This is a genomic window from Microvirga aerilata (assembly GCF_016743775.1).
Classification (GTDB): domain Bacteria; phylum Pseudomonadota; class Alphaproteobacteria; order Rhizobiales; family Beijerinckiaceae; genus Microvirga; species Microvirga aerilata.
On sequence record NZ_JAEQMY010000008.1, the window covers coordinates 54,372 to 112,042 of the forward strand.

48 protein-coding genes and 1 tRNA gene (1 of these 49 only partly in view) are annotated in these 57,671 nt (G+C 60.4%); 29 read left to right on the top strand and 20 right to left on the bottom strand.

From position 1 onward, the window contains the following. Positions 1-155 precede the first annotated feature (155 nt). The gene (locus tag JKG68_RS07605; protein ID WP_202057633.1) at positions 156-698 is read left to right on the top strand and encodes a Ros/MucR family transcriptional regulator; all 543 of its coding nucleotides are present in this window, start codon (positions 156-158) and stop codon (positions 696-698) included. Between the two features lie 172 nt (positions 699-870). Here the strand turns inward: JKG68_RS07605 and JKG68_RS07610 are convergent, their stop codons facing one another. Then, positions 871-1,089: a hypothetical protein gene (locus JKG68_RS07610; RefSeq protein WP_202057634.1), complete on the bottom strand. Its 219-nt coding sequence runs from the start codon at positions 1,087-1,089 to the stop codon at positions 871-873. Positions 1,090-1,644: 555 nt separating this feature from the next. Here JKG68_RS07610 and JKG68_RS07615 point away from each other — a divergent pair. Further along, a complete protein-coding gene (locus JKG68_RS07615; RefSeq protein ID WP_202057637.1) occupies positions 1,645-1,857 on the top strand; it encodes a hypothetical protein in 213 nt (70 codons plus the stop codon). A 36-nt stretch (positions 1,858-1,893) separates the two neighbouring features. On the opposite strand, the gene JKG68_RS07620 is transcribed toward JKG68_RS07615, so the two are convergent. Continuing rightward, a complete protein-coding gene (locus JKG68_RS07620) occupies positions 1,894-2,349 on the bottom strand; it encodes a hypothetical protein (RefSeq protein ID WP_210346254.1) in 456 nt (151 codons plus the stop codon). 168 nt (positions 2,350-2,517) lie between these two features. Here JKG68_RS07620 and recD2 point away from each other — a divergent pair, with 168 nt between their 5' ends. Continuing rightward, positions 2,518-4,716, top strand: coding sequence for an SF1B family DNA helicase RecD2 (gene recD2, locus JKG68_RS07625; RefSeq protein WP_202057641.1), 2,199 nt, complete (start codon positions 2,518-2,520; stop codon positions 4,714-4,716). A gap of 568 nt (positions 4,717-5,284) precedes the next feature. Here recD2 and JKG68_RS07630 read toward each other — a convergent pair. Beyond that, a complete protein-coding gene (locus JKG68_RS07630) occupies positions 5,285-5,716 on the bottom strand; it encodes a hypothetical protein (RefSeq protein ID WP_202057643.1) in 432 nt (143 codons plus the stop codon). 188 nt (positions 5,717-5,904) lie between these two features. Here JKG68_RS07630 and JKG68_RS07635 point away from each other — a divergent pair, with 188 nt between their 5' ends. From JKG68_RS07635 to JKG68_RS07715, 16 genes are all read left to right on the top strand, one after another. Continuing rightward, entirely contained in the window at positions 5,905-6,111 is a 207-nt protein-coding gene (locus JKG68_RS07635) for an ABC transporter substrate binding protein (protein ID WP_202057878.1), read from the top strand. 1,770 nt (positions 6,112-7,881) lie between these two features. Beyond that, positions 7,882-8,838, top strand: coding sequence for a site-specific integrase (locus JKG68_RS07645; protein ID WP_202057648.1), 957 nt, complete (start codon positions 7,882-7,884; stop codon positions 8,836-8,838). 211 nt (positions 8,839-9,049) lie between these two features. Beyond that, a complete protein-coding gene (locus JKG68_RS07650; RefSeq protein ID WP_202057649.1) occupies positions 9,050-10,249 on the top strand; it encodes a PD-(D/E)XK nuclease family protein in 1,200 nt (399 codons plus the stop codon). A 36-nt stretch (positions 10,250-10,285) separates the two neighbouring features. Continuing rightward, the gene (locus JKG68_RS07655; RefSeq protein ID WP_202057650.1) at positions 10,286-10,720 is read left to right on the top strand and encodes a hypothetical protein; all 435 of its coding nucleotides are present in this window, start codon (positions 10,286-10,288) and stop codon (positions 10,718-10,720) included. Positions 10,721-10,738: 18 nt separating this feature from the next. Continuing rightward, positions 10,739-12,445, top strand: coding sequence for a tetratricopeptide repeat protein (locus JKG68_RS07660; RefSeq protein WP_202057651.1), 1,707 nt, complete (start codon positions 10,739-10,741; stop codon positions 12,443-12,445). Positions 12,446-12,529: 84 nt separating this feature from the next. After that, positions 12,530-13,414, top strand: a complete 885-nt coding sequence (locus tag JKG68_RS07665) for a hypothetical protein (RefSeq protein WP_202057652.1) — start codon at positions 12,530-12,532, stop codon at positions 13,412-13,414. A 194-nt stretch (positions 13,415-13,608) separates the two neighbouring features. Then, positions 13,609-14,013 (top strand): hypothetical protein, encoded by a 405-nt coding sequence (locus JKG68_RS07670; RefSeq protein ID WP_202057653.1) that lies wholly within the window; start codon positions 13,609-13,611, stop codon positions 14,011-14,013. Between the two features lie 20 nt (positions 14,014-14,033). After that, the gene (locus tag JKG68_RS07675) at positions 14,034-14,609 is read left to right on the top strand and encodes a DUF1819 family protein (protein ID WP_202057656.1); all 576 of its coding nucleotides are present in this window, start codon (positions 14,034-14,036) and stop codon (positions 14,607-14,609) included. A gap of 11 nt (positions 14,610-14,620) precedes the next feature. Then, entirely contained in the window at positions 14,621-15,223 is a 603-nt protein-coding gene (locus tag JKG68_RS07680; RefSeq protein ID WP_202057658.1) for a DUF1788 domain-containing protein, read from the top strand. Between the two features lie 5 nt (positions 15,224-15,228). Further along, a complete protein-coding gene (gene brxC / locus JKG68_RS07685; protein ID WP_202057660.1) occupies positions 15,229-18,759 on the top strand; it encodes a BREX system P-loop protein BrxC in 3,531 nt (1,176 codons plus the stop codon). Next, on the top strand, positions 18,759-22,274 hold the full coding sequence (pglX, locus tag JKG68_RS07690; protein ID WP_202057670.1) for a BREX-1 system adenine-specific DNA-methyltransferase PglX: 3,516 nt from the start codon (positions 18,759-18,761) through the stop codon (positions 22,272-22,274). The genes brxC and pglX overlap by 1 nt, the downstream gene beginning before the upstream one ends. Beyond that, on the top strand, positions 22,267-24,765 hold the full coding sequence (gene pglZ, locus JKG68_RS07695) for a BREX-1 system phosphatase PglZ type A (protein ID WP_202057678.1): 2,499 nt from the start codon (positions 22,267-22,269) through the stop codon (positions 24,763-24,765). Before pglX ends, pglZ begins: the two co-directional genes overlap by 8 nt. Before the next feature lie 12 nt (positions 24,766-24,777). Next, complete coding sequence (gene brxL / locus JKG68_RS07700; RefSeq protein WP_202057683.1) at positions 24,778-26,859, top strand: BREX system Lon protease-like protein BrxL; 2,082 nt, start codon at positions 24,778-24,780, stop codon at positions 26,857-26,859. Positions 26,860-27,542: 683 nt separating this feature from the next. Then, positions 27,543-28,181 (top strand): hypothetical protein, encoded by a 639-nt coding sequence (locus JKG68_RS07705; RefSeq protein ID WP_202057685.1) that lies wholly within the window; start codon positions 27,543-27,545, stop codon positions 28,179-28,181. A gap of 602 nt (positions 28,182-28,783) precedes the next feature. Beyond that, positions 28,784-29,092 carry a hypothetical protein gene (locus tag JKG68_RS07710; RefSeq protein ID WP_202057688.1) on the top strand — a complete coding sequence of 103 codons (309 nt, stop codon included), beginning with the start codon at positions 28,784-28,786 and terminating at the stop codon, positions 29,090-29,092. 65 nt (positions 29,093-29,157) lie between these two features. Then, positions 29,158-29,634 carry a DUF6508 domain-containing protein gene (locus tag JKG68_RS07715; protein WP_202057690.1) on the top strand — a complete coding sequence of 159 codons (477 nt, stop codon included), beginning with the start codon at positions 29,158-29,160 and terminating at the stop codon, positions 29,632-29,634. 161 nt (positions 29,635-29,795) lie between these two features. On the opposite strand, the gene JKG68_RS07720 is transcribed toward JKG68_RS07715, so the two are convergent. The 4 genes from JKG68_RS07720 to JKG68_RS07735 form a co-directional block, all read right to left on the bottom strand. After that, a complete protein-coding gene (locus JKG68_RS07720; RefSeq protein ID WP_202057692.1) occupies positions 29,796-30,698 on the bottom strand; it encodes a hypothetical protein in 903 nt (300 codons plus the stop codon). Between the two features lie 780 nt (positions 30,699-31,478). Continuing rightward, positions 31,479-31,553 (bottom strand) — tRNA-Gly (locus JKG68_RS07725). A 68-nt stretch (positions 31,554-31,621) separates the two neighbouring features. After that, positions 31,622-32,713, bottom strand: a complete 1,092-nt coding sequence (locus JKG68_RS07730) for a 2'-deoxycytidine 5'-triphosphate deaminase (protein WP_202057694.1) — start codon at positions 32,711-32,713, stop codon at positions 31,622-31,624. Between the two features lie 121 nt (positions 32,714-32,834). Then, positions 32,835-33,461 (bottom strand): CDP-alcohol phosphatidyltransferase family protein, encoded by a 627-nt coding sequence (locus JKG68_RS07735; RefSeq protein ID WP_202057696.1) that lies wholly within the window; start codon positions 33,459-33,461, stop codon positions 32,835-32,837. A gap of 89 nt (positions 33,462-33,550) precedes the next feature. Here JKG68_RS07735 and apaG point away from each other — a divergent pair, with 89 nt between their 5' ends. Next, a complete protein-coding gene (gene apaG, locus JKG68_RS07740; RefSeq protein ID WP_202057704.1) occupies positions 33,551-33,943 on the top strand; it encodes a Co2+/Mg2+ efflux facilitator ApaG/CorD in 393 nt (130 codons plus the stop codon). A gap of 7 nt (positions 33,944-33,950) precedes the next feature. After that, entirely contained in the window at positions 33,951-35,123 is a 1,173-nt protein-coding gene (gene argE / locus JKG68_RS07745; protein ID WP_202057711.1) for an acetylornithine deacetylase, read from the top strand. Between the two features lie 541 nt (positions 35,124-35,664). Here argE and JKG68_RS07750 read toward each other — a convergent pair. The 3 genes from JKG68_RS07750 to JKG68_RS07760 are packed head-to-tail and all read right to left on the bottom strand — an operon-like array spanning position 35,665 to position 38,782. Then, positions 35,665-36,654, bottom strand: a complete 990-nt coding sequence (locus tag JKG68_RS07750; RefSeq protein WP_202057712.1) for an Hsp33 family molecular chaperone — start codon at positions 36,652-36,654, stop codon at positions 35,665-35,667. Beyond that, entirely contained in the window at positions 36,651-37,577 is a 927-nt protein-coding gene (gene argF, locus JKG68_RS07755) for an ornithine carbamoyltransferase (RefSeq protein ID WP_202057713.1), read from the bottom strand. The genes JKG68_RS07750 and argF overlap by 4 nt, the downstream gene beginning before the upstream one ends. Further along, a complete protein-coding gene (locus JKG68_RS07760; RefSeq protein WP_202057714.1) occupies positions 37,574-38,782 on the bottom strand; it encodes an aspartate aminotransferase family protein in 1,209 nt (402 codons plus the stop codon). Before JKG68_RS07760 ends, argF begins: the two co-directional genes overlap by 4 nt. 372 nt (positions 38,783-39,154) lie before the next feature. Here JKG68_RS07760 and JKG68_RS07765 point away from each other — a divergent pair, with 372 nt between their 5' ends. Further along, on the top strand, positions 39,155-39,706 hold the full coding sequence (locus JKG68_RS07765) for a GcrA family cell cycle regulator (RefSeq protein WP_202057717.1): 552 nt from the start codon (positions 39,155-39,157) through the stop codon (positions 39,704-39,706). A 75-nt stretch (positions 39,707-39,781) separates the two neighbouring features. On the opposite strand, the gene phoB is transcribed toward JKG68_RS07765, so the two are convergent. The 8 genes from phoB to JKG68_RS07805 form a co-directional block, all read right to left on the bottom strand. After that, positions 39,782-40,498 (bottom strand): phosphate regulon transcriptional regulator PhoB, encoded by a 717-nt coding sequence (gene phoB, locus JKG68_RS07770; RefSeq protein WP_202057721.1) that lies wholly within the window; start codon positions 40,496-40,498, stop codon positions 39,782-39,784. Positions 40,499-40,500: 2 nt separating this feature from the next. Further along, positions 40,501-41,214, bottom strand: a complete 714-nt coding sequence (gene phoU, locus JKG68_RS07775; RefSeq protein WP_202057730.1) for a phosphate signaling complex protein PhoU — start codon at positions 41,212-41,214, stop codon at positions 40,501-40,503. Between the two features lie 26 nt (positions 41,215-41,240). Continuing rightward, positions 41,241-42,059: a phosphate ABC transporter ATP-binding protein PstB gene (pstB, locus tag JKG68_RS07780; protein ID WP_202057735.1), complete on the bottom strand. Its 819-nt coding sequence runs from the start codon at positions 42,057-42,059 to the stop codon at positions 41,241-41,243. Continuing rightward, complete coding sequence (pstA, locus tag JKG68_RS07785) at positions 42,056-42,961, bottom strand: phosphate ABC transporter permease PstA (RefSeq protein ID WP_202057879.1); 906 nt, start codon at positions 42,959-42,961, stop codon at positions 42,056-42,058. The genes pstB and pstA overlap by 4 nt, the downstream gene beginning before the upstream one ends. 10 nt (positions 42,962-42,971) lie before the next feature. Further along, positions 42,972-43,946: a phosphate ABC transporter permease subunit PstC gene (gene pstC, locus JKG68_RS07790; protein ID WP_202057736.1), complete on the bottom strand. Its 975-nt coding sequence runs from the start codon at positions 43,944-43,946 to the stop codon at positions 42,972-42,974. 35 nt (positions 43,947-43,981) lie between these two features. Next, positions 43,982-45,025, bottom strand: a complete 1,044-nt coding sequence (pstS, locus tag JKG68_RS07795; protein WP_202057738.1) for a phosphate ABC transporter substrate-binding protein PstS — start codon at positions 45,023-45,025, stop codon at positions 43,982-43,984. Positions 45,026-45,207: 182 nt separating this feature from the next. Then, positions 45,208-46,527 (bottom strand): ATP-binding protein, encoded by a 1,320-nt coding sequence (locus JKG68_RS07800; RefSeq protein WP_202057744.1) that lies wholly within the window; start codon positions 46,525-46,527, stop codon positions 45,208-45,210. Positions 46,528-46,615: 88 nt separating this feature from the next. Next, a complete protein-coding gene (locus JKG68_RS07805; RefSeq protein ID WP_202057746.1) occupies positions 46,616-47,662 on the bottom strand; it encodes a lysylphosphatidylglycerol synthase domain-containing protein in 1,047 nt (348 codons plus the stop codon). Between the two features lie 252 nt (positions 47,663-47,914). Between JKG68_RS07805 and JKG68_RS34500 the strand changes: the two genes are divergently transcribed. The 3 genes from JKG68_RS34500 to JKG68_RS07820 all read left to right on the top strand — a co-directional run bounded on the left by JKG68_RS34500 (position 47,915) and on the right by JKG68_RS07820 (position 51,491). Beyond that, the gene (locus JKG68_RS34500) at positions 47,915-49,306 is read left to right on the top strand and encodes a sensor histidine kinase (protein ID WP_202057747.1); all 1,392 of its coding nucleotides are present in this window, start codon (positions 47,915-47,917) and stop codon (positions 49,304-49,306) included. 46 nt (positions 49,307-49,352) lie between these two features. Next, the gene (cobU, locus tag JKG68_RS07815) at positions 49,353-49,898 is read left to right on the top strand and encodes a bifunctional adenosylcobinamide kinase/adenosylcobinamide-phosphate guanylyltransferase (protein WP_202057749.1); all 546 of its coding nucleotides are present in this window, start codon (positions 49,353-49,355) and stop codon (positions 49,896-49,898) included. Between the two features lie 576 nt (positions 49,899-50,474). Continuing rightward, a complete protein-coding gene (locus tag JKG68_RS07820) occupies positions 50,475-51,491 on the top strand; it encodes a transglycosylase SLT domain-containing protein (RefSeq protein ID WP_202057750.1) in 1,017 nt (338 codons plus the stop codon). Here the strand turns inward: JKG68_RS07820 and JKG68_RS07825 are convergent. Next, entirely contained in the window at positions 51,446-52,783 is a 1,338-nt protein-coding gene (locus JKG68_RS07825; protein WP_202057752.1) for an MFS transporter, read from the bottom strand. The genes JKG68_RS07820 and JKG68_RS07825 overlap by 46 nt on opposite strands. 161 nt (positions 52,784-52,944) lie before the next feature. Further along, entirely contained in the window at positions 52,945-53,178 is a 234-nt protein-coding gene (locus JKG68_RS07830; protein ID WP_202057754.1) for a hypothetical protein, read from the bottom strand. A gap of 191 nt (positions 53,179-53,369) precedes the next feature. Between JKG68_RS07830 and ggt the strand changes: the two genes are divergently transcribed. The 4 genes from ggt to JKG68_RS07850 form a co-directional block, all read left to right on the top strand. Next, entirely contained in the window at positions 53,370-55,160 is a 1,791-nt protein-coding gene (gene ggt / locus JKG68_RS07835; protein WP_246515197.1) for a gamma-glutamyltransferase, read from the top strand. Between the two features lie 63 nt (positions 55,161-55,223). Next, positions 55,224-56,129: a dTDP-4-dehydrorhamnose reductase gene (gene rfbD / locus JKG68_RS07840; RefSeq protein WP_202057756.1), complete on the top strand. Its 906-nt coding sequence runs from the start codon at positions 55,224-55,226 to the stop codon at positions 56,127-56,129. 86 nt (positions 56,130-56,215) lie between these two features. Next, the gene (gene metZ, locus JKG68_RS07845) at positions 56,216-57,406 is read left to right on the top strand and encodes an O-succinylhomoserine sulfhydrylase (protein ID WP_202057760.1); all 1,191 of its coding nucleotides are present in this window, start codon (positions 56,216-56,218) and stop codon (positions 57,404-57,406) included. A gap of 162 nt (positions 57,407-57,568) precedes the next feature. Continuing rightward, positions 57,569-57,671, top strand: partial view of a hypothetical protein gene (locus tag JKG68_RS07850; RefSeq protein WP_202057761.1) — the 5' end (the start) only. It continues 215 nt past the right edge of the window; 103 of the gene's 318 nt are visible here — the first part of the coding sequence; its start codon is at positions 57,569-57,571; its stop codon lies beyond the right edge, outside the window.

Sequence of the window (57,671 nt, forward strand, 5' to 3'; positions counted from 1 at the left end):
CAGTGACTTGCAAAAATAGCGCAAGAACCATAGCTCAGGATTAGATCATAGATGTTTGTTGTACTGTACGGGACGCTCCTGCTGACCCTGTCAGAACTGCATCTTGTTCTATGTACATGTTTAAGTCAGTTTTTGTGTACCCGAGGAGAAGAATTATGAGTAAGAGCGTAGCTTCTCAAGACTATATTGAACTCGCTGCTGACATCGTCTCTGCCTACGTCAGCAACAACTCTGTTCCCGCCGCCGATCTGCCAGCCCTGCTCCAGTCGATCTATGCCGCTCTGACAAAGACCGTACAGGGTCAGGAGGAAGAGCCTAAGGCTGAGTTGATGCCAGCCGTTTCTGTGCGGAAGTCCCTCACTCCGGACTACATCGTCTGTCTGGAAGACGGGAAGAAATTCAAGTCGCTCAAGCGCCATCTGCGCACGACCTACGACATGACGCCCGAGCAGTACCGGGCCAAGTGGAGCCTGCCGAGTGACTACCCGATGGTTGCACCGAACTACGCCAAGGCGCGCTCCGAGCTTGCCAAGACCATGGGCCTCGGCCAACAGCGCAGGAAAAGCAAGGCTCTGACCGAAGCTGCTGCCAATGATGGCGCTCCCGCTAAGCCAAAGCGCGCTGCTGCCAAGGCGGCTGCGACCTCCGACGAAGTGACTGCGCCTGTCAAAGCTCGCCGCACGAAGAAGACTGCATAGTCATCTCAGAGATGGGTGAGAGGCCAACCACTGCTTCTGCCTCTTGGACCCGGCCTCATTGAGCGCCGGGTCTTTCCGTTCAAGCATCTGTTGCAGTGCTTCGGTAGGGATCAGGTCATGCGCCTGAACGTGTGCGTAGCAAGCGTCCGGTCAGCCGCAATCTTTCTCCTGGTTATGCCTGATCAGCTTTAGCCTCTGCAACCTGAGCCTGCTTGAGGCTCTCCAAAGCGGATTTCAGGGCTCCCCGGTGACCGTTGGCCTGGATGAGTAGGGTCATGAACATTGGTTTGGGCAGGTTAGGGTGGCGGAAGCCGTTGAGCAGACGATCATCCTTGGTGAACCCGTTCCGCTGCATCGCGGCGACAAATTGGTTTTCAGTCAAATCACGCATTCTTTTTACTTCTGGTGAGAACAGGCATCGCGGTAACCCGGCAAGGAAAAGCTGGATCAAACAAGCGAAAGGGTATGTGGGAAAGGCGCAAAGGGTTCAAGACCCGGTGCGATGAATGACATGACGGCAAGAAGACCCATTACTGTCGCTTCCATGGCCACGTGGGATTGGCTTTCTCGTGGAACAGTCGGAGGGCCTCTGGGGACAACTTGAACAATGGCTTGGACGCGCTCGGCAGAACCGGTTTGGGACCGTGTTGCACCTCGCGTTTGTACGACCGCAGGGCTTCTGCTGAAAGCTTCGGCAGACCCTCGGTGGCTATTCGCTGACGCAACTCCTGCAAGGTCTTCTCACGGTCGTTCGCCATGGTTTATCCCACAGCCAGAGGAGCACGGAATCGGGATCAGCGCTGAAGGCCAAGGAAGGTTCCGTGCTGCGCCCTACCTAAAAAGAGGGACAGGTAGGTTGGGCGGACTTGCAGGACGAAAAGCTGGGTATCTTGAACACTCAAGCTCGACTCTCCACATCCCGCCCAGAAGTACCTGGAGGTCATCCATGCAGCAGAGGACGCGCGGCTGGATCATGCCGGAAGCTGACATTCCTTCGCTGTTGAGGCTGATTGACGAGAGGGTACGTTCCTCGAACATCGAGGTTCGGCACCGCGACACGCTGATCCGTCTACGCGATATTCTGGAAGACGACCTGAACTGCCATCGGCATGGTGGATTACCGAAAGTGCGGCGGACGAAATCCGGAGAGGCAGTCTGATACAGCTTGGCGATACGTAACACGCAGCCTTGGTCTTTAAGAGAGCGATGGCTGGAGTATGCGTCGAACACTTGCCCCAATAGCGGTCGCGTTTGGATTTCGGACCTTTATCTCAGCCTTCAGCCTCGCGTTCTCGACTCGGAGCGCATCGACCTTCTCAACATGCTCTCGGTTGGCGCGGGTCAGTTCCTTGACCTCGCCCTTCAGGTCAATGATCTCAGCTTTGAGTTCCTCGCGCTCGGCAGCAAGGCTATCTTCATGTTTGACGTGAGACTGTAGCTCACGAAACTGCTGCTTTTGATCCGCAGCCTTCTCTTGCAGCTTCCTGATCTGCTGCTCAGCTTTCGCGAGCAGCCGCTTCATGTCCTTTGCTTGTTGCTCGGCCTCACTCGCCACAGTGAGCTTCCGGTCTGATCCTGTGGGAATCATAATCTGGTGACCTCTTGATCCATGCCTCGAAAAGAACAAATACAGAACATACGCAAGGGTCAAGTCACCCTTTGACCTCCTGCCGCTTCCTTCCAGCTTGCTGAGAGCAGACCGCGAAGTTGGTACTCGTGGCCTTGGGCAGGGTGGGTGGGAGCGAAGACGCGCCATCTCGTCAGCGGTGCCGTCCATTGTTACAGTCGGAGAGGCTGAGAGATCGTCTCGGCAGGCACCATGAACCAGATGTTTCGACCCGCACAGGCTGATCAGCGACCCGTCCTGGAAACCCTCGCGGGTTCTGTGGAGCGCGTCACCTTCCACAATGCCGAGAGCGGCTTTGCTGTCCTGAAGGTCCATACACGGGGCAAGCGGGACCTTGTGACGGTCGTGGGCCATACTCCCAGCGTCTCCGCAGGCGAATGGATCACCGCCAGCGGCACCTGGATCAGCGACCGCACCCACGGACTTCAGTTCAAGGCTGAGGTGCTCAAGACCACGCCACCCACTGGGGTGGAGGGCATTGAGAAGTATCTGGCCTCCGGTCAGATGCGCGGCATCGGACCAGCCATGGCCAAGCGCATCGTCGCTGCCTTTGGGGTGAACACCTTCGAGATCATCGAGGCCAAGCCAGAGCGTCTGACAGAGGTTTCTGGCATTGGCCCCATGCGCGCCTCCCGCATCGTCTCGGGTTGGGCTGAGCAGAAGGCGGTGCGGGAGATCATGATCTTCCTTCACGCGCACGGGGTCGGTACTGCTCGGGCGGTGCGCATCTTCAAGACCTATGGCTATGAAGCCATTCAGGTCATGACCGAGGACCCGTACCGGCTGGCCAAGGACGTGCGTGGCATCGGCTTCAAGACGGCGGATGCCATCGCAGCCAAGCTTGGGATGGAAAAGACCGCCCCTCAGCGCATCAGAGCGGGTATTTCGTTCGCGCTCCAGACGGCAACGGACGAGGGCCACTGTGCTCTGCCCGTCGAGGCGCTCACCCGGTTGGCCGAGCAGTTGCTGGAGGTTGACGGAGAACTGATCCGCACAGCCATTGTCGAGGAACTTGCCAAAGGAGAGATCATCTCTGATACCATCGGTGACGAGACCTGTCTCTTCCTCAAGGGTCTGCATCTATCCGAGCAAGCCATTGCGTCTCGGCTGATCGAACGGGCGTCTGGATCACTGCCCTGGCCTGAGATCGACATTGAGCGAGCCATTCCATGGGTGGAGAGCCGCACAGGCAAGACCCTGGCGACCTCGCAGCGTGAGGCTCTGAAGCTGGTGCTCGGCTCCAAGGTAGCCGTGGTGACGGGTGGACCAGGCGTCGGCAAGACGACCCTCCTCGACACCATTCTGCGCGTGTTGGTCGCTAAAGGCGTTCGGGTGGCGTTGGCAGCACCCACGGGACGCGCGGCCAAGCGCATGACAGAGCAGACCGGGCTGGAGGCCAAGACGATCCACCGCCTCCTGGAGATTGATCCCAAGCACGGTGGGTTCTCGAAGAACGAGGAGAACCCGCTCGACTGTGATCTGCTGGTGGTGGACGAGACCTCCATGGTGGACGTGCCGCTGATGAATGCCTTGACCAAGGCCATCCCGCCAGAAGCAGGGCTGCTGCTGGTGGGTGATGTGGATCAGTTGCCTTCAGTGGGCTCTGGACAGGTGCTGGCCGACATTATTGCTTCGGAGCGCATTCCGGTGGCCCGTCTGACTGAGGTGTTCCGGCAGGCGGCAGAAAGCCGGATCGTGGTGAACGCCCACCGGATCAACAAGGGCCAGATGCCCGAGCCGCAAAAGCCTGGAGAGGAGAGCGACTTCTACTTCGTCGAGATCAACGATCCCGAGGAAGGTGTGCCGAAGATCGTTCAGATGATCAAGGAACGCATGCCACGCCGGTTCGGGCTTGATCCGATGAAGGATGTTCAGGTGCTGTGCCCCATGAACCGAGGTGTGTTGGGCGCACGAAACCTCAACATCCAGCTTCAGGAAGTGCTCAACCCCAACCCTCCGTCCAAGGTGGAGCGGTTCGGCTGGCGCTTCTCGCCGGGTGATCGGGTCATGGAGACCCAGAACGACTATGATCGAGAAGTCTTCAATGGCGACCTCGGCACCGTGGTCAGAATCGACGACGAGGAAGGGGCGCTGATCGCGGCCTTTGATGGCCGAGAGGTGTCATATCCATTCGGGGAACTCGACACACTCGTCCCCGCCTATGCAACGACCATCCACAAGTCACAAGGCTCGGAGTATCCCGCCGTCATCATACCGGTCGTGACGCAGCACTTCACCATGTTGGCGCGCAACCTGCTCTACACGGGTGTCACCCGAGGCAAGCGGCTCGTGGTGCTGGTGGGGCAGAGGAAAGCTGTCGCCATGGCAGTCAGGGGCGGGAGGATGAAGAGGCGCTGGACGAAACTGCGGGAGTGGCTCGCAGCAGCCTGAAACGAGCGCGCTCTGAATAGAGAACGTTAATCCCGTGTCCGAAGCTCGTTGATCGCTGCGGCAAGGTCTTCCTGATAGCGCTGGCGCAGAACGGCAATCACGTTCTCCGCAGATCGCCTTCCGATCCTGCTGACAAAGAAGCGACGGACCTTGCTCTCCTGAGGCCGACAACGGCGTAAAGCAGTCCTTGCAAGGGCGTCTGAGGAGACCTGAGACTGGAGCCGCTGCCGTACATACGACGCGGCACAAGCCTGCCAGCGGTCATTCAGAGGTCTTGCCTCGCTATAGATGGCCAGAGCATCAAACTCGTCTGCCTGGGCAGGAAGTTGAACAAGGATAGGAGCGATTAGGACACCCGCAACAATCCCGCCGAGCCAACGAGGCGTTGATCGTCTGGTCGCCAGAGAACGACTTTGGCACGATGGTTCCTCCGGTCGTCCTACTCCCACGATCATGATCCCACCCCTTCAGGTGGGATCGTCGGCAAGGTCAATTAAGGAACCGTTGCACTGCGTGGAGGTCTGAACGAGCGTGGCTTCGTCCAAGATGGCCGATGCTGCCTAAAGTGTCAGGCGAACCTCAGCTTGAAAAAGACAGCGCGGGTGTGATCGTCACCGAAATTCAGGTAGACTTCCGCAGCACCAGATGAGGCTTCTTCGTCATCATCATCATAATCTTCTGGGTCCCAATCCTCATCGTCGGCAAAAATCTCGCTGTCGTACCCCAGATCGTACTCACCAACCTCAATCCGAGCGTTGGGCGCGTGGTCCATCAGCCAGTCGTAGACTTCCGGCAGGACGGCCTTGGACGGCTCGAAATCCATCTTCAGGCCATCGGAGCCTTCGAAGAAGGCCGTGTAGCCAAGATGGAAGCGGTTGCCGCTGATGTCTTTGGGCCTATTGTCGTTAGCGTAATCGCGGTCTTCCTGCCACTCGATGACTTCTTCACGGTCATACAGAAGAGCAAAAACGGGAAGGTCAATGTGCAACTTGGTAATCATTTCAAAAAGTGTTCCTAAAGCAAAACATAAATGTGCCGGTGATGGCTAAACCTCGCCGCCGACCTTTATGACCCTACTGGATCAGGATTCGATGCGTCAAAATTAAAAATTCGGCCGGAAAATTTCTGTGTTGAATGCCAGTTTGAGTTCCGAGTCGGCCATGGCGGCTTCGTACAAGGAAGGGCTGCCTGTTAGCCTACGGCGCGAGCAGGGCTGGACTGTGCAGACGCACCGCAGACTTTGTTGCCCGCATCCTGCGCGGCCTGCCTGCCGGGGAACTGCCGAATGAGGACCCGACCACGCCCGAGCTTGCCGTCAATCTGAAGACAGCCAAAGCCCTCGCCATCGACATTCCTTCCCAACTCCTTGCGCTGGCCGACAAGGTCATCGAATAGTGAGCGCTACGATGGAATATGGACCAGACCCCCTGACCAATGCCTATGGTCCGGTACCGGAAGTATCCTCCAACACGGCCAGGGGGAATTTAGATGCTCTATCTATCCGTTGCGTGGACAGTCATCGGCCTTGCTGCCATTGCTCGCCCTACATCCTGCTCATGGGGGAGAACACGCCAGAGGCACGTCGCAAAACCGCAACGACGACCCGTGTGGCTGGCTTCACCCTGATCGTCGTTGGAGCGATTCAGATGCCGGTCTGGGTCTTCACAGCCTGAAGTCCATTGGTTCCGTGGCAAGGGAGGTCTGATGCTGCCTCTCCCCATGTTTGGCCCGGTTCGTTATGGGCTCAAATCCAAGCCGCAACGAGATGCAGCCGCGCCACCATCGCGAAGTCCGCCAAGCGCCTCAACCTTAATGAAGGCTAAGCGCATGAGACCCATTGGTGTCAGGTCCGCTCTCAAGGAGACAACCAATGCAGGCAGCATGGAGCCGCCATTTATCCGCTTAAGGGACATCAATTGAGAGTGGCCAAGGATTTCGGATCAAGCTCGGGATTTGCTCCTCCGCGTTCGCGTCAAGTGTCTCAGACAGTAGGCCGCGCGAGACTTCGATAGCTCCCACCGTATCCACCCAATCAAAACGCGGGCGTAGCGAGAGATACGACGGAAGGTCTGGAAGCGGGATTGAGATCGGGCTTTCAGCGGCGATCTGCTCTTGTGAGTATTGAGGTAGAGACGGTTCAGCCGGTTCCGGGGGTAGAGACATTAGTGTGGCCACGGGAAAACTCGGCTCAGCGGGATCGGGTGGCGGTGGCATTGCGGCCTCCGGTGACACCTCTGGCAGGATAGATGTGGGCGGCTCCGATGGCGATAGTAAACCAATGGCAAGCGGGGTTGAGGGGAATGTCGGCTCAGCGGGTTCTGGAGGGGGCGGCATCAGCGCTGCGACCGGGAAGTTGGGTTCGGCAGGTTCCGAGGACGGCGGACGCGCCGCAACCGTAGGCCGGTCGGGCGAGATAGAGGTATCCTTTGGCTGTTGGGAGACACGCGGTAGTGGAGCCTGAGGTTCGTGCGGCTGTTCTGGCTTAACGCCAGCACTTAGGTTGGCTTGACGAGAGTGGAGCGCTGCACGCTTTCTGGCATCCTCAGTCATCGTCTCGGCCTGACGCCCCACCCCCACAGGGTTGGTCCGCAACTTGGGCGCGATTTTCTGTGGAGGAGGCTTGGGGGCAACAGCCGGACTCACCATTCTTTCGGCGCAGGATGCGGTCATCCCGCTCAAAGCAAGGGCGGTGAACACCCCCAATTTACGCATACCCTCGCAGCCTCCGCTGATCTTTCCTCCGTTTAACAGAGCAGACGCTACGGAGGAGGTCCAGCCTCACACTGCGATTTTGACGGGACAAAGAATTATGTGACAGCCGTCGTGGTTTCATGAACCGGCGTTTGCGGTCGTCATTCCCAAGCTCGTCTTGGAACATGCGGTGTTTCACAAACTCGCCCCTTTGGCCAACCGCAACCACGACGATGTGTTCTGGAGGTTTGTTGGCGCGATCCTGCCCGACTAAGCGACGCGAAAGGCAGCGCCACGATGCCATTATACGAGCCAGGATCATCAAGCATAACTTGCCGTCATTAAAGCACAATTTCCAGACTTCCGTAGTTTACCCCCAAGTTTCTACGGTCATAAGGTGGTTGCGCGATAACCGAAAACCTTTAGCTTTGATGCTGACTATTGATAATGCGCCCTATCGATACTGAGACGTTGATGACCGACCTCACCACTGCACCCGACCACCTCCCCTCCCCCGACCTGCTCGAACTCGAACAAGCGGCTTCCGAGATCGCCTCTCAGGCTCGCTCCGCTAATACCGTGCGCGCCTACCAGAACGATTGGTCCCATTTCTCTTGCTGGTGCAGTGACAAGGGCCTCCAGGCGCTCCCTGCCCTACCCCGGACTATTACCATTTATATGACGGCGCACAAAGACCGGTATTCAATGGCAACACTCAACCGTCGCCTGTCCTCGATTGCAGCGGCTCATCGAATGGCCGACCATCCCTTCGATACGCGCTGCCGCGAGATCGCACTCGTGATGGATGGGCTGCGTCGCACCAAGACAGTCCGCCAGCGTCAGGTCACAGCATTGACCACCCCGCTGCTCAAACGCGCCCTCGACGGCATCTCTGGAACTCTGGCAGACCGACGTAATCGTTCCCTCACTCTTCTTGGGATGGCTGGTGCCCTCAGGCGCTCTGAAATCGTCGCGCTGAATGTCTCGGACCTTACATTCTCGCCCGAGGGCGTGCGGCTCCTCATCAGGCACTCCAAAGGGGATCAATTCGGAGAGGGTCAAGTCATTGCAATCGCACGGACCAATTCCGACCTTTGTCCGGTCTCTAACCTGGAAGCGTACCTGAGACAGGCCACGATCACCGAAGGTCGCGTGTTCCGGGCTATTGATCGTCATGGCAATCTCAAGACCAGCATGACTGATCAAAGTGTGGCCCTCATCGTTAAGAAGCTATGCGGTGAGGCTCGGCTCGAAGGCGATTATTCCGGCCACAGCCTTCGCGCAGGTTTTGCGACACAGGCCGCTAAGAGCGGTGTGGAAGAGCGCAAAATCGCGTCCACCACCAGACACAAGAATATGGAGGTGCTCCGGAGGTACATTCGGGAGGGCAGCTTGTTCGCGAACGCGGTTACGGCTGATCTGGACCTATGACCTCTAACATGCAGCGGGCAATCGTCTATGTGCTACGCCTAGATTGACCTGAAACCGTCAACCGCACGGCACGAGACCCAAGCCACAGGTATTATTGGCGATCTCCACAGCACGGGCATTACGACCGCTGTCTATTTGGCTCCCTCATAACATTAGGAAACTAAAACACTAACGGCTGCGTTCAGCTAAGCCACGTCCAGTGGGGAAAGTAATGCCTAAGAACGTCATTGAAATATTCGCGAGAGGAAATCAGGAGCTATTCCACTCCGCATTTCTAGCATGGCTAATGGATGATCAAGCCGACCACGGGTTAGGCAAACAGTTCCGGGCTGAGTTGCTGAGGCAGCTACCGCCTGAACTCGGATATGAGCCAGAAGGCGAATATTCAGTTCATACCGAGTATCAAGTCGGCAACAATCGATTTGACATTTTGCTGAAACCAAATTCTGACCGCTCGTTGAAAAACGGTCTTGTGCTCGAAAATAAGATCAAGAGCTTCGGACATTACTCTCAAGCGAATAATTACAGCCAGCTTGGCTACGACGTAGCGTTCCTTGCTCTCCTTCCCCAGACAATTTCCGAAGATACCAGAAACCATTTCATTACAATCAACTATAGGTTCATCTGCAACACTCTTGGGAACTGCCTGCTTGATAAAGAAAACTGGCATCAAAGGCTCGTTCAAGAGTACAAAGAATTTTTAAATGCGAAGCTAACTGTCTATGAAAGTCTCTACGAATATTGCCTCGGAAACATAGATTTCTCTACATACGCAACCAAGGTCGCACTGAGCGCAGGTACTTCTGATTTCGGGGATAACGATATACGAACGGTAAATTACTATTACTATCACGTTCTCCGAGACTACATTCGCTCGAATGCGCCTGACTTGTGTTTTGGCACTGCCGGTTATGATGAGGCGAGCAAAAACATTGTTAATACTAACTGGATGATTGAAAAGAATATGCGCGGGGCTCCTTTCATGGAAGCTCTAAGTTTTCAGCCATTTGATACCCCACCTTGGTCGCTTCATACCGAATTCAAAGACATGCACGAACGAGAGTCCATTGTGATTGCGCCACGGCTTGAGGTTTGGTTGGACCCGAGGGGTCTAGCAATGTGGCTTAAGGCGAACGAAGCAGAGAATGTCGCGCTGACAGCCGAACGTGACATGGGCCTTCAGGCGACCATTATGCTTGGGACGTGGAATGCTGAAATGCGTGCCGCCTTGAGACGACACCCTTACCAGGAAGTGCTCAATCTCCGACCTAGAGCAACAAGAAACTTCCATGCGGAGTTTGTATCCATGGCGGACCTTCCCTTTGCAACAATGACGGCTCGAATCAGGGAGATGATGTTGAAGGTGTTTGACCGCGCTGAGAAAAATGAGCCTTCTGCACAAGCATCCTAAACTCATCCTGCTAGGAACGTTGGAGGGCAAGCAGTCATGGCTACTCCCCTTGACGAGATATCCCCTCAGTACCTTACTGAGGTACGTGAACGCGAGCGAGGTACCTGGAGGGAAAAACTTCGAAAGCGATATCCTAACTGGACTAAACAACTCCAGTGGGGCTTTGAGCACGGGGACGGGTGGCGCACTATTACAGAGCGCGTCTTTGCTGATCTCGCGACGATTGTCGGAACAGATAATCCTGAGATGGAGGTGCATCAGATCAAAGCGAAGGTCGGCACCTATAATTTCTACATCGATGCCTCACATCTTCCTGCGGTGCAGCGAGCCGCCATCGAAGCGCGACTCACCGAGGCAAATTCAGAAGCTGGAGCTACGTGCGAGACATGCGGGAGACCGGGGCAACTGATCCGGGATCGTGGTTGGTATCACGTAGCGTGTCCAGCACACGAGGTGCGTGACATTCAATAGAGCGAACTGGATTGTTGAGTGGACGTAGGTCACGGCATGCTCCTGGCAGCAGTACTCGCGTATCTTCTTATCGGCCTTCTTGCCGTGTTTATTGGGCCTGCGGCTCGAAGCATCCGGCATGAGGGCCGCATGATGCGTAGAGATCAATCCATTCCAGGATGGAAGATAGCGGTTTTCCAAACAGTTCTCGCTCTTGGAACGATCCTGTTGTGGCCTATCCTCGTGCCATCTGCGGCGCGGTCCCGGAACATTTATAGCACGCCGCAGTCTCAAGATCGTGTGCGCGGCCTTGAAGAGCTAGTGAACATGATGTCGGCGCTGAATCCAGACGCCGTAGATGCAGATGAACTGCCCAATGCTCGCGGCGCGTTTGGTTTATCAGAGCACAACCCGATACCCACCCGGTCCATTGTTGAGAGCCGAAATTTCCTCGAAAGACTACGCACCTCCGATGGTACGAAGGTACTGTATGAGCGCATCGGATCGTTCTCCTCAGAAGCAACGAATCTTCCAGTGGATGGATATCGGATTACCCGTCCTGATGGCTCATCCCATGTAACGCTTTACTTCTCGCCCTACCAGAAACGCACCTCGGCGAAGGTGCCCCATGGCTTTGGCCTGATCGATAGTCGAACTGGGCAAATCACATTCGCTGGCGATACGAGGACGGCTCCCAAACAGTGCGGGTTTGCAACCAAGGATTTTCCTGACGCTTCGGAACCTTCCCCTGACGGCGATGACAGCTTGGTCATCTCTCCAAAAACTAAGGCTTCAGAAGAGCTTCCTGCTTCGCATCGTGAAGACGACAGTCCTAGAAATGCTCCCTCCCCTGGAATAGGCACATCACGGGATGGCCCGAAGGAGGCTGCGACAGTTAAACCGAGAGAGGCCAATCCATTCCCGCACGACATTGCAGATTTGCGGGCCGCCGCCCAGAGCGGTGACCCAGAGTCCCAGTATGCACTCGGTCTTCGATTTATTTACGGCCATGGCGTCGAAAGGAGCCGCGTGCTCGGCGAACGTTGGCTTTCTCAGGCTGGTCAGTCAGGGCATGTCGAAGCCCAGTTTTCTCTCGGTGTTCTTCATTGGGACGGTCTTCTCCTCGATCACGGCGCGCAACAGGCGAGACTCTGGTTAGAGCTTGCAGCAAAGCAGGGTCACACTAAAGCTTTGAATATGCTGCCAATTGTTCAAGCGCGTTGCCAGTCGAGGCCGACCGAAGTCTCGGAGGCTGCCCCGCAGGAAAAGACCACAGAGTCCAATCCGGCTAAAGCTTCGGACGCTGCTCCGCAGGAAAGGGCAGCGCGATCCAACATTACAAAGACGAGGATTCGGTCCATCCGGTGGCCTGCTCAGGATGGTCTGCCGCCTGTGGGCGGACGCAGGCCGCGCACCGCGCATTTTGAATTTTCAGTCGATGCCGCGATCACCGACAGCGAAAACCACCGCTTGTTCAGGCGCGGAGTGGCTAAAGGAAAACGATGCCTCAAAGCTGCGGAACAAGCACTGATGATGCGGCTCGTCTCTTTCCCTGACCTCACAGCCAGTGATGAGCGCGTTCGCATGGTTGCTCGTGCAATTGCATCACGACGCGGATACACTTTAGTCGGTGAAGCAATCGGGATGGAGGACCTTATTGATGGCTCCGATCCTCTGTTTGATGAGCGGCGTGCCGCCTTCATCTCGGGTGTTTTCGCGGGCATCGACGGCACTGAAGACGAGTGAAGGCAACTGAGACAGGCGCTGCTTGAATCCCATCCTTGATGAAGGCTATCCTGTTACCTAGAGCATGGGATTCGACATAGAAACATGGGCTTGGATTATAGTGCGAATTGGGCGGTTTTCTTCAGGCGCTATGGCGTTGAGAATGATCCAACAGGGTACGAGGACATCCATATTGGGACCCTTTATGTGGACGAGGATGAGTTCGGGCACATCAGCGAACTTCAGATCGAGCCATTTAGCTCGGAAGAAAAGCTGCTTCTGGAGGATGAACTTCAAGAGTTTGATGAAGACCGCCCTGAGTCTGAGCCTCTAGTTCCCTATTTCTTCAGATGGAATGCAAAGAAGAAGGTAGTAGAGGCTTCTGACGTTCACAAATTCCCTGAGGAATTCCTCTGCGCATCGTTTCCGACGAAGCGTGCAAGATCGGACGATGACGATGAGGACGATGGCCCACTCTTTTGGAATATCCTTCGCAACTCCCATGGCCTGCTGAGTCAGGTGAGAAGAGGCGAACCGGTCTTCATGGTAGGACGGCCAGGACCGAGACGAGGCCCACCAGGAAAACGGCGTCTTGAGCCCGTAGAGGATAGAGTACACACATTTTGTCGCGCGAAGATATCTGCGGTGGACGCAAATGCTCTACCCCGAACCGTTCCGACATCCCTCACGTTTGATCTCAGGTGCAAATTGGACGGATTTCTGGTTAACCGAGACGCGACATTTGGCATGGCGCAGTTTGGTAATTCAGCCGTGCCAATCATGCTCCGTCCGGACGGCAGTATCGTATCAGGTAGCCCTAGAAGCCTTCGTGAGTTAGGTTGGACGAACCTCCATGGCCGTCGCATCAACGAGCGCGAAGGACTTTGTATATGGTGGAACGGAGATCACTTAGCTACCCACTATCGAGTGTCCAGCCTGACCGACAAGTGCGGCATCGAGACTGCGACATCTGGCGAGGCAGGCGAGTAACTCATAAGCCACACACGAGGAAACGAGGCGAAATCAGGCGGAACGTGCCGAGGCATCGCTTCGCCTAAGTTGCAAATTTCCCTCAGGTATGGATTCTCGCTCTCGTTCCCCTTAGGTTCACGTTGTCTTCGCTCGGTCAGTCCCCCTACTCTCGCAAACTAAGCCTTTAAAAATCCATGGCTTTGGGGGCAAAAATGGTGGAGGTCTTGCTTAGGGCAGGAACAGTCGAGGTGCTGCTCGCAGCAGTTGCGGCGCTCGTTGTTACTGTGGTCATTCTGGTGATCTCCATTCGTCTGAAGCATAATTTCATTACAATTATTGAGCCGCTCACCCGCGACGTGATTGGCCAGCTTCTCCGTGCTGAGACTGAATTAGTTCGCCGCACTAGCGAGGATCATGCGCGCAGCATTCGGGATGAATTAGCCGACAGAGTTCGCGACTTTCAGGAGAACACCAGTCGGACATTCTCGGTGCACTTCGACGGCATGAACGGTCAAATCCGCACTTTCGGCGAGCGGCTTGATGGAGGCATCAAGGCGCACGGTGTCACTGGCTCAATTCTGGTGAACTGGAACACACCTACTGTATCGTGCGCGTGATCGTGAGAACTCCCTACCGAATGTCATTTTCGACGGGCGGGCTCTTCGTTAACGAGAGCGTGGAAATCGCGCGCTTGCACGAACAGGGTTCCGACTGGGCAGAAACCATCACGAGAGCACTCATTGATGGACCCACCCGTCTTCCCAAGCGGGACTCGAACCGGCGGACTGTCCGCGAAATCGCCAATCGCCTGTCCTGCTTGACCGATGAGGAGCGTGAGTACCTGACCAACAGCGCGGACCGAGCGGAAAAGCAGGCACTTCTATGGCTGGCGACCTGTCGCGCGTATGCCTTTGTCCGAGACTTTGCCATTGAGGTGATCCAGGACAGGCTATCGTCCCACCGGTCTGACCTGCCTTTGGACGTGTTTGATCAGTATTTTGACAGCAAGTCCGAGTGGGACGAGAACCTCGCGGCAATTAGCCCAACTACTCGTCGGAAGCTTCGTCAGGTCCTTTTCCGGATCATGCGCGAAGCCGGGATTATCAACACCGTCAACACGATCCAACCAACCTACCTAAGCTCGGCATTGCGAACTTTGATCGGGAAAACGACCCCAAACGACTTCCTTGTTTTTCCCGGTCTTCAGCAATGAAAGCGCGCCCTATGTCTGGACCACCGACAGCAAAGGAACGGTTTGAGCACCTTCTTAAGGTCGTTTCGAGTGAACGGTTCCTAACCAAGCAGGGCTTGGGCAACGAGGTTCCATTTTTCATCTGCTCATTCGATCCGGCAGAAGCCTTCGAGGTCGCAGAGGATGTCAGCCTGCTGGCTAAAAATCTTCAGAATCTAGGCCTCACGGTCCTCCAGATCGACCTTTATGACCTCTCCCTATCGATCCTTGAAGAGCGTGGCATCTTGGACGAGGTGCTGGTGATAGAGCCAGGACACAGCAAGGCCGAGATCAAAGAACTGCTCCAAGGCGTCCTGGACCCTGCCGCGCATCTCATTCCGAGGATCGGCCAGATGATCGCGTCTGTGCCACATGACGTCATCTTCATAACGGGGGTCGGCGAAGTGTATCCGTACATCAGATCGCACAACGTGCTGAACAACCTACAGAGTACGGCAAAGGACAGACCTACCGTGATGTTCTTCCCTGGTACCTATACGCATGCGCTGGCGACGGGGGCTTCACTCGATCTATTCGGCATGCTTCACGACGACAAATACTACCGCGCCTTCAACATCATGAATTATGAGGTCTGACACTCATGTCCCTCCACATGCGTGATATTTTCATCAAGCCCGTTGACCGTCCAATTGATGGTGTCATCAAAGCGGACGATGAGGCGAGCCTCCGGGATGAACTCGACGAGTATGTCATTACACGCGAAATCGCCCAGCGGCTCGGTGACTTCCTCCATGCTTACAACAATTACAGCACCGCAAACGGCGTGTGGATTTCCGGGTTCTTCGGCTCAGGCAAGTCTCACCTCCTGAAAATGCTGGCTTACCTGCTAGAAAACCGGCAGGTTGATGGAGTTCCGGCTTACAACCTGTTTAAGGACAAGAAGGAGTTGAAAGACGATCCGATGCTGGCAGGCGCGCTGCGCAAGGCCATATCGATCCCGTCAAGGAGCATCCTCTTCAACATCGATCAAAAGGCCGACGTCATTTCGAAAACTGAGGTGGATGCACTCCTCGCGGTCTTTCAAAAGGTGTTTGACGAGACCTGCGGCTATTATGGCAAACAGCCGCATATCGCCCAGTTTGAGCGCGATCTCGACAGCCGTGGCGTGCTACTGGCGTTCCAGGATGCCTATCTGGCGGTTGCCGGGAAGCCATGGACGCGTGGTCGCGAGCAGGCGCTACTTGAGGGCAGCAACATCGCCACGGCCTACGCAAAGGCGACGGGCGCGCCTGAGACGGACGCAGCGGGAATCCTCAACCGGTATCGGTCCGAGCATCGGGTTTCGATTGAGGATTTTGCCAACACGGTGAAGGCCTGGATCGACACCCAGGCTCCGAAATTCAGGCTGAATTTCTTCGTGGACGAGGTCGGGCAGTACATCGCCGATAACACGAAGCTCATGACCAACCTTCAGACTATCGCGGAGAGCCTCAACACCAAGTGCAAGGGGCAGGCCTGGATCATCGTCACGGCGCAGCAGGATATGGCATCCGTGATCGGCGACATGAACGCGAAGCAGGAGAACGACTTCTCCAAAATTCAGGCCCGTTTTGCGACTCGCATGCCCCTGAACAGTGCTGACGTCGCTGAAGTCATCCAGCGTCGCCTGCTGGCGAAGACAGAGGAGGGCGTCGCCAAGCTCGCCAATCTTTATGCCCGTGAGGAGAACAACCTCCGAACACTCTTCGACTTCGCGGACGGCTCCGTACGGCTGAAGAACTACCGGGATAGGGATCACTTCATTCAGAGCTATCCCTTCCCGCCCTTTCAGTACACTCTGTTCCAGTTGGCAATCACATCGCTGTCGCAGCATAACGCCTTCGAGGGAAAGCATAGCTCTGTTGGCGAGCGCTCGATGCTGGGCGTTTTCCAGGAGGTCGCGAAGTGGATCGCCGACTACCCGGTCGGTGATCTGGCGACCTTCGACTTGATGTTCGAGGGCATTCGCTCCGCCCTAAAGTCGTCGGTGCAGCAGTCCATCCAGCTTGCGGAAAAGAACATTGAAGGAATCGACCCGTTTGCGCTTCGGGTTCTGAAGGCTCTGTTTCTGGTCAAGTATGTCAAAGAGTTCAAACCAACAGTTCGCAACATCAGCATCCTCCTGCTGTCGGAATTCAACGCCGACCTGGTCGCCCAAAAACGGCAGATCGAGGAGGTGCTGAATCTGCTTGAGCGCCAGACGCTGATCCAGCGGAACGGGGAGGCCTACGAATTCCTCACGAATGAGGAGGTCGATGTCCAGAACGAGATCAAGGCGCTCGACGTCGATCCCTCCGAGATCGCGAAGGAACTGGAGACCCTCATTTTCGAAGACACGATCCGGCAAAAGAAGATCAAGCATGTCAGCACGGGCAACGAGTATCCCTACAGCCGCAAGCTGGACGACCGGCTTCTCGGTCGAGAGTACGAACTCGCCATCAATGTTGTGAGCCCGTTCGACGACGATTCAGGTTCGCCTGAAGGTGTCCGGATGCGGACACTCTCGCGTGACGAACTCGCCGTGGTGATGCCGCAGGATGTGCGGTTCATCCGCGACCTGACCTTGTTCAAAAAGAAGGACAAGTTCCTGCGCCAAGCCGCGACAGCCACCCAGCAAGAAGGGCGCACGCGGATCGTGGGTGAAATCCGGGAGCAGATGACCCGCAATCGCTCCGATCTTAAGACCCGCCTACACACTCTCATGACCGACGCCAAGATGTTCCTGCGCGGTGAAAACGTAGAGATCGCAGGCGAGGACCCGCAGGAACGGGTCGTGAAGGCCTTCCAGAGCTTGGTAGACAAGACCTATGTCAGCCTCCCCATGCTCCGGGGCCTAACCTATTCCGAAGCCGATATCGCGCGTGCGTTGAAGCCCTCTGGGGGCTTGTTCGGTGCCGAGGGCGTGGGCCTGACAGAACCCGAGCAGGAAATCCTGAACTTCGGCAACAGCCAAGCGAAGCTGGGTGTCCGCGTCACCGTGAAGGCGCTGCTGGAGAAGTTCGAGACCAAGCCGTACGGCTGGCCCACAGCGGCGGTGCTTTGCATCACGGCCAGCCTGATCGCGCGCAACAAGCTCGAAGCCCGGTCGGATGGGACGCTGTTGGAGGGCTCCGATCTTGAGAAGGCGCTGCGAAACTCCAACCTCCTGGCCAACATCGTCCTGACACCGCAGGTCGAGTTCCAACCTTCGCAGATCAAGCGGCTGCGGGACTTTTATAAGGACTTCTTTGACGCTCCTGTCGATGGCAACGATGCCAAGGTGCTGGCGGCTGAAACCGCTGCCGGGTTTGATAAAGTGCGCCGGGAGACCGAGCTACTGCTCGCGCAGGAGGACAGTTTCCCATTCCTTGCCGCATTGCGCGATGTGTCATCCACGCTTGCGCAGGTCAGCGGGAAGCCTGCCGCATGGTACCTGACCGATCTTGCCCCCTTCGAAGACAAGCTGCTCGACGCGAAGGAGGAAATCCTCGACCCGATCCGCGCCTTCATGGGCGGTCCGCAACGCACAATCTATGACGAGATCAGCAAGTTCCTCAAAGCGCACGCGGCGAACTTCCAGCAGGTCGGGGCGGCAGAGGCGGAAGCCATCCGCAAAGCGCTGGCTGATCCAGCCTGCTACAAAGGAGCGAAACTCCAGAACTTGAAGACCGGATATCACGCCCTCAAGGATAGGGTCGATCTGAAGATCATTGAGGAGCGTAAGGCGGTCGAGGCCGAGATCGCCACCTGTAAGGCGAAGATCGAGGCCCTGCCTGAAATCGAGAAGCTGAGCAGCGCGCAGCGTGCTGCTGTTCTTTCACCCATTGAAAGGGCAAGCCAGGGGCTTGGCGACATCGTGCTTATCGCGGTCCTGCGAAACCACGCGAACGACATCCGCACAACGTTGTACCCCGCCCTGTTGGAAGAGGTCATCCACCTCGCCCGACCGGTTGAGGCACCCCAGCCCGAGCCGGGCCTAGGGGAAGGCGGCGCTCCGCCGCCGACGCCGCCGCGTCTCATCAAGCGGCAGGACATCCGGATTACCTTCGCCAAGTCGATCCTGTCCAGTGATAGCGACGTGGATGCCTATGTCGAGGGGCTGCGCACAGCCATGCTCGCCGAAATCAATGCCGGAAAAGAGATCATCGTCTGATGAATACCAACAAGCTCAAGAGGCTCGCCCAAGACGCCCGCACCTATCTCATCGGACAGGTCACCTCGAAACTCGGCCTTGTCCTGACCGAGGGCAGCGCCGCGCGGCGCGAAGTTCCAGCAGCGGTGCAGGAACTGGAGCGCAACATCCTGGCGACGTCCCAGGCGCAGGTGATCGAGAAAGTTGCCTACACGTGGTTCAATCGATTCACCGCGCTCCGCTTCATGGATGCGAACGGTTACACCAACCCGCGTGTTGTCACACCAGCCGAAGGGGCCACCCGACCCGAGATTTTGGCAGATGCCGTCGCCGGGCACTTTGACGATGCCATACCGGCCACGACACGCGCCACCGTCACGGCTTTGCTCGATGGCCGCATGCCGTCGCGTGATGCGCAGGGCGAGGCCTTTCGCCTTCTCCTCGTCGCTATGTGCAACCGCTGGCATGGCCATATGCCATTCATGTTCGAGAAGATTGCGGATTTCACCGAGCTTCTCATGCCTGAGGACCTACTGTCCCCCAATAGCGTCCTGTCGCGCTTGCGCGACGAGATGACGGATGCGGATTGCCAGGACGTCGAGGTGATCGGCTGGCTATACCAGTTCTACATCAGCGAAAAAAAGCAGCAGGTGTTCGACGCACTGAAAAAAAATGTGAGGATCACAGCGGATAACATGCCTGCCGCGACGCAGCTTTTCACGCCGCACTGGATCGTTCGCTATCTCGTCGAGAACTCTCTGGGCCGCCTCTGGCTGTTAAACCGGCCAAGCTCGAAGCTCGCGGAGCGGATGGACTACTACATCAACTCGGAGGAGCCCGAGACGGACTTCCTGCGCATCTCCCGCCCCGAGGACATCCGCATCTGCGATCCGGCTTGTGGCTCGGGCCACATGCTGACCTATGCCTTCGACCTGCTCCATGCCATCTATGAGGAAGAGGGCTATGAGGCGACGCAAATCCCGGCGCTGATCCTCACGCACAACCTGCATGGCGTCGAGATCGACGACCGCGCAGGTGCGCTGGCCGCTTTCGCGCTGACCATGAAGGCGGCGGAAGCACTTGGGCGCAGGCGGTTCCTGCGCTTCGAGGTCCAGCCGAATATCTGCGTGATGCAGGATGTGCGTTTTACGACAGCCGAGATGCAGGACGTGGCCTCGGTTGTTGGGCGCGATCTCTTCACGAGCGAATTGAGGGAGACGCTCGCCCAGTTCGAGCGGGCGAAGAACTTCGGATCGCTGATTGTGCCGAAGCTGCGCAATCCCGCTGAGGTTGCCCGAGTTGTACGGCTCAACGACTTTGGTGGCGACCTGCTGCTGCGGGACGTGCAAGAGCGGGTACTGAAGGTCCTGGAGATGGCGGAGGCTCTGTCGCCCAAATATCACGTGATGGTGGCCAATCCGCCATACGCCGGTTCTAAAGGCTTGAATGACTCCCTTGGTGAGTGGGTCAAAGACAGATATCCAAATGCCAAGTCAGACCTGTATGCAGCTTTCATTGAGCGCGGGCTAAGGCTGATTATGCCGAAGGCCTTTTGTGCAATGGTGACGATGGAAAGCTGGATGTTTCTTTCTTCGTCCGAGAAGCTTCGAGAAAAGATTTATTCGCAAGCTGCGATCCTGTCTATGGTGCATATGCCCTACCTTGGGAAGGGTAGCACAAGTATGGGGATCAATTTCGGAACAACAGCGTTTGTGTTAGAGAACATCTTCCGTCCAGCATTATTGGCAAACTATTATTGTCTGAGATATTTTGAGTCAGACGCATTCGGTGTTCCCCTGCACTTTCCTCCAAAAAACGAGCGTCAGTCTACAGCGTCCATCAAAGATTTCGAAAAGATTCCTGGAGCGCCAATTGCTTACTGGGTAAGCAAAGCTGTTTACGAGATTTTTGAGCGGTCTCCCTCACTCGGAGAACTGGGCGCGCCAACACACGGTGTCGTCACGGGGGATAATGATCGCTTTCTGCGACAATGGCACGAGGTTTCACGGACTCGAACGGGCTTCGGCTGCTCAGATCGCCAGACTGCGTTGACTACTCGCGCAAAATGGTTCCCCGTCAGCAAGGGGGGGCCTTTCAGGCGCTGGGCTGGAAATCTGGAGTATGTGATCGATTGGGAAAATGATGGCTTTGTACTTCAAACAACAAAGCACCACACCGGACGGATTCGCGCTACGAATTTCAATCTGACGCGGATATTCCAGCCAGGCATAACTTGGTCCACAATTACAAGTGGATCGTTCAGCATGCGATATCTCCCTTCTGGGCTCCTTTTTGAGAGTAAGGGGTCAGTCTGCTTCTGCAAAACAGAAGAAGAAAGGTTATTTTTGCTGGCGCTTACGAACACTAAAGTCACAAGTGCCCTGTTGCTTATAATGTCTCCAACACTAGACTTTCACGAAGGGCCGATGAGTCGGATTCCTATCGTATCCATTGATCATGGGCCTACTGTTCGATTGGCCTCGCGGCTCAGGGACTTATCTCTCGCGGATTGGAATGGACAAGATATATCGTGGGACTTCATGCATTTACCGCTGCTTGCGCCCGTTTACAGGGCCGAAACGTTGGCAGGAGCATACAACTATCTGCGTGCTCACTGGCGTGACATGACGGACGAGATGCAGCGGTTGGAGGAAGAGAACAACCGTATTTTCATCGACGCCTATGGCTTGCACGATGAACTCGGCCCCGAGGTGGCGCTGGATGAAGTTAGTCTCACGTGCAACCCCGCCTATCGGTATGGGGGCAATCTGACCGAGGCTGAAAAAGAAACGCGCCTCCTTGCCGACACCATTGCCGAGTTCATGCACTACGCTGTCGGCTGCATGTTCGGACGCTACAGCCTTGACGTGCCCGGCCTGATCCTCGCCAACCAGGGTGAGGGGCTTGCCGACTATTTGGGCCGCGTGCCGGAGCCGAGCTTCATGCCGAACGAGGACAACGTCATCCCGGTGCTCGATGGCGACTGGTTCGCAGACGACATCACCGAGCGCTTCCGCAAATTCCTGCGCGTCACCTTCGGCGAAGCGAAACTCCAGGAAAACCTCACCTTCATCGAGGCCGCGCTTGGCAAGGACATTCGGAAGTGGTTCACGCGCGACTTTTTCGACTACCACGTCCGGCGCTTCAAGAAGCGGCCCATCTACTGGATGTTCTCATCCCCCAAGGGCAGCTTCAATGCGCTCATCTACATGCATCGCTATCGCCCCGACACGGTCAGCGTGCTCCTGAACGACTATCTTCGGGAGTACATTTCGAAGCTCCAGACGGAGCGGGCGCGGCTGGAAAAGCTGTCCGACGACCTCGCGGCCTCGCAGGGGCAGAGGACACGGGCGCTGAAGGATGTCGCCACGGTCATAAAGCAGATCGACGAACTGACCACATGGGAGCGCGACGTCGTCTTCCCGCTCGCCCAGTCCAAGATCGAGATCGACCTCGACGAGGGAGTGAAGCGCAACTACCCCCGGTTCGGTGCGGCGCTGAAGCCCATCAAGGGCTTGGAGGCGGCGGATGAGTGAGCGAATCGCCGCTTCGCTCGCGCGGCTCTTCGAGGAGCAGCGGATCGTCTTCTGGTACGACGCCGCCCACGACATGCGGGCGGATTACGACAGCATCGACTTGCCCGATGTCGTGAAGCTGGAGATCGCCAACAACCAGTTCGGCCTCAAATACCGCATCTTGCGGCAGGAGAAGGAAAGGAAATTCCTGCTCTACCATGCCGGTCCCCGCCCGGCAGAGGCCGAGGACTGGCTCCTCGACTTATATCTAGCCAGCGCCGAATTGCGGGCGGACCAGACGGCAATGCTGCTTGCCGAACTTGGAATCGACCAGAAGCTCGATGCTGTCGTCCGCGAACATAGCGAGTTCTTTAGGGCCAAGAGCCGCGTCGAGGCGTTCAAGAAGGCGCTCAAGCCGAGCGACAATGCCACGCAACTCCGCCTGCGGATGCTCGCCGTGTGTGCCAATGCGCCCGGCGGCTTGGATACCGTGATCGAGGCGTTGCTGGCCGAGGCAGCCCAGGAGCGCGAGGAGGCGCTGAAGCTGGTCGAGCGTTGCGGCCTGACGGGCTTCCTCTGGAAGCAGATCGGTAATGCCTATGGCTACCACGCGAAACCACCGGGGATGGACGACTTCACCATCTCGCTGTTCAAGGCATGCTACGCGATGAGCCTCGCCGAGGACTCCGCGCTGAATGCCGAGGCTTTTGTGCTGTTCCGCCGTTGGAAGAATGACCGAACCGGTGCCAAGCATTTCGAAACGCTGGCCGCGCGCTTCGAAGGGCCGTTGGCAATCAAGTCCGATCTTGCGAAGCGCGATTTCCGTGACCTGATCGAGATGGACATCTTCGAGGAGGTGGACCGGCATGTCATTCGCAATATCGTCCATGGCATGGCCGAGCAGACTGTGACGCCGGTCGAGGTGCTGCGTTGGGTCCAGCAACGGCGAAACAGTCATTGGTACGAGAAATTCAAGGACATCTACGACGCTCTGCGATTCGCCGCTGAATTCACGAAAGGGCTCAGCGAAGTTACGCTGAGCATGACCAGCCTCGCCGAGGGGTTCAGCCGCTATGCCACGACGTGGTTCCGCCTCGATCAGCACTACCGACGTTTCATCCACCACTACCAAAACAGCGCCCAGGCTACTCTGCTGGGGAGCGTCTTCGAGCGGATCGAGAACCTGTACGTCAACAATTTCCTCGTGAAGCTCAACGACGCGTGGCAGGAGCAGATCAACAAGGTGACAGTCTGGGATATTCCGGAAGTGGATCGCCAGATCACTTTTTATCGCGATCAGGTCGCCGCGTTCCGTCGCCGCGACCAGAAGGTCTGCGTAATTATTTCGGATGCCCTGCGATACGAGGCGGCGGAAGAGTGCCTGAGCCGAATTCGCGCGTTGGACCGTTTCGACGCGGAGTTGAAGCCGATGCTCGGCGTCCTGCCAAGCTACACCCAACTTGGGATGGCTGCCCTGCTGCCCAACAAGGCGCTGCGCATCGCCGAAGGCGATAGCACGCTCGTCTTCGATGGCGAGCAGCCCACAAGCGGCTCCGCCAACCGCGAGAAACGGCTGGCGACCGGTCGCGATGGCGACCGCGTCGCGGTCCTTGGCGCAGAGGAACTCCGGAACTTCAAGTCAGATCAGGCGAAGGAATTCTTCCGCGACCATGACGTGATCTACGTCTACCACAACCAGATCGATGCCATCGGCGACAAGGTCGCCACGGAGGACGATCTGGCGGATGCGGTGGAAGACACGCTGGACGAGATCGTGGTGCTGGTTCGCAAGCTGACCTCGGCCAACGCCTCGAACATCCTGATCACCGCCGACCATGGCTTCATTTACCAACATCGCCCCATTGAGGAGAGCGACTTCTCCGTCGCAGAAGTGCTGGGGAATGTCCTAGCCCGCAACCGCCGCTTCGTGCTGGGCAAGAACCTGCCCCCTACACCCGGTTTGAAAAAGTTCACCTCAGACCAGCTTGGGCTGGCTGGTGATCTCGACATCATGATCCCGAACTCGATCAACCGATTGCGGTTGAAGGGAGCCGGAAGCCGGTTTGTTCACGGCGGTGCATCGCTACAGGAGATCGTAGTGCCGGTAATCCGGGTGGCCAAGCGCCGGGAAAGCGATGTCCGTCAGGTAGACGTTCAGATCATCAGCACCGGCAAGAACCTAATCACTTCGGGACAGTTGGCGGTGATGTTCTACCAGGCCCAACCAGTGACGGACAAGGTGCAGCCGCGCAGCCTTCGCGCAGGAATTTTCGCCTCCAATGGCGAGTTGGTCTCCGACGTTCACGACCTGACATTCGGGTTTAAATCCGAGAATCCGCGCGAGCGGGAACTGCCCCGCAAATTCCTGCTGTCCAGGAAAGCGGATCAGCACAACAATGAGGACGTGTTCCTGCGCCTTGAAGAGCGTGTTGGGACAACCAGCCACTTCCAGGAATATGCGAGCCAGCGCTTCCAGCTTCGCCGTGGCATCGCAACCGATTTCGATTTTTGAGGACGTTAGGGAATGTCGGACCTGAACGCCAAGATCAATGCCCACTTCGCAGGCTTTGTGGTCCGAAAGGACCTCGTGAAGGCGGTCAAGGGCAATGCCATTGTCCCTACCTACGTGCTGGAGTACCTCCTGGGCCAGTACTGCGCGACGGACGATGAGGCCTCCATCGAGACTGGCATCGATACGGTGAAGGATATTTTGCGGAAGCACTATGTGCACCGGAACGAGGCCGGGCTGATCCAGTCCACTATCCGCGAGAGAGGCCGATACAAGGTTATCGACCGCATCAGCGTGGCTCTAAACGAAAAGACAGACGCCTATGAGGCCACGTTTGAGAACCTCTCCATCAAGCGCGTCGGGGTCGATAGCGTTACCGTGAAAGCCAATCCCAAGCTGTTGGTAAGCGGGGTCTGGTGCATCGCCGATGTCCAATATGAACACTCAGAGGACGCGCGGGTCTCGCCCTGGCTGATTGAGGCGCTCAAGCCGATTCAGATTGCGAGCATCGATTTCGAGGGCTTCGTTGAAGCGCGGAGGGCGTTCACAACAGAGGAGTGGATCGACGTTCTATTGCAGAGCATTGGTTTCGATCCGGCGGCATTCGGAAAGCGCAGCAAGCTCCTGCAACTGATGCGCCTGATCCCTTTCGTGGAGCGGAACTACAACCTGATTGAACTCGGACCCAAGGGAACTGGCAAGTCGCATGTCTACTCGGAATTTTCGCCCCACGGTCAACTAATCTCCGGAGGCGAGGTCAGCGTTCCCAAGCTTTTCGTCAACAATTCCAATGGGCGGATCGGCCTGGTTGGCTTTTGGGACGTGGTTGCGTTCGACGAGTTCGCCGGACGAGAGAAATCGGCCAACAAGGCGCTGGTCGATATCATGAAAAACTATATGGCGAATAAGACCTTTTCGCGCGGCATCACACCCATTGGCGCGGAAGCGAGCTTCGCCTTCGTGGGCAACACGGCCCACAACGTGCCCTACATGCTGAAGAACAGTGACCTGTTCGAGGAACTCCCGCCCCAGTTCCACGACTCGGCGTTCATCGACCGGCTTCATGCCTATCTTCCGGGCTGGGAGGTTGATGTGATCCGTGCGGAAATGTTCACGACCGGATTTGGCTTTATCGTGGACTACCTCGCTGAAATCCTCCGCCACCTGCGCGGTGACGACCTATCACATCGGCATCAAGCGTTCTTCGCCGTTGGCCCGCAAATCTCGACCCGAGATCGTGACGCCATCCACAAGACAATGTCTGGTTTAATGAAGTTGCTGTTTCCCGCTGGGGGCGAAACGGAGGCGGAGGTCGAAGAACTTCTGCGGCTGGCGATGGAGAGCCGCAAGCGCGTGAAGGACCAATTGAAGCGGATCGACTCGACCTATCCGCCCGTTGACTTCCATTTCGTGTCAAAGGCGGGCCGGAAGGTTGTTGTAACGACCCTGGAGGAGGACGAATTCCCTCAGTTCTATTACCTGCATGCAGCCAGCGAGCCAAAGCTGCGCAGCCAGATCGGTGAAGAAGGCGAAGCAGCCCCGGCGGAACGTGAGGAGCAAAACTCAAAGGGAGCCAGTGCCGCCGTCGTGACCAAGCCTCCATCCTCCGAGGCCAAAGAGGGGCACTTCGTGTTTGCTGAGAACCGCAAGGGCATCACTTTCGACAAGCTTTTCGGCCCGTACCTCCGGGGTGCTACGAAGATCGTGGTCACCGACCCGTACATCCGACTCTTCTACCAGGTCCGCAATGTGATGGAGTTGGTGGAAACCGTGATCAGGTTGAAAGCACCTGAGGAGCAGGTGGCCATGCAACTCGTCACGTTCCCTGATAGTGTAAACCCCGAGAAACAAGCGGACAATTTGAATGCCATTATGACAGCGTGTGAGGGAACAGGCGTCACCTTTACGTGGGCTTTCGACGGCACCGGCACGGGACACGCTCGTCACATCACCACCGATACAGGGTGGAAAATATCATTGGATCGAGGCTTGGACATCTTCCAACAGTACGCGATGAACGATGCCTTCAATCTCGCCAATCGCCTTCAGGAACATCGGGCTGTAAAGCAGTTCGAGGTGACATACCTGCGAGTTTAGTCTGGGGAGCGAGAGGAGCATTCTCTCATCTTCGGAGGGAAACTTTTATGATCGTCGGATACTATTTTGACGATGATAATGGCCGTGACATCAAATAGCAGCAGCACGATGTTTATTATGACGCTTGCCGTGTCATCATCGGAGGCTGTTATGATCATATGAAGGCTGCGACTATCCTTCTGAGCCACCCATGGCCTTCTGAGTGGTTGCCGAACGTCGAGGGTTATGACCATCGAACGATTCAGGTTGCTCATGATCTCCTTGCTGCGGCCTGGCGGCACCAAACGAACTGCGGAGAACCAGACCTTTTCTGGCGACATAATGCGTTTTTTGCTTGGGGCTGGCCTTACCAGCCAGTAAACGGCTGGGTGTACTGGCTTCGGGAGGAAGTCGAATCCTGGAGCGAGCATCCTGAGTTAGTCAGGTTGGTAACGACCATCCTTGCTAATCAGAACAAGGAGGCTGGCTATGAGGCAGAGGGTACGCTTGCGAGATTACTCCGCCAGCGTTTTAGCAGTGTGCCTTGGCGGACTTCAGAGAAAGAGCGAAGGGGATGAATGCTCTCGCCCATACAACCTGCTATAGTATAGCCTACAATCAGTTTTCCGTATGAGGGTAGCCGCTTGAATAATCAACCCACCATTGATTGGACACGCATCGAGTCATTCATTGGATATGGCAGGATGGATGCGCCAGTCGTTTTCATTGGCATGGAAGAGGGTTTAGGCTCCGACCAACACCTAGAGGAGGACCTAATCCGCCGCTCGGGATACAAGGATATTGAGGAACTGAAAGGCGGTAACCGGAAGGGGCAGCGGACATGGAGAGCAATGTGCGATCTTATGCTCCGTCGTGAGGGTATCAACGATCTGAATTCAGATAAGCGAAACGACTACCAAGCCAAGAAACTGGGTCGTGCTCACGGCGATACACTCTTAACAGAGCTTCTGCCGTATCCGCACAACAAGGCGTCAGACTGGCTCTACACACCCTATGGCCGGTATCCTGATAGACAGCAGTATCTCAAAGCCATGCTCCCGACGCGGAAAGGAATGCTACAGGACTTGCTCCTGCAAACCCGCCGAGAAATCGTCGTGTGCTATGGGAAGGAACACTGGCCGCACTATCGGGATTTGTTCGCCCCCGAAACATCACCACGCTATCGGGAATTGCTCAGGGGTATAAAGTGGAAGGACCAGAAGCCGTTCAGCGTAGCGCAGATGAATGAAACCCGGATCGTTCTCGCTCCTCATTTCAGCAGCAGGGCCTTCAATACAAGCGAGCAATTGAGGGGGTTAAGCAGGGCAGCGCTTTGCGTATAGGCGTTCGTTCTCGCGAACATGGGGGATACATATGCAATGGAATGTTGATGGCAGCGTCTGCCCTGCATGTGGCGGGATTGGTCGTGGGTCGCCGCGCTATCCTGCTGCGTTATGCTATTCATGCGAGGCAGACCTCATCGATGAATCCGGTCGGGCCGTACAGGTGTCGAATAGCGACATGTGGAGTGGTGTCGAAATTCGCGCAAGCCAATCAACCCTGCTAAAAGACGCTCGGCTGTTTGTGAATGGAATTGAATGCCGAGCGCGGGAAGCTCGCTTCGGTGGGATAGTGGTGCAGCCATTAGTGGCATGGGGACCACGCAAACGCCGCGAGTAGAACTTCTGGAGCCTTCACAGCGTCAGAATGGACAATTTCGCTGCTGGCCACGACACGTAATGCCGTTCAGGTATTCGATATAAAATCGTCGCCTCGGCCAGGGCACCACCAGCAAGCTTAGGAATGGAATTATGGCAATCGGGAACGCCGTCCAGCGAGGACGTATGGTCTATATTTACGACGAGAAGGGTCGTCAGATCGCCTCCACCACTGCACGGTAATCCGTCCTGTCACTCTGGCTCAAAACTCAGACTCGGAGGTGAAAATGTGGCTCTGCTTCAATAACGCGTTTGTGTCCGCTGTTGCGGATAGGAATGACCCGAGCCGCTTAATGGTTCGTGCACGCCGTCGCGAGCACTTGACGAACCTTTTTGGCGACGAAGCCGACATCGTCGAAAATGCCGGATCAGACTACAAGTACCGCGTATTCGTAGATCGGTCCGTACTGGCTGATATTACCAATAAGACCCTGATGAATCTGAAATACGATAACTTCAAAAACAGCGTGGGGGACGACACTCTCCACGATCTTTACGCCGATTTTTGGCAACTCCATTATGAGATTCAGAAATGAGTTGATCCGAGGCCATGCGTAACCTGCGGCGTGGAAATCGGTGGTAGAGTTACAAGTCAGAGGGCATGATGTTGACAGAACTGGCATTAGATTTTGCAGAACCCGCACTCCAGAACGGCAATTGGACTTTGAGAGAGCAACTTGAAGCCCTTGCCAGCTTTCTGCCGACTTTCACTGCTCCCGGCTTTAGTTTCGGGCATACGGTTGAATCGAGGAAAACAGGAGATGTGTGGAGCATACCATACTACGCGACAGCGCCAGAGGCCGACGACTTTGTTCAGGTAGCGAACGACTATGGCTGGGTTCGCAGCTTTGACTGGGGCGAATGGGCGCACTCGAACGAGGGCAAGCTCTTTCGGACGAACCTTGGTGCCCTCGATCATGCGAGCCCCAACCAGATCGCCAAGGTCCTGACCGCTGTAATTCGGTCTGATCGATTTTCCGAAGGAGCACTGGGGAACGCATTTGCATCTGGGATGCTGACGCGGATTGTTCGAAGGGCGAAAGCACTATTGGACGACATCGGCCCTACAACGGCGTGATGTGCTTGCCTGTCCGCTGAGTTACGTCAGAGGTGCCATAATGCGAGTTGTAGCTGAAGCGGAGTGCTGCGGAGCCGTCGATTGTTGGATCGAATTTCTCTTCCTCTAGGAGAACTGGCCCTTTCGATCACAGCCTTGCCCTATCTTTCATTAGAATGACCTCAGGGTGTAGAGCCCACCCGAGCAAAACACTGATCACCCATCGCCTTGATCTGGTATTTCGTGGGTAGATGGTCCCCATTCCACCAGATGCAGAGCCCTTGACCAGGAGTAACGCGGCGGCTGAACAGATTGGTCCATCCGATCTCCCGAGAGCTTCGCGATGCGCCCGCAACAATGCCGCCATCGGGCTGGATCAGGATCGGGATTTGCTTTGGCCGATGGGGAATATCTTGATTGCGATACTGTGCTGATCCGAAAGTCAGTCCCTCATCAATCAAGAATCCATCAGCCCGCGTTCTTAGATCGAGTACAAGGGAGGTAGGGACCTTTGATCTGGGATCATCCGAAGCTAGGGATAAGGTGGCTCGGCAGAAGGCTGCCGCACTATCGGCCCTAACAGAGATACCCCTTCCCCTGCGTGGGCCTTTCATGCGCCGAGGCTTGCCGATAGTTACAATGGGTTCATTTCTCCTTATCCGACCGAAAACCGTGTAAGCACCACGAAGGATATGCCAAAAGAGAGGACGTTCATCCTCATCTTCAGGGTCCAATGGGGCCTTGGATGGGAATGATGCTGACAGAAATTCATCGGGAAATCCGTAAACGTCGGCGGCTTCGATTTCCTGCTTCTTAGAGTTCCATTTGAAGAAGTAAGGAACGAACGGGTCTGCGCCTGGATACACGCCATCGAACGGGTCTATTCCTTCTGTAAGCAGCCCCTTATCTTCAGTGCTAAATGCTTCAATCAGAAATTCCGTAATCTGCCCAAACTCGTCTTCACCTGCGTAAAGCGTACCCACAGGGATATCTTCGAACTCTCTTTGGTCTTCTTCAGTACCGTAGCGCCGAAAAAACACTCCCTCGTTCTTTTCCGCTTTGAGGTTTGCCCCTAGCAACTGCATGGCCGCTCTTTGATTTGAGATGAGATTCGCGCGTTAGAATAGATTCATCTATGGCACTGGATCAATTCTGTCCGATGCGACAGTCCCAAGCCAATTCCTTTCTGCACAGCGCAGAGGGCCTCGGCGAGCCACACCCTTCAGTCGGTCCCGGTTGGATTAGTCCGATCCGTTCTGTCAGATGGTTTGACAAAACGAGTTTCGCTCCTGTTCCAGAACCCGCCGATTTGTGTCTCTGAACACCTTGTTTTCTGGTCATTGCCGAGGCTGGCTGGAGCGTGGTCGCAAACATCTGTATACGGAACAGGGTCGGGGCTCGACATCGCCGTCGTTGTCTACCTTGTCATCCCCTAATGTGCCGTACTGCTCGGGAGCCTCGCCGACCTTCTTGAGCATCTTCGGAGAACGGGTCTTCGCGGACTTCTAGATCATTCCGATGATCCCGACGACGAACCGTCAGTCATAGCCACCGTCAAACATGAACAGCATGGTGTGACCTATCTGTCACACTAATACCTATCTACTACCGACATCCTCCAAGCTCGTGCTGGCCGTCTGCTATCGGCCTGCGATACTGCCGATCTAATCGAATGGCTGGTCAATCTCCCTACAGCCCTGCTGGACAAACGAAGGCTTTCCAGCCTCGAATCGGCTCAGTCCGTGTGGGGTTCTGTATGGGGTTTCTGGTCGGTTGAACCCCACATTTGCCAGTTGTTCTCGGTTCATTCTGGTTTCGGCATAGGGTCTATAAACAAGAAAACCCCTGCGTTTGCAGGGGTTTATTGGAGCGGGCGATGGGAATCGAACCCACGACATTCAGCTTGGGAAGCTGACGTTCTACCTCTGAACTACGCCCGCGCGCCCTTATTCATATCCGGCCTTTCCCCGATCCCGCAAGGGGGATTGAAGAAGGGACCCCGTCAGTCTCAGCGGAAGTGCTTCGACAGCTTGAGCCCCTGCGCCTGATAGTTCGACCCCGCCCCTGCCCCGTAGAGCACCCTGGGCCGCTCCGCCATGCGCTCGTAGACGAGCCGGCCGACGATCTGCCCGTCCTCTAGGATGAAGGGCACGTCGCGGGAGCGTACCTCCAGAACGGCGCGCGCGCCCTCCCCTCCGGCACCCGCATGGCCGAAGCCAGGATCGAAGAAGCCCGCATAATGGACCCGGAACTCCCCCACGAGGGGATCGAAGGGCACCATCTCGGCGGCGTAGTCCGGCGGCACGTGCACCGCTTCCTTGGAGGCCAGGATGTAGAACTGACCCGGGTCCAGGATCAGGGTGCGGCCCGCATTGGCGTAAAGCGGCTCCCAGAAATCGTCGATGCGGCAGGAGCCGGGCTTGTCCACGTCCACGAGCCCCGTATGCCGCTTGGCCCGGTAGCCGATGAGCCTGTCGGAGCCGAAGCCCTCCAGGTCCACGCTCACGGCGACGCCGTCCTGGATCGAGGGCTCGGCGGAGGTCACGACCCGCTCGTGCTGGTGCAGGGCGTGGAGCTCGGCATCGCTCAGGCGCACCTCGCCCTTGCGCAGGCGCAGCTGCGACAGGCGCGTGCCGGTTCTGACCAGCACCGGGAAGGTGCGCGGCGAGATCTCCGCGTAAAGGCGCCCCCGGTAGCCCGCCCCGATGGTGTCGAATTCCTGGCTCTGGTCCGTGATCACCCGGGTGAACACGTCGATCCGCCCGGTCGAGCTCTTGGGGTTCGCGGCGGCCGAGAGATCCTCCGGCAGGGCCAGCTCCTCCTGCAGCTCGGCGATGTAGACGCTGCCCGTCTCCAGGATGGCTCCGGCCGCAAGATCGATCTCGTGGAAGCTCAGCTGGGCGAGGCGGTCCTGAACCGTGTGGTTGCGCCCCGGCAGGAAGCTCGCGCGCACCCGGTAGGCCCGGCGGCCCAGCCTCAGGTCGAGGCTCGCCGGCTGGATCTGATCGGGGGCGAACGGCGTCTCAGGCCTGATCGCGCCCGCGTCCGCGAGGCTCGCGATGGCATCGGCCGACTGAATCCCGTCCTTCAACGCAACCATGTTGTCTTTCCCAGCGCCCTGCCCTCCCTGATGGATGAGCCTGGCCGTATCTAGAGCATCGGACTAAAAGCGGAAACCACATTCCGGACCGCATGATGGCCTTCGGAATGTTACGGAATCCTCAACCGCTTTCCCCTTCCTGGTCCCGGAAGGCGTGCCATGCCAGGGTGACCCGCGCCAGGGCGCTCATGAGGGTCAGGCCCGCGAAGGCATAGGCCAGAACCGGAAACCAGCCCGGCACCAGGATCATGCCGGCAAAGAACAGGATGGTCTCCGTGCCCTCCATGAAGCCGGCCGTGAAGTAGATCGACTTGATCCCGCGGGAGGCCGTATCCATGCCCCGCTTGGCCGCAACCGCCGCAAAGGCCAGAAAGCTCGCGCCGTTCACATAGAAGGAGAACAGGAGAGCGGCGGCCGGAAGCGCAAAGCCCGGGGGCTCCCGCAGGGCGAAGGCCAGGGGCACGGCCCCGTAGACCGCAAAGTCGAAGACGATATCGAGAAACCCGCCCCTGTCCGTGCGCCGGGTCGCCCGGGCCACGGCGCCGTCGAGCCCGTCGAGGAGCCTGTTCAGCCCGAACAGGACGAGAGCCGCCGCATCCAGGCGCAGGGCGATCGCAACAGCGCAGGCCAGCCCGACCCCGAACCCCAGGATCGTGACGGCATCGGCCGAAAGCCCCGCCCGGGCAGCGCCCTGCCCGAGACGATCCAGGAACGGATCGATCCTGCGCCGCATCCACCCGTCGAGCATGGCCCCTTCTCCCCTGCCTCGATTGACGAGGCCCGCCGGCGGCCTTACCACAGGCGCATGCATTCACTCCACCGGCTCGAGGCACGCTCATGTACAAGGCTGTGACCCGCGGCATCTCTGTGACGGTAACGCCCCGCTACATGCCCGAAGAGTCCACCCCCGATCATGGCCGGTACTTCTTCGCCTATACGGTCGAGATCATCAACACGAGCCTCGACCGGGTTCAGCTGCGCGCCCGCCACTGGCGGATCACCGACGAGCACGGCCATGTGCAGGAGGTGCGCGGAGCGGGCGTCGTCGGCGAGGAGCCCGTGCTCGGGCCGGGCGAGAGCTTCAGCTACACGAGCGGCTGCCCCTTGACCACGCCGAGCGGCACCATGCAGGGAACCTACCTGATGGAGACCGCCAGCGGCGAGACGTTCGACGCCGCGATCCCGGCTTTCTCACTCGATATCCCGCGCACGAAGCGCGTGCTTCACTGAGGTCCTGATGTCGTCCACCGGTCAGCGGCTGACGCCGCTCGAAATGCTGGCAAAGCTCGTGTCCTTCGACACCGTGAGCTCCAAGTCCAACCTGCCCCTGATCGAATTCGTGGAAGAGTATCTGCAGGGCTGGAACGTGCCTTACCTGCGCGTGCCGAACGAGGCAGGCGACAAGGCCGCGCTCTATGCCACGGTCGGCCCGCAGGACCGGGGCGGGATCGTGCTCTCCGGCCACACGGACGTGGTGCCGGTGACGGGTCAGGCCTGGACGTCGGACCCTTTCACGCTGCGCGTGGAGAACGGGCGCGCCTATGGGCGCGGCGCGGTGGACATGAAGGCCTTCGACGCGCTGGCCTTGGCGATGGTGCCGGAGTTTCTGGCCGCGAACCTCAAGACGCCGATCCACATCATGCTCTCCTACGACGAGGAGACCACCTGCCTCGGGGTGATCGACACCATCCGGCGGCTTGGGCATGACCTGCCTCTGCCGAAGGCCGCCATCGTGGGGGAGCCCACGATGCTGGAGGTGGTGGATGCGCATAAAAGCGTGGTGACCTTCACCACCACGGTGCACGGCTTCGAGGCTCATTCCTCGAAGCCTTATCTCGGCGCAAGCGCCGTGATGACCGCGGCCGACATGATCGCCGAGCTGAACCGCATCGGCGACGAGATGATGGAGCGCGGCGACACGAGCGGACGCTTCGATCCGCCCTACACCACCGTGCATGTGGGCGTGATCTCAGGGGGCACGGCGCGCAACATCATCTCCAAGTCCTGCAGCTTCCACTGGGAATTCCGGGGCCTGCCGAGCCTCGATCCGCAGGAAATCCCCAGCCGGCTCGACCGGTTCGTGCAGGAGACGGCCGTGAAGCGCCTCAACCGCTTCGGCGAATTCGGCCGGATCGAGACGAAGCTCGAGGTCGCGGTGCCGGGCCTCGCGCCGGAGCCGGGCTCGGCGGCCGAAGTGCTGGCCTTGAGGCTTGCGGGCAAGAACCACACGCAGACCGTGCCCTTCGGCACGGAGGCGGGCCACTACCAGGCGGCCGGCATTCCCACCGTGGTCTGCGGCCCGGGCTCCATCGATCAGGCCCATCAGCCCGACGAATACATCACCCTGGACCAGCTCGAGGCGGGCGTAGCCTTCATGCGCCGGCTGGCCGCGACGTGTGCCGGTTCTTGAGCACGTCCCGTATCATGTCCCAGCCATGACGAGCAGGCGTCATTCCCGGCACATGGGGTGCGGGAAGGAGTTTCATGGAAGGAGTTCCATGGCGGTGCGCGGGTGAATGGATTCCCTTCCCCTGCGCTTTCGCTCCGGCCGGGAATGACACGGAGGGCAGCGCCACAAGATTAGCGCTCCGCTGTCATCCCCGGCGAGCCGCAGGCGAGGGAAGGGGATCCACTCACACGTCGAGCCCTATGGATTCCCTTCCCCTGCGATGGCTTTCGCCATCTCCGGCCGGGAATGACACCGCCGCAGCACCCCTCCCATCCCCGGCCTTTTTCCCAGGCTTCCGATCCTGTGAAGCACCCTCGCCGTCATCCCGGGGCCGCTTCAGCGGAGCCCGGGATCCATAACCGCTGACGGCGCTGGTTGAGACGATGCGATAGCCGCTGCGTCCCCTTCTACAGCGTCAGCGTTTATGGATCCCCGCCTGCGCGGGGATGACAGCGGAGGGCAGGCTTATGCTTCCAACCTGCTTCAAGCCTCGGACTTGTTTTCAAGCCTCAGACTTGGCGATCTCGGCCTCCACCTCGGCGGGGTCGAGATCGTAGAAGCGGGAGCAGAACTCGCAGGTGATGCCGATGCGGCCGTTGTCGCCCACCATGTCGCGGCGATCCTCCGGCGGGAAGCGCCGCATCATGCCCATGATGCGCTCGTGCGAGCAGGAGCATTCCTCATGCAGGTGCTGGCCCTCGAACACCCGCACCCCGCGCTCGTGGAAGAGCCGGTAGAGCAGCCGCTCGCTGGAAACGGCCGGATCGATCAGCTCGTGATCCTCGACCGTGCCCACCAGGGACTTGGCCTCCATCCAGGCGTCGTCCTCCGACGGCTGTGCGAGATCGTTCGACGGATGCCCTTCCGGGATGTCGCCGGGATCGAGGTCGGGCTGGCGCAGCCGCTCCGAGGACGAGGGCAGGAACTGGATCATCAGCCCGCCGGCCCGATAGGTGTGGCGGCCGCCCTCGAACTGCTCGGCCACCGCGAGGCGCACCTGCGTCGGGATCTGCTCGGACTGGCGGAAATACTGGTGCGCCGCCTCCTCGAAGCCCTGGCCTTCGAGCGCCACCACGCCCTGGTAGCGGCTCCGGTCGGAGCCCTGGTCGATGGTCATGGCAAGGTAGCCGGAGCCGAGAAGCTCGCCCGTTCCCGGGGAGGTGGAGCCCAGGGCCTCGATCCTGTCCTTGTCGAAGCGGGCCGTGGCGCGAAGCCGATCGGGCGCGTTGAAGTCGACCACCACCATGTCGATGACGCCGTCGGTCTTGGTCTGAAGCTGGAAGCGCCCTTCCAGCTTCAGGGACGCGCCGAGCATGACGGTCAGCGCCGCCGCTTCGCCGATGACGCGGGCCACCATGTCGGGATAGCCGTGACGGGCCAGGATCGTGTCGATGGAAGGCCCGAGACGCACCACGCGCCCGCGCACGTCGAGGGGCTCGACCGCGAAAGGCAGGACCACGTCGTCGTTTCCTTCAAACGAGGCTGAACTCATGCGCTTGCTGCTCCAAGGCACCACGCGAGGATGCCCTTTTGTGCGTGAAGCCGGTTCTCGGCCTCATCGAAGACCACGGATTGCGGACCGTCCATGACCTCGTCCGTCACTTCCTCGCCGCGATGCGCCGGAAGGCAATGCATGAAGACAGCGTCCTTGTCGGCCACGCCCATGAGCCGGCCGTTGACCTGGTAGGGCTTCAGCAGGTTCTGGCGGCGGAACTCGTCGTCGTCGCCCATGGACACCCAGCAATCGGTGATGACGGCGTGGGCTCCCTCGGCGGCCTCGAAGGCATCGGTCGTCACGCTGATCTGCGCTCCTTCCTGTTTCGCCCAGGACAAAAGCTCCGGACGGGGGGCAAGTTCCGGCGGCGAGGCGATGTTCAGCCGGAAATCGAGGCGGGCCGCCGCGTGAACCCAGGAGGCGAGCACGTTGTTGGCGTCCCCCGTCCAGGCGATGGTCCGCCCCTGGATGGAGCCGCGATGCTCCTCGAAGGTCATGATGTCGGCCATGATCTGGCACGGATGGGTCATCTTGGTCAGGCCGTTGATCACCGGGATCGTGGCGTATTGGGCAAGCTCCGTCACCATGGCATGGTCGAGGGTGCGGATCATGATCGCGTCCACGTAGCGGGACAGGACCCGCGCCGTGTCGGCGATGCTCTCGCCGCGGCCGAGCTGCATCTCCTTGCCGGTGAGCATCAGCGTCTCGCCGCCAAGCTCGCGCATGCCCACGTCGAAGGAGACGCGGGTGCGGGTGGAGGGCTTGTCGAACACCATGGCGAGAGTCTTGCCCTCCAGGGGACGGTCCTTGGCCTTCTCGCCCCGGCGGCGCTTGGCCTTGATCTCGGATCCCACATCCAGGAGATGGCGGATCTCGGCTGCGGAGAAGTCGCTGAGATCGAGGAAGTGACGGGTCTTCATTGGGCTGCTCCCGGCTGAGCGGCGGTCTTCAGCTCAGTTTCCATGGCCGCGCAGGCGGCGTCCAGGCGGTTGAAGGCTTCCGCGATGTCCCCGTCGCTCACGATCAGCGGCGGCAGGAGGCGGACCACGTTGTCGCCGGCCCCGATCACGAAGATCTTCTGGGCGCGGGCGGCGGCGATGAACTCGGTGTTCGGCACCACGGTGCGCAGGCCCATCATGAGCCCCTGCCCCCGCACCTCGGCGATGACCCCCGGGTGGCGGTCCTTCAGCTCGGCGAGGCGCTGCTTGAGGAGCAGGCCCTTGCGCTCGACCTCCTTCAGGAAGCCGGGCTCCAGGATCACGTCGAGCACCGCGTTGCCCACCGCCATGGCGAGCGGGTTGCCCCCGAAGGTGGTGCCGTGCGTTCCCGCGGTCAGGCCCTTGGCGGCCTCGGCCGTGGCGAGGCACGCGCCCATGGGGAATCCGCCGCCGATGCCCTTGGCGACCGACATGATGTCGGGGGTCACGCCGGTCAGCTCATAGGCGAACAGCTTGCCGGTGCGGCCGACGCCGGTCTGGATCTCGTCGAAGATCAGGAGGAGGCCGTGCCGGTCGCACAGGGCGCGCAGCTCCCGCAGGAAGGCCACGGGAATCTGGCGGATGCCGCTCTCGCCCTGGATCGGCTCGATCATGAGGGCGGCCGTCTCGGGCACGATGGCGGCCTTCAGGGCCTCGAGATCGTCGAAGGGCACCTGGTCGAAGCCTTCGGCCTTGGGACCGAAGCCTTCCAGGTACTTGGCCTGCCCGCCGGCCGCGATGGTGCCGAGCGTGCGGCCGTGGAAGGCGCCCTCGAAGGTGATGATGCGGAAGCGCTCGGGGTTCCCGTTCACGTAATGATAGCGGCGGGCCATCTTCATGGCCGCCTCGTTGGCCTCGGCGCCGGAATTGGAGAAGAACACCACGTCCGCGAAGGTGTTGTCCACGAGACGCTGCGCCAGCCGCTCCCCTTCGGGGATCTGGACGAGGTTCGAGGTGTGCCAGATCTTGGAGGCCTGCTCGGTGAGGGCCTGCACCAGATGCGGATGGGCGTGGCCCAGGGCGTTGACCGCGATGCCGGCCCCGAAATCGAGATATCGCTCGCCATCTCGGCCGAAGAGCCAGGGGCCCTCCCCTTTCTCGAAGGAAAGTTCGGCGCGTGCGTAGTTCTGCAGCAATGGCGATGTCACGGGTTGTCTCCGCCTCAAGGGACCCAAGGTCGCACCCGGGCCCGAAAAAGAAAGCGCCGCCCTGAGCGGGGCGGCACGGCTGTGGATTCTAACGAGGCTGAAGACCCTGTCAATTCAAGAGAAATGAACTGACCCATCACAAGGAATTTTGACCCAGGGTGAGTTCCTTGGGGAAAACGACATGGCCTGTTCAGGGACTCTTGCGCCGGAGTCCACCCATCCTGTAACTTCGGGGCAGTCGAGTACGGCATTCGTGCGGCGGCTTTCACCCTCAGGAGCGACCCTCGCAGCGCGGTCGGACATAAAAACCCTGTCCGCGAGGCATCCGGGATTCTGAGTTTCAAAGCGGCCACCGATGGAGGCAGGTCAAAAATGATAGATGCGGGCGCAACTTGGACGGACGAGCGGGTCGAGCTCCTGAAGAAGCTCTGGATTGACGGTTTGAGCGCGAGCCAGATCGCCGCCGAGCTCGGCAACGTGACCCGCAACGCGGTGATCGGCAAGGTCCATCGCCTCGGCCTCTCCGGCCGCGCCAAGGATGCCAAGCCCGCAGGCTCCCCGGCGGCCGCGGCCCGCCCGCGCAAGGCCACCCGCGCTCCCAGCGCGCCGGCCCCCATCGCGCCTCAGCCGCACAACAACAACGTGAACAACGTGGTGATCGCCCCGATCCCGCTGCAGCCCGTGATCGAGGAGCCCGCCCTCCTGCCCGACGAGGAGCTTGCGGTTCCCATGTCCGAGCGCGTGACCATCATGGATCTGCGCGAGTCCATGTGCCGCTGGCCCATGGGCGATCCGACGAAGCCGGACTTCCGCTTCTGCGGCGGCCGCTCCATCACGGGCCTGCCCTATTGCACCCATCACTCGCGGATCGCCTACCAGCCGGTGGCCGACCGCAAGCGCGAACGCAAGCTCGCCCGGGCATAAGACTCCGACGCGATCCAAACGAAGAGGCCGCGCTGTGTTCCTGCAGCGCGGCCTCTTTGCTTTCATGTTCCGGCGTCAGGCGTCGAGCGCCTGCTCCTCGCGGGCGAAGGTCTCGTCGAAGGAATAGCCCGCGCCCCTGACCGTCCTGATCGGGTCGGGCCTGCGCGGCAGGTTGATGGCCTTGCGCAGGCGGCCCACATGCACGTCCACCGTGCGCTCGTCGATATAAACGTCGTGGCCCCACACGGCGTTGAGCAGGTGCTCGCGGGAGAAGACGCGGCCGGGGCTCTGCATCAGGAACTCGAGCAGGCGAAACTCCGTGGGTCCGAGATGCAGCTCCTGGCCCGACCGGCGCACCCGGTGGGTTTCGCGATCGAGCTCGATGTCGCCGGCCCTCAGCAGGGTCGCGATATGCGTGGGCTTCGCCCGGCGCAGGAGCGCGCGCACCCGCGCCAGCAGCTCCGGCACGGAGAACGGCTTGACGATGTAGTCGTCGGCGCCGGTGGCAAGCCCGCGGATGCGGTCGCCCTCCTCGCCGCGGGCGGTGAGCATGATGATGGGCAGGCGCTCGATCTCCGAGCGCGCGCGGATGCGCCGGCACAGCTCGATCCCGGAAAGGCCCGGCAGCATCCAGTCCAGCAGCACGATGTCGGGCACCTGCTCCCGCAGGCGGATTTCCGCCTCGTCCCCGCGGGACACGCTGTCCACCTCGTAGCCTTCGGCCTCGAGGTTGTAGCGCAGCAGCAGCATCAAGGGCTCTTCGTCCTCGACGATCAGAACGCGAGGCCCCATCCTCAGGCTCCCGCTCCGACGGCCGCGTCGATGGACCGGTCGTTCTTCGGCCGGTCGATGGCCAGCGTCTCGCCGGTGACGAGGTAATGAACCGTCTCGGCGATGTTGGTGGTGTGATCTCCGATGCGCTCGATGTTCTTGGCGCAGAACAGGAGATGCGTGCAGAACGAGATGTTGCGCGGGTCCTCCATCATGTAGGTGAGGAGCTCCCGGAACAGGGACGTGTAGAGCGCGTCGATGGCCCCGTCGCGCTTCCACACGTCGAGCGCCTTTTCCGTGTCCTTCTGCGCGTAGGCGTCGAGCACGTCCTTGAGCTGTCCCAGCACGAGATCGTTCATGTGCTGGAGGCCCACGACGATCTTGTGCGGCTGGAACTCGCCGCCGATGGCCAGCGCGCGCTTGGCGATGTTCTTCGCCAGGTCGCCGATGCGCTCCACGTCGCCGGAAATGCGGATCGCCGAGATGGTTTCGCGCAGGTCGACCGCCAGCGGCTGGCGCCGGGCGATGGTCAGGATGGCGCTCTCCTCCACCTCGCGGTGCAGGACGTCGAGGCGAGGGTCCGACGCAATCACCGTCTGGGCCAGGGTCTTGTCGTGCCGGGCGAGCGCCGCGACCGCATCGACGAGCATCTTCTCGGAGATGCCGCCCATCTCGGAGATGCGCTGCCTGAGCCCCTGCAGATCGTTGTCGTAGGAGCTGACGATATGCTCCGCCATGGTAAGACTCCCTTGAAGCGCTTCGATCAGCCGAAGCGGCCCGTGATATAATCCTGGGTTTGTTTCTTGGCAGGATTCATGAACATCCTGGTGGTCGGTCCGAACTCGACGACCTCGCCGAGATACATGAAGGCCGTGAACTGCGAGATGCGCGCCGCCTGCTGCATGTTGTGCGTGACGATCACGATGGTGAACTCGGAGCGAAGCTGCTCGATCAGCTCCTCGATCTTGCCGGTGGAGATCGGATCGAGCGCGGAGGTCGGCTCGTCGAGCAGGATCACCTCGGGCTTCTGCGCGATGGTGCGCGCGATGCACAGGCGCTGCTGCTGGCCGCCGGACAGGCTCATGCCGGACTGACGCAGTTTGTCCTTCGCCTCGTCCCACAAGGCCGCCTTGCGCAGGGCCTCCTCGACGCGCCCGTCGAGCTCGGACTTCGGCAGCCGCTCGTACAGTTTGATGCCGAAGGCGATGTTGTCGTAGATCGACATGGGAAACGGCGTCGGCTTCTGGAACACCATGCCGACGCGGGCGCGCAGCTCGTTCACGTCGATGGACGGCGACAGCACGTTCTGCCCGTCGAGCAGGATCTCGCCATCGGCGCGCTGCTCGGGGTAGAGGCTGTAGATGCGGTTGAAGGTGCGCAGCAGCGTCGACTTTCCGCAGCCGGACGGGCCGATGAGGGCCGTCACCTGCCGGTCGTAGAAGTCGATGGAGATGTCCTTCAGGCTGCGGAAATCGCCATAGTGGAAGTTGAGGTTTCTGACGGCGATGCGAACCGGAACGCCGGTATCGGCGGCAGCCGCGTTGCCGATGGCGCTGCTTGCGGAGACGGCAATCGTGCTCATCGGACTTGATCCTTCCTCAGGAGCAGGCGCGCCACGACGGACAGCGCCAGAATCGATAGGGTGATGATGAGGGCGCCGGCCCAGGCCAGCTCGCGCCAGTTCTCATAAGGCGAAAGGGCGAACTGGAAGATCATGACCGGCAGGTTCGCGACGCCGCCCATCAGGTTGGGGTTGAACCAGAAGTTATTGTTGAGCGCCGTGAAGAGAAGCGGCGCGGTCTCGCCCGCGATGCGGGCGGTTGCCAGCAGGACGCCGGTGACCATGCCGGCACGCGCGGCCTTCCAGCTGATGCTGATGATCACCGTCGACATGGGCGCGCCGAGCGCCGCGCCGGCCTCGCGCAGGGAACCCGGCACCAGGCGCAGCATGTCCTCGGTCGTGCGCACGATCACCGGCACCGCGATGATCGCCAGCGCCACGCCGCCGGCCCAGCCGGAATACCCGCCCATGGGCTGCACCATCAGCATGTAGACGAAGAGGCCGATGAGGATGCTGGGGGCCGCGAGCAGGATGTCGTTCACAAAGCGGATGATCTCGGCAAGCTTGGAGCCCTTGCCGTATTCCGCCAGATAGGTGCCGGCCAGCACGCCGATGGGCGTTGCCACCACGATGCCGAGAACCGTGAGGATCAGGCTGCCCACGATGGCGTTGGCGATGCCGCCGCCCTGGCTGCCGGGACCCGGGGTCGTTTCCGTGAAGACCGCCGGCGACAGGCCGCCGATCCCTTCGACGAGCAGCATCAGAAGGATCCAGCCGAGCACCGTGGCGCCGATGACCGTGAACAGCGTGCAGACGACTTTCAGCGCCCGGTCCGCCAGGTGGCGGCTGCGGCGCACGCGCCCCCAGGCGGCAGGGCTCGGCGTCGTCTTTGCCGTCGCGGGTGTTTGCAAAGCGGTGTCCATCATCGACCCCTTAAGCGACCTTCACGCGCGAGACCAGAATGCGCGCGAGCACGAGCACGGTGAACGTGACCAGGAACAAGATGCAACCGAGCGCCATCAGGGCGTTCAACTGCAGGCCGATGGCCTCGTTGAACTCGTTGGCGATCCGCGACGCGATCGTGGAGCCCGGGTCGAAGAGCGAGCCCGACAGGCGGTTGGCGTTGCCGATGACGAAGGTCACCGCCATGGTCTCGCCCAGCGCGCGGCCGAGACCGAGCATGATCGCGCCGATGATGCTGACGCCGGCCTGCGGCAGCAGCACGTTGCGCACCACCTCCCAGGTGGTGCAGCCGATGCCGTAGGCGCTCTCGCGCAGGACCGGCGGGATCTGGTCGAGAATGTCCCGCGCGATCGATGCGATGAAGGGAATGATCATGATGGCCAGGATGATGCCGGCCGTCAGAATGCCGACGCCGGACGGCGTGCGGGCGTAGAGGATCGTGCCGACGATCGGCAGCCCCTCCACCAGATTGGAGACCGGCATCTGGATGTAGTTGGCGAACAGGGGCGCGAAGACGAAGAGGCCCCACATGCCGTAGATGATGCTCGGCACGGCGGCGAGCAGCTCGATGGTCGTTGCCACGGGCCGCTTGAGCCATGGCGGGCAGAGCTGCGTCAGGAAGATCGCGATGCCGAGCGAGAGCGGAACGCCGATCACGAGGGCGATCAGCGCCGTGCTCAAGGTGCCCACGATGGCCACCCAGGCGCCGTACTGGTCCTCGTTCACGTTCCAGACCGTCGACGTGATGAAGCCGAAGCCGAATTCGCGAAAGGCCGGGAGGCCGCCGTAGATCATCGCGCCGATGATCCCCAGCAGCACGATCAGCACCAGAAGGGCCGAGCCGAGGCTCGCGAGGCGGAAGACCCTGTCGAAGCTGGGTTTGAAGGATCGGCGAGCAGGAACAACCTGGCTCGACACGAGACGTTCTTGCGAGAGAGCTACCATTCGCCGATCCGCTTTGTTATGCCGTCAGGGTCGGCTTACTGCTTGATGAGAGGCTGACCCGAAGCGTTCTTGATCTCGCTCGCCCAAGTGGCGCGAACCTGATCCTTCAACTGAGCGGGCAGCGGCACGTAGTCGAGTTCGACAGCCATCTGGTCGCCGTTCTTGAAGGACCAATCGAAGAACTTCAGCGCCTCGGCCACCTGCTCCGGCTTCTCGGGAGCCTTGGGAACCAGGATGAAGGTCGGAGCCGTGATCGGCCAGGCCTCGTCGCCGGGCTGGTTCGTCAGCGAGATGCCGTAGCCGGGAGCGGACTTCCACTCGGCGTTGGCGGCGGCGGCCTGGAACGTCTTGGCCTCCGGCGACACGAACTTGCCGTTCTTGTTCTGAAGCTGGGCGAACGGGATGCTGTTCTGCTTGGCGTAGGCGTATTCCACATAGCCGATGGAGTTCGGCACCTGCTTCACGAGAGCGGCGACGCCCTCGTTGCCCTTGCCGCCCTGGCCGACGGGCCACTGCACGGAGGAGCCGGCGCCCGGGCCGCTCTTCCAGGATTCGGAGACCTGGGACAGGTAGGTGGTGAACACGCTGGTGGTGCCCGATCCGTCCGAACGGTAGACCGGCGTGATGTTGGCGTTGGGAAGCGTCACGCCCTGGTTGGCCTGGGCGATCTTGGCATCGTTCCACTTGGAGATCTTGCCGTTGAAGATGTCGGCCAGAACCTCGCCGGTCAGCTTCAGCTGGCCCGAGGCGACGCCCTGCACGTTGTACACCGCCACCACGCCGCCCATGACGGCGGGGAACTGGACGAAGCCGTCCTTCTGCAGCTCCTCACCCTTGAGGGGAGCATCGGTGGCGCCGAAATCGACGGTCTTGGCCCGGATCTGGCGAATGCCGCCGCTGGAGCCGATGGACTGATAGTTCAGACGGTTGCCCGTCTCCTTGTTGTAGGCCTCGGCCCACTTGGCATAGATCGGGAACGGGAAGGTCGCGCCTGCGCCCGTGATGTCGGCCGCAGATGCCGTGGTCGTAAGGCTCGCGACGGCAAGGCCGGCCGCAATGGCGTAGGACATAATCTTCACGATAAGTCTCCTGTTCATACAAGCGCGACAGGCGGCTTCAAAGCCCCAGGGCCGTGTCACGCGATGGGACAGCTAGGCCCGACGGATGTCTCCTCTACGACAGTTGGATGACAATTGCATGACACCCCGAAAGGATCCCTCGGGAGCCGCCTCAAACCCCCTCGGCCGAGGGGGGGATGGGGCTAGGCGGATGACGAGGGGCCGCCCGGGCCTGCGTCAGGAAGCGTCACCGTGAAACGCGCGCCCTGCCCCGGCTCGCTCGCGATGTCGAGGTGCCCGCGGTGGCGGGTGAGGATGTGCTTCACGATGGCAAGGCCGAGCCCGGTTCCGCCCTTGTCCCGGCTCTGCACGACATCGACCCGGTAGAAGCGCTCGGTCAGGCGCGGCAGGTGCTCGGGCGCGATGCCGGGGCCGTAATCCTGGACCGAAAGGGCCACATGGGACATCTGCTCCCCGTGGGAGGCGCCGATGCGCACGAGCTCCACATCCACCTTCCCGCCGCTCTCGCCGTATTTCACCGCGTTCTCGATCAGGTTCTCGGTCACGCGCAGAAGCTCGTCGCGGTCGCCCAGCACGGGAACCGGGCCGCTTGGGAGCTTGGCCTCGATGACCACCCCGCGCTCCCGCGCGAGCGGCGAGAGCGTTTCCACCATCTGAGACACGATGGCGGCCAGGTCGACGGTCTGCGTCGGCGTCAGATGCGCCCGCATCTCGATGCGCGACAGGGACAGGAGGTCGTCGATCAGGCGCTTCATGCGCTGCGCCTGCCCTTTCATGATGTCGAGAAAGCGCTCCCGGGCCCTGGCGTCGTCGCGGGCCGGGCCCTGAAGGGTCTCGATGAAGCCGAGGACCGAGGCGAGCGGCGTGCGCAGCTCGTGGCTCGCATTGGCCACGAAATCGGCCCGCATGGCCTCCAGGCGCCGGGCGGAGGTGAGATCGCGAAAGAACAGGACCACGCCCGCCTGCACTGCGACGTCGGGGACCGCCGCCCGCAAGGGGCCGATATGCACCTCGAACGTGCGCTCCCTGGGAACGCGCTCGGAATACTCCACCCTCAGGGGCGCGCCGGTTTCCAGCACCTCGTGAATCCCGTCGAGCACATCGGGACTGCGAAGGGCGAACGACAGGGGATGGCTCGTCTTCAAGCCCGCCAGGAGATCGTGGGCCGCCTTGTTGGCCTCGACCACCAGCACCCGCCCGTCGACCAGGATGACCGGGTCCGGGATATGGGCCAGAACGGCTTCCGCCACGCTGGAGCGCTGGGATTTGCGCGGCTGCGACCGCGTTCCGCCTCCAGGGCTGCGCCTGCGCCCAGCCAGGACGACGCTGGCCACGAGGGCGATCAGGGTTCCGATCAGAAGCCACACGTCGCCGTAGCCTCGCACGGCCGCAACGGCGATCAGCACCAGGCAGGCGATGGTGGCGCCACGAAGCGCCGCCTCGCGGATCGCGCCAGGATGCTGCGGGCCGGCTTCCGGCTTGGAGGCGTCAGGATCGTTCATGGGGTGAGATGCGCGGACGGGGATGGCGGGACCTTTGTCCGCCCTGTTTAGGGCAGGCCAAGGCAGGTGTCATCTCCCGCCCCGGACCTCACTCGACCACGACCTCGTCGTCATCCGGCTTGAACGCGTCCCGGGAGGACCGGATCCGGTTGCGGATCTCGTAGGCCCCCAGGAACGCCAGAGCGATCACAAAGGGAACCAGATAATAGCAGAGGCGGTAGAGGAGCAGCGCTCCCAGAACCGGCTCCCGCGGATAGTTCGAGAGCGCCAGGAGAATGGTGGCCTCGAACACGCCGAGCCCGCCCGGCGCATGGCTTGCGACCCCCAGCATGACCGCGAAGATATAGACCGCCACGAAGGTCTCGAAGCTGAGATTGTGCCCGCCCGGCAGGAGGACGAACAGGACGCCGGCTCCCGCGCAAACATCGCCCGCGCCGATCAGGATCTGGGCGAGGGACAGGCGAAACCCCGGCAATTCCAGCTTCCAGCCCTGGATCTTCACGGCGCGACGCTTGAGCGAGACCCAGATCATGTAGCCGATGACGAAGACGGCGGCGCCCAAGCCCACGAGCTGGTTGACCCAGATATGGGTGTAGACGAGGCTTGCCAGCTCATCGGCCTGGCTGATCAGGCTCAAGGCGAGAACCAGCGCCATGCCGAGCCAGAAGGTCACGCCGGCGATCACGGTCAGGCTCGCCACCCGCCCCGGGCTCACCCCCTTGGGGGAATAGATCCAGTAGCGGACGGTGCCGGCCGTGAGCAGCGGGAACCCCAGGGTGAAGCTCACCGCATAGCTCGTGAAGGATGCAAGGGCCGTGGTGCGATAGGGGATCTGCAGCTTGAGCTGACGGAGCGCGATGGCGTCGTAGCAGGTGAGCAGCCCGTAGCTGATGGCCGTAAAGAGCACCGCGAGCCCGATCTGGCGCAGGCTTGCCGCCGTGAAAGCGGCTTTCAGTTCATTGACGTCGATCTCTGACACAATGTGCCAGAGAACCACCAGAGATGCACCGAACAGGAGGACGCTTGCGGCCATCCCGATCCACGCGAAACGGCGGGAGCGGCGCTCCTTCGGCTGAAGCGCTTCGGCCGACGCCATTTCCGGCGGGGATACCGGACGGGAACTCATATCATTCATGAAAACTGTCATCAGCCTCAAGCGTGGAAAGGTCGCCTCATGGTGCGAGGGCCGACCTGCATCTATGCGCTTTCGCCGAGAACCGCCAGACGCCGCCGGCCTTTTAATGGTTTCGCAAGGCTGGCGCTACTCTTTCGCCCGGGAAATCGCGGTTGAAGCCGGATGTGGGTTGTCAGTCTCGAAAAAGGCCTACAACAATGCTTCCCTTGCTATAGGAGACTTGGCCGCACAGGCGGTCCTCGGGAGTTCTGAGTGGATTTCAAGGAAACAGAAACTCAATTCGCTGTTCTGGCGGAGTCCCTGCCCCAACTCGTCTGGTCGTCCCGGCCCGATGGCCATGTGGATTATGTGAATCGCCGCTGGCGCGAATTTACCGGGCTCACGCCCGAGCAGGTCATGGGCAATGGCTGGGAAGCGGCCATCCATCCCGACGACCTGCCCGGCGTTCGAGAGCATTGGCGCCGGTCCCTTGAAACCGGGCAGGCCTACGAATGGGAGTATCGGGTCAGGACGGCGGCCGGAGACCATGAGTGGTTTCTCAGCCGGGCCACTCCCATTCAGGATCTGTCAGGAACGATCGCTCGTTGGTTCGGCACGAGCACGAACATCCATGGCCAGAAGAAGGCTGAGGAGGCCCTTCGCCTGCTCGAGAGCCAGTATCGATTGGCCCTTGAGGCGGCCGATCTCGGAACCTGGCAGATCGATCTGGAAAAGCGCCTGATCACCTGGGACGAGGGAAGCTGCGCCCTCTACGGCCTTCCCCACAACGGATTGTACAGCCTCACGCTTGAAGAGGCTTGGACGATGATTCATCCCGAGGATCTGGAGCATGTGAAGGGGCAGATCGCATCCGCTGCCGATCCCGCATCCGGCGGCCATTACGACAGCGAATACCGTGCCGTTCTGCCTGACGGCAAACTTCGCTGGTTCCGTTCGCATGGGCAGGCTCTTTACGTGAACGAGGGCGGCACGTCCCGTGCCGTGACCCTGTATGGGGTCATCAGCGACGTCACGGAACGCCAAGCCCTGGAGGAGGGCCAGAAGCTCCTGACGCGGGAGCTGACCCATCGGGTCAAGAACCTGTTCGCCATCGCGAACGGCATGGTGTCGATGACGGCTCGCACGGCGAAAGACCCCAAGGATATGGCCAACTCCCTGCGCGGGCGCTTGAGTGCCCTCTCGCGGGCGCATGAGCTGGTTCAACCGGTCTCTACAGCGGACTCGGGAGCCGGCACCGATGTGGAGCTCGCCCGCTTGATCGAAGCGGTTCTTGAGCCCTACAGGCAAACCGGCCAGAACAAGATCACGATCGAAGGCCCCAGCGTCCTTGTCGGCTCCAACACGACGACGAGCCTCGCGCTGGTCCTGCACGAACTTGCCACCAATGCCGCCAAGTATGGCTCCCTGTCGAGCCCGGAGGGCGAGCTTGCCATCCAGTGGACCGTTCACGATGAGACGGCCGACGTTCTCTGGACGGAAAGCGGCGGCCCGACCATCGAGGGTCCGCCGGGCTTCGAGGGATTTGGCACTCAACTGTCCCAAAGAAGCATTACCGGGCAGCTCGGGGGCACCCTGGACCGGGAATGGCGGCCGGAAGGCCTGCGCGTTCACATGACCCTGCCCCTCAGCCGCCTGACCAGCTAGCGTTCGCGGACGAAACGCGCTCATCGTCCGCACCGGGAAATCCATCATGAATGTTCACCGCCGTGTTCTCGTTCTGGGCGGAGCGCGCTCCGGAAAAAGCAGGACGGCGCTGCAGCTTGCCGAGCGCGCATCCGCAAGCCGGATCTACATCGCGACGGCTCAGGCCTACGACGACGAGATGCGAGAGCGCATCGCGCAGCATCGCATGGAGCGGGACGGCTCCTGGCGGACACAGGACTCCCCCTTGGATCTGCCGCAGACGATCCGGGCTCACGTAGGCCCCGGAACGGCTGTGCTGGTGGACTGCCTGACCCTCTGGCTCTCCAACATCCTGCTGGCCGAGCGGGATCCGGGGCAAGAGACGGAGTTCCTGATACGGGCCATCCAGGAGGCCAGCGGCCCACTCATCCTGGTCTCGAACGAGGTTGGCCATGGGATCGTGCCTGCAACACCCCTCGGGCGCCGCTTTCGAGATGAGCAGGGCCGGTTGAACCAGCGTATCGCAGAGGCCTGCGACGCGGTCGTCTTCGTGGCGGCAGGCTGCCCAATCCTGCTCAAGCCAGCCCCCTCGCTGCAGCTGACCTTGGCATAGCTCCGCGACCCCGTAAGCCGGTTTTCACCCTGGCTCAACGGCCGCTGACGCCGACAGCCTCTCAATTATCACCTCGGCGACTGCATGCAGAACGAGCACTCTTGAGCACAAGCGGAGCTGATCTTCCGTAGCGGCTTGTCTGGCCCATACCCGGGGGCGGGTCTCAATACTTCGTCTTATTCCCGGTGCGTCATCACGTCATCGAAGCCTTGCCAATTCAGCAAGTATTTTGTTGAAAAATAAAGATTTCAGAAGAGTTCCCTCTGTATACAGATAGGGCACAAAACGTCGCACTTGGGAACAAACTCCAAGTTTTAAGGTCAAGCTGACCTATTCTGGACATATCGACCTAGCACATACTCGCCTCGCTTGAACGAAGAACGACCGCAGGCCCGTCTTAACGGCGCAGCGGCACATTCCTGGGGGCTTATTCGAATGCAAAGCGCTCTGACAGCGTCCTGTGACGCGCGCCAGCCAACGACTTTTCGCCGTAAGCACGATGTGAATCTTCGGCCCGGATCTGATCGCGAGATCCAAAGCCAATCAAATTTGCAGCGCCGTCAGGCTCTGCTGCGGATGACGAAGACCCTTGGCCTTGGTGCCTGCCTGACGATTGCCGTGGGAGCGGCCGCACCCCATTCGGCGTCCGCGGCCGAGACGCGCGTCGGAATACCGGCGATCCTCGATGCGGGCCAGAATGCCATCAGGGTTCCCCATACTCAGCCTCAGCGCCCGTTCAGCACTGCGGCTGATAACATGCGCTCGACGGATCCCTTGGAGGGCATCGTGCCTGTTGCGGCGGCAGACATGGCGAACGCGGAACTGCAAAAGCAGATCATCCTGACCATCCCGCTGACCAATCCTCCGACGTCGCAAGGCAGCGAGGATGAGGAGCCCATCTCGCGGGAACTCACGGATTATATGGATTTCGAGGAGATGCGGGTTCCTGTCTGGATCGTGGACACGATCCTGCGCGCCTCCAGGCTGACCGAAGCCGATCCCGTGTACATGATGGCTCTGGCGGACAAGGAATCGAGCTTTCTGCCCGGCAACAAGGCCTCGACCTCCTCGGCGGTCGGTCTTTTCCAGTTCATCTCGAGCACCTGGCTCGAGGCTGTTCGCTCCTTCGGTCCCAAGCACGGCCTGGTCGCCGAAGCTCAGGCGATCGAAGGCCCGACGGGGAAACTGAACGTTGCGAACGAGACGATGCGCGAGCACATTCTCAGCCTGCGCCGCAACCCCTACCTCTCCGCCCTGATGGCGGCGGAGTTGATGAAGCGGGACAAGGCCAAGATCGAGAACAGGCTCGGCCGCAAGCTCAGCCGCTCGGAATTCTATCTCTCGCACTTCTTCGGCGTCGACAGCGCCAGCAGGTTCATTGCCCTGGTGGACGACACCCCGAAGAAGAGCGCGCCCAGCGCCTTCCCGGCTGCGGCGAAGTCCAACAAGTCGCTGTTCTTCGCCAAGGACGGCAAGAAGACCCGCCAGCTCAGCGTGGCGGAAGTCTATGGCAAGATCGACGACATGATCGACAAGCGCCTTAACCGCTACGAGGATGTCTCGATGCGCGCAACGGCGGATGCTTCCTTCTGATCGGCTGCTTCGGCTCCACCCGGAGCTTGGTGAGGCTCTGCATCTGGCCCAACAGGCTGGTCCTCGGCTTTGATATCGGCACGAGGCGTCAGGCTTGCCGAGGCCGAGCTGCTGGGAGCAATATCCGCAAAGCCGCCTTTTGCGGGAGAGCGCTGCACCCGAAGGATCCGCACGACGATGAAAGCCGTAAGGCCAAGCGCGGCCACGGCCGAGTAGATGAACAAGCCCTGAGGGCCGATCGCCTCCATTGCCATGGCGCCGAACAAGGGGCCGACGGTCACGCCGGCAGCCCAGGAAAACAGAAGGGTGCCGATGGTGGAAACGATCTGCCCTGGCTCCACGATATCGCAGGCATGGGCCACGCAAACCGAATAGATGCAGAGTGCAAGGCCGCCCCAGGCGGCAAAGGCCCATAGGATAAGCAGGTTCGCGCCTTGCGCGCTGGCCCAAAGGATCAGGAGGGAGACCAAGCTCGTTCCCGCCGCAAGGCCGGCGATCACGTAACGCCGGTCTGCCCGGTCGGACAGCCACCCGAGGGGCCATTGCATCGTCAGGCTTCCGGCCTGGAGCGCGAACAGAAGGGCTGCGGCCTGATCCTGACCCAGTCCGATGGTCACGCCGAAGACGGGCGTGATGGCGATCACCGGGCCGTTGACCAAGCCGACCACGAAGGCTCCCACCACCGCGGACGGCGCGGTGGCGAAGAGCTTTTTCACCTCGATCCGCACGCCCTGCGGCGCAGCAGGCTCCTTCGTCGTCGTTGCGGCGATGGGAAGGAGCGAGAGCGAGATCAGCGCGCTCACCGCCATGAACAATCCGTCCATGCGAATATCCCCAAGGCCGATCCCCAGCGGGGACAGCATCAGGGTGACCTTGGTGCAGATCATGTAGACCGAAAGGATCCGGCCCCGGTGGCTGGAGGTGGCGCGGGCGCTGATCCAGCCATCCGTCACGGTGAAGATGCAGGCGAGCGTCACCCCGGTCAGGCCCCGCAGGAGGATCCAAGCCAGGGTCGAATGGGCCTGCGTCATGGCCAGCACCAAGACGGACACCATGGCCGCAAGGCTGGCGAAGGCGCGGATGTAACCCACATGCCGGATGAAGCTCGGCGCCAGAAAGCACCCCGTGGAGAAGCCCAGGCCATAGGCCGCCGCAACGACGCCGATCGACGAGACGGAGAGACCCTCCGCCTGCATGCGAAGGGGCATCAGCGCCTGCAGCAGACCATTGCCCGCCTGCAGCAAGGTGGTTGCCGCCGTAATGGTCCAAATGAGGGCGAGGGAGGAGTGCACGATCAAATCGGGGGATGCGAAGCGGCGGGCGCGCGGTCAGCAAGATAGAGAGCAGGCGCCGCTCAAGATCAAGGGCCGATCATAATCGTTGGCGTGTTCTTTAGTCGGTTGGTCGTATCCGGCTCACGGGCTAAGGCAGGGCCGAAGGGCCGCCGAGGGCCTTACCGGCCCGGGCGGTCCTTCTGAAAGCTCGCGAAGAGATAGAAGCCGTTGAAGCGCACGCCCTCTGCGGCCGCCTTCTTGTCAAAGCCGAGAGGCGTCGTCTCCTGGTTCTGGATCCGGCCACCGAACTGCCAGTGCGGCTCCACCACGAACGGCGGCACCGAGCGCTCTTCCGGAACTGCGCAGACGAGGCCGTCCGGTTCCGTACTTCGGAACAGATTGTAGGCGTACATGTCCTGCTCCTTGGTTTCGGGTCACGAATCGCACCTTGCCGCAAAAGAGTGACAGGAGTGTGATATTGCAGCGCAATAAATATAGAATCTGTTCTTTTCCGCCGATTCATGGAAGTGGCGCAAAGGGATAGTCCTTTGCTAGGCTCCTCTCATCCCACCGGGTTGGGCAACACAAGAGGGAGCATACCAGCATGATCACTCGAAACGCTCGTCGCAGAAGCCTTGGCGATCTTCGGCCCAGCCATCTCGGAGTTGGCCTTCTCGGAGTTGGCCTTCTCGCCGGCATTTTCCTGCCGACGCATGTTTCCGCTCAAGCCGTTGCGCCTGCCCCCGAGGCCCCGACGGGACGCACTGCCAAGTCCGTCGGCACCGCCACACGGGACATGGTTGCGGCGGCAAACCCTCTTGCCGCACAGGCAGGCCGCGAAATCCTTGCCGCAGGCGGCAGCGCCGTCGATGCGGCTGTCGCCGTCCAGTTGGTTCTCAACCTCGTCGAGCCGCAAAGCTCCGGCATCGGCGGCGGCGCCTTCATGGTCTTCTGGGATGGAAAGACCATGGCCACCCTGGACGGACGTGAAACAGCCCCGGCCGCCGCCAAGCCCGAGCGCTTCTTGGGCCCCGACGGTAAGCCGATGAAATTCTACGACGCCGTGGTGGGAGGCCGCTCAGTCGGCGTGCCGGGCACCCTGCGCCTGCTGGAGAGCGCCCATAAGAACTGGGGCAAGCTCTCATGGCAGCAGGTTATCGAGCCCGCAGCCCGGCTGGCCGAGGAAGGCTTTGCGATTTCACCGCGCCTCAACGGCCTCCTGACCCAGGAGAAACATCTTCAGAACGATCCGGTCGCCCGGGCCTATTTCTATGAGGCCGACGGCACTCCCAAGGCCGTTGGGACCGTGCTCAAGAATCCGGCTTTCGCCAAGACGTTGCGCAGCATCGCCGAAAAGGGCGCCGAGGCTTTCTATACGGGCGAGATCGCCCAGGACATCGTGGCGACCGTCACGGGTCACCCGACCAATCCGGGCGACATGACCCTGGACGACCTGAAGGGCTACAAGGTCCAGGAAAGGGAGGCTCTCTGCGGGAGCTACCGCACCTACAGGATCTGCGGCATGGGCCCGCCGAGTTCCGGACAGGTTGCCGTGCAGCAGATCATGGGCATCCTGGAAACGCAGGACATGGCCTCTCTCAAGCCCGGTCCCGAGGCGGTTCACTGGATCGCCGAGGCAGGCCGCCTCGCCTATGCCGACCGAGCGCTGTTCGTGGCCGATCCCGCCTTCGTGAACGTGCCTGTCAAAGGTCTCACGGATCCCGGCTATCTGAAGAGCCGTGCCGCGCTGATCGATCCCAACAAGTCCATGGGCAAGGCCAAACCGGGCGACCCGCCGTTCCAGAAGACCTTCCTGTGGGGCGCATCCGACGGGATCGAGTTCGGCACGAGCCACATCTCCATCGTGGATCGCAACGGCAATGCGGTTTCGATGACAACCACCATCGAGGACGGGTTCGGCGCGAGGATCATGACGAAGAGCGGCTTCCTGCTGAACAACGAGCTGACCGACTTCTCCTTCGCCACCATGGAAGAGGACAAGCCCATCGCCAACAGGGTCGAGGCGGGCAAGCGGCCCCGCTCCTCCATGGCGCCGACCATCGTGCTGGACGGCAGCGGCAAGCTTCATGCGGTTGTGGGCTCGCCGGGGGGCAGCCTCATCATCAACTACGTGGCTAAGACGCTCGTCGGCATCCTGGACTGGAAGCTCGACCCGCAGGTTGCGGCGGACCTGCCCAATGCGGGCAGCCGCAACGGCCCGACCGAGCTGGAAGCCGGCACGGAAGCTGACGGGTGGAAAGCTTCACTTGAAGCGAAAGGTCATGAGGTCAAGCTGATCGACCAGAACTCCGGCATCCATGCCATCGTCGTCACGCCCACGGGGCTTGTCGGCGGAGCCGACAGCCGGCGTGAGGGCGTTGCCATCGGCAACTGACATCAACCGAGCGGCCCCGCTCCTTGGGGCCGCTTCCACTATCGAAAAGGGTTTCAGGTCTCCATGCGTATCATCGTCGTCGGCAAGGAAGGACAGGTTGCCCGCTCTCTGGCCGAGCGGGCGCGGGCGCACGGCGCGCAGGCCGTGCTGGTGGGGCGTCCCAAGCTCGACCTGGCGGACCCCTCCGGCATCGAGGACGCCCTGATCGAGACCGGCGGCGACGTCATCGTGAACGCCGCCGCCTATACGGCCGTGGACCAGGCGGAATCCGATCCGGAACTGGCCGAGGCCATCAACGGGATCGGCGCGGGCGTCATCGCGGGTACCGCAGCCGCCATGAACGTGCCGGTGATCCACATCTCCACCGATTACGTGTTCGACGGCACGGCCGAGCGCCCCTATCGGGAGGACGACCCGGTGTCCCCGCTCGGGGTCTACGGCGCCTCGAAGCTTCTGGGCGAGGAGGCTGTGGCCGCGGAGGCGGAAAACCACGTGATTCTGCGCACGGCCTGGGTCTACAGCCCGTTCGGCAAGAACTTCGTCAAGACGATGCTGCGCCTAGCCGCCGACCGGGAGGAGCTCGGCGTGGTGTCGGACCAGTTCGGTTCGCCCACGAGCGCCCTCGACATCGCCGACGGCATCTTGGGCGTCAGCCGCAATCTTCTCGAAAGGCCCAATGACAGGAGCCTGCGCGGCCTGTTCCACATGGCGGGCACGGGCTACACCAACTGGGCCGAGTTCGCCGCCGAAATCTTCACACTGTCCGCCCGGCTCGGCGGTCCCGGCGCGCGGGTCAGGCCGATCAGGACGGCGGATTATCCGACCCCCGCCAAGCGGCCGGCCAACTCGCGGCTCGACTGCACCAAGCTGAAAGAAGCGCACGGGGTCGTGCTTCCACCCTGGCAAGCCTCCCTCGAGACATGCGTGAAGCGCCTGATCGCCGATGCCCGCAAGGAGGTCTCCCGCTGAAGAACCCGGCAGCAAGGCGGCCGATGAGGAACTTTCCGCAAAACAAGACGATTGTTCTTTATAAAGAACAATCCTAGGATAGCCTGATGACCTCATCCTCCGCGCCCGACCACCACCTCGAAACCCGGCTCGTTCACGAGGGCCATCAGCGCACGCCCTTGGGCGAGACGTCCGAAGCGCTCTTCCTGACCCAGGGCTTCATCTACGAGAGCGCCGAGAGCGCCGAGCGGCGGTTCCTGAACGAGGAGCCGGGCTACAGCTACAGCCGCTTCTCGAACCCGACCGTGGATGCTTTCGAGCAGCGGATGGCATCGCTGGAGGGAGCGGAAGCCGCCCGCGCGACCGCAAGCGGCATGGCGGCCGTCACGGCTGCGATGGTCGGGCAGGTTCAGGCCGGCGACCATGTGGTTGCAGCCCGCGCGCTCTTCGGCTCCTGCCGGTGGGTCGTGGAGGATTTCCTGCCCCGCTTCGGCGTCGGCTGCACCCTCGTCGACGGCCCCGACCTCAACCGGTGGCGCGAGGCCGTGAGGCCCGAGACGAAAGCCTTTCTGCTCGAGACCCCTTCCAACCCGAGCCTCGAGATCATCGACATCGCGGGCGTTGCCGCGATCGCCCATGAGGCCGGCGCCACGCTCACGGTCGACAACGTGTTTGCAACGCCGCTTTTTCAAAGGCCCCTCGCCCTGGGGGCCGATTGTGTGGTGTATTCGGCCACCAAGCACATCGACGGCCAAGGCCGATGTCTGGGCGGCGTGATCCTCGCCTCGACCGAGTTCATCGAAACCAAGGTGCAGCAGTTCCTGCGCATGACCGGTCCCTCGCTGTCTCCTTTCAACGCCTGGGTGCTTCTCAAGGGCCTCGAGACCCTGCCCCTTCGCGTCGAGCGCCAGACGGCAACAGCCACCCATCTTGCCGACTCGCTCCACGATCATCCCAAGCTCAGGCGGCTGACCTACCCGGGCCGGCCCGAACATCCGCAGGCCGAGCTGATCAGGCGTCAGATGAGCGGCGCCTCGACGATGATCGCCCTCGACGTCCGGGGCGGAAAGGAAGGCGCGTTCCGCTTCCTGAACGCTCTGCGGCTGATCCGCATTTCGAACAACCTGGGCGATGCGAAAAGCCTCGTCACGCATCCGGCGACCACGACCCATCAGCGCTTCACGCCCGAGCAGCGCGGCGAGATGGGCATCTCGGACGGGCTCGTGCGCCTGTCGGTCGGGCTGGAGCATCGCGACGACCTGCTGGCGGACATCGCCGGCGCGCTGACGCAGGTCTGAGGCGTCCCCATCGCACGCATGACGCCGCGGGCTGCGTTTCCTGGTGCTTCCTTCCCTTGGCGGGGCGGATCCGGCGCATCGCCTGCATGATCCAACCTCTCAGGAACGCTGCCATCCGGCCTGCGTTGGCCTGCAGGTTCGTTCGCACCGTTGGAGGACGCCATGACAAAGCTTCAGCACCTGCCCGCCCTCCTGGCGGGCTGTCTCGTTGCCGGCAGCATGAGCGGCAGCGCTCTCGCACAGCCACGGATGGACAGGGATCGCG

Excerpts from the sequence above, each read along its gene's own strand:
- JKG68_RS07715 (WP_202057690.1), top strand. The coding sequence starts at position 29,158 with ATGATGTTGACAGAACTGGCATTAGATTTTGCAGAACCCGCACTCCAG.
- JKG68_RS07655 (WP_202057650.1), top strand. The coding sequence starts at position 10,286 with ATGGCTACTCCCCTTGACGAGATATCCCCTCAGTACCTTACTGAGGTA.
- JKG68_RS07675 (WP_202057656.1), top strand. The coding sequence starts at position 14,034 with ATGTCATTTTCGACGGGCGGGCTCTTCGTTAACGAGAGCGTGGAAATC.
- apaG (WP_202057704.1), top strand. The coding sequence starts at position 33,551 with ATGTACAAGGCTGTGACCCGCGGCATCTCTGTGACGGTAACGCCCCGC.
- cobU (WP_202057749.1), top strand. The coding sequence starts at position 49,353 with ATGAATGTTCACCGCCGTGTTCTCGTTCTGGGCGGAGCGCGCTCCGGA.
- phoU (WP_202057730.1), bottom strand. The coding sequence starts at position 41,214 with ATGGCGGAGCATATCGTCAGCTCCTACGACAACGATCTGCAGGGGCTC.
- JKG68_RS07705 (WP_202057685.1), top strand. The coding sequence starts at position 27,543 with ATGGATGCGCCAGTCGTTTTCATTGGCATGGAAGAGGGTTTAGGCTCC.
- JKG68_RS07800 (WP_202057744.1), bottom strand. The coding sequence starts at position 46,527 with ATGAACGATCCTGACGCCTCCAAGCCGGAAGCCGGCCCGCAGCATCCT.
- JKG68_RS07720 (WP_202057692.1), bottom strand. The coding sequence starts at position 30,698 with ATGCAGTTGCTAGGGGCAAACCTCAAAGCGGAAAAGAACGAGGGAGTG.
- brxL (WP_202057683.1), top strand. The coding sequence starts at position 24,778 with ATGTCGGACCTGAACGCCAAGATCAATGCCCACTTCGCAGGCTTTGTG.
- JKG68_RS07710 (WP_202057688.1), top strand. The coding sequence starts at position 28,784 with ATGTGGCTCTGCTTCAATAACGCGTTTGTGTCCGCTGTTGCGGATAGG.
- JKG68_RS07680 (WP_202057658.1), top strand. The coding sequence starts at position 14,621 with ATGTCTGGACCACCGACAGCAAAGGAACGGTTTGAGCACCTTCTTAAG.
- JKG68_RS07670 (WP_202057653.1), top strand. The coding sequence starts at position 13,609 with ATGGTGGAGGTCTTGCTTAGGGCAGGAACAGTCGAGGTGCTGCTCGCA.
- JKG68_RS07750 (WP_202057712.1), bottom strand. The coding sequence starts at position 36,654 with ATGAGTTCAGCCTCGTTTGAAGGAAACGACGACGTGGTCCTGCCTTTC.
- JKG68_RS07645 (WP_202057648.1), top strand. The coding sequence starts at position 7,882 with ATGACCGACCTCACCACTGCACCCGACCACCTCCCCTCCCCCGACCTG.
- pstC (WP_202057736.1), bottom strand. The coding sequence starts at position 43,946 with ATGGTAGCTCTCTCGCAAGAACGTCTCGTGTCGAGCCAGGTTGTTCCT.
- JKG68_RS07805 (WP_202057746.1), bottom strand. The coding sequence starts at position 47,662 with ATGAATGATATGAGTTCCCGTCCGGTATCCCCGCCGGAAATGGCGTCG.
- ggt (WP_246515197.1), top strand. The coding sequence starts at position 53,370 with ATGATCACTCGAAACGCTCGTCGCAGAAGCCTTGGCGATCTTCGGCCC.
- JKG68_RS07615 (WP_202057637.1), top strand. The coding sequence starts at position 1,645 with ATGCAGCAGAGGACGCGCGGCTGGATCATGCCGGAAGCTGACATTCCT.
- pstA (WP_202057879.1), bottom strand. The coding sequence starts at position 42,961 with ATGGACACCGCTTTGCAAACACCCGCGACGGCAAAGACGACGCCGAGC.
- JKG68_RS07730 (WP_202057694.1), bottom strand. The coding sequence starts at position 32,713 with ATGGTTGCGTTGAAGGACGGGATTCAGTCGGCCGATGCCATCGCGAGC.
- JKG68_RS07630 (WP_202057643.1), bottom strand. The coding sequence starts at position 5,716 with ATGATTACCAAGTTGCACATTGACCTTCCCGTTTTTGCTCTTCTGTAT.
- JKG68_RS07650 (WP_202057649.1), top strand. The coding sequence starts at position 9,050 with ATGCCTAAGAACGTCATTGAAATATTCGCGAGAGGAAATCAGGAGCTA.
- argE (WP_202057711.1), top strand. The coding sequence starts at position 33,951 with ATGTCGTCCACCGGTCAGCGGCTGACGCCGCTCGAAATGCTGGCAAAG.
- JKG68_RS07610 (WP_202057634.1), bottom strand. The coding sequence starts at position 1,089 with ATGCGTGATTTGACTGAAAACCAATTTGTCGCCGCGATGCAGCGGAAC.
- pglX (WP_202057670.1), top strand. The coding sequence starts at position 18,759 with ATGAATACCAACAAGCTCAAGAGGCTCGCCCAAGACGCCCGCACCTAT.
- JKG68_RS07735 (WP_202057696.1), bottom strand. The coding sequence starts at position 33,461 with ATGCTCGACGGGTGGATGCGGCGCAGGATCGATCCGTTCCTGGATCGT.
- brxC (WP_202057660.1), top strand. The coding sequence starts at position 15,229 with ATGTCCCTCCACATGCGTGATATTTTCATCAAGCCCGTTGACCGTCCA.
- rfbD (WP_202057756.1), top strand. The coding sequence starts at position 55,224 with ATGCGTATCATCGTCGTCGGCAAGGAAGGACAGGTTGCCCGCTCTCTG.
- pstB (WP_202057735.1), bottom strand. The coding sequence starts at position 42,059 with ATGAGCACGATTGCCGTCTCCGCAAGCAGCGCCATCGGCAACGCGGCT.
- pglZ (WP_202057678.1), top strand. The coding sequence starts at position 22,267 with ATGAGTGAGCGAATCGCCGCTTCGCTCGCGCGGCTCTTCGAGGAGCAG.
- metZ (WP_202057760.1), top strand. The coding sequence starts at position 56,216 with ATGACCTCATCCTCCGCGCCCGACCACCACCTCGAAACCCGGCTCGTT.
- JKG68_RS07830 (WP_202057754.1), bottom strand. The coding sequence starts at position 53,178 with ATGTACGCCTACAATCTGTTCCGAAGTACGGAACCGGACGGCCTCGTC.
- phoB (WP_202057721.1), bottom strand. The coding sequence starts at position 40,498 with ATGGGGCCTCGCGTTCTGATCGTCGAGGACGAAGAGCCCTTGATGCTG.
- argF (WP_202057713.1), bottom strand. The coding sequence starts at position 37,577 with ATGAAGACCCGTCACTTCCTCGATCTCAGCGACTTCTCCGCAGCCGAG.
- recD2 (WP_202057641.1), top strand. The coding sequence starts at position 2,518 with ATGAACCAGATGTTTCGACCCGCACAGGCTGATCAGCGACCCGTCCTG.
- JKG68_RS07820 (WP_202057750.1), top strand. The coding sequence starts at position 50,475 with ATGACGAAGACCCTTGGCCTTGGTGCCTGCCTGACGATTGCCGTGGGA.
- JKG68_RS07605 (WP_202057633.1), top strand. The coding sequence starts at position 156 with ATGAGTAAGAGCGTAGCTTCTCAAGACTATATTGAACTCGCTGCTGAC.
- JKG68_RS07665 (WP_202057652.1), top strand. The coding sequence starts at position 12,530 with ATGGGCTTGGATTATAGTGCGAATTGGGCGGTTTTCTTCAGGCGCTAT.
- JKG68_RS07765 (WP_202057717.1), top strand. The coding sequence starts at position 39,155 with ATGATAGATGCGGGCGCAACTTGGACGGACGAGCGGGTCGAGCTCCTG.